A 57,671-nucleotide genomic window follows, 5' to 3' on the forward strand; every position below is an offset into this window, starting at 1 on the left:
CGAGACCGCCCACTCGGCGCTCATCGCGCGCGTCAGCATCTTGATGCCGCCCTTCGCCGCCGTGTACGCGCCGACGGTCGCGCGCGCTGCCTCGCTCGTGAGCGAACCGATGTTGATGATCTTGCCGCCCGTGCCGCGCGCGATCATGCGGCGCGCGGCCTGCTTCGCGACGATGAACGCGCTGGTCAGGTTCGTGTCGATCACGCGCTGCCAGTCGTTCAGTTCAAGCTCGACGAGCGGCTTGCGGAACTGGATGCCGGCGTTGTTCACGACGATGTCGATCTGCACGCCGTCCTTGTCCCACTGCGCGAAGGCCTCGGCGACGGCCGCTTCGTCGGTGACGTCGAAGGCACGGCCCTGCGCCTTGTAGCCCGCGCTGGCAAGCTTGCTGACCGATTCAGCGACCGTGTCCGCCCGCGTGCCGTTGAGTACGACGCTGGCCCCCGCTGCCGCCAGTCCCTCGGCCAGCGCGTAGCCGATACCGCGTGCCGAACCGGTGACAAGCGCCGTGCGGCCGCTCAGATCGAATAGATGAGTCATGCTGGGTCCTCTGTGTGATCAGGAAAAAGGCGCGAGTGCGCCCATCGCGACGGGGCTACGCGTCGCGTTTCAAATGGGTTGGATCCACTGTTGGCGAAACCGGACTGCGTCAGGTCAGGCCGCCTGGTTGTTGGCGGTGCGGTTCAATGCGGCGCGGTCCTCGAAATCCTGCTCGGCGCGTTTAATCAATGTCAGCACTGCCTGCTCGGCGGCTTGCGGATCGCCCTGCTCGATCGCGACGCAGAGCGCCTCGTGCATCGGCAGCGAACGGGCCGGGCCGCCCTCGATTTCGGAACTGAGTTCGAAGCTGGTGCGCAGGATCGCCGACAGCGCGTTCTGCATCTGCTGGACGAACTGGTTGTGACAGGCGGCAAGGATGGCGCCGTGAAAAGCGAGGTCGGCGGGAACATATTCGCCCTGGCCGGCGACCGCACGCTCCATCGCCTTGAAGGCGCGGCGCACGGCGATGCGATCTTCCGGCGTCGCGCGTTTCGCGGCGAGCCTGGCCGCGTTCGGCTCGATGATCAGGCGCAACTCCATCAGATCTTCGATGAGGCCCGGTTCGATCGCGCCGGCGCGCGCCCGCCAGGTGATCACGTCGGGATCGAACAGTTGCCATTGCGCGCGCGGCAGCACGATGGTGCCGTAACGGCGGCGCACCTGCAGCATGCCCTTGGCCGAGAGCGACTTCATCGTCTCGCGGATGGTGATGCGGCTCACCTGCATCTGCTCGGCGAGAACGGGTTCGGCCGGCAGGATGTCACCGGGCATGAACTTGCCTGAACAGATCTGCTCGCCGAGCTGATTCAGGACCTGCCTGTGTAGCGTTGCCACGATTCACTCTCTAGGTCATACGTATGATGTAGAAAGATAGGCGCGGCAAATCGTTTATGCAACCAGGGTTGACCCGGTAAGCGAACTCGCGAGGTGGGGGATCGGGCTTCCAGCCAGCCTGTGGCGTTCGCCTTGCGCCAGGTCGGACTGCAGTTCGACACACATCGGCTGAGACTTGCAGCCCAGGCTGGGCTACGACGGATTTTCCGGACTGCAGCGTCATCGTTTTGCAGGTTGGTCAATCGACCGCTTGCTGAAGGACAGGCTGCTTGTTCGAAGGAGGCAGGCAGTTGATGCCTTGGGTCAAACCACCTCTCTGCGGGCCATTTTCTTCATGTGAGCACGCGGCAGCAACGGCAACGGCTCGACTTTCCCGACCACGAACAGATACGACAACGCGCCGACCACGCATAGCGAGCCCGCGACGATGAGCGGGATCACGAATGAGCCCTTCGTGATCGCCAGCATGACGCCTGTGAACGTCGTGATAAAGATCCCTGCGAGGTTGCCGGCGAAGTTCTGGATGCCGCCAAGCGACGCAACGTGGGCCGGCGTCGGGGCGACTTCGCCGACCAGCGTCCAGACGTTCGCGCCAGCGAACGACAAGCTCGCGTAAGCCAGCGAGAACAGCGCAAGGCACGCCCAGATGCTGTCGACGTACGCCGACAGCGCGATCGACGATGACAGCAACATGCCAAGCACCAGACATGTCTTGCGCGCGGCCGTCGCGCTCCATCCGCGCTTGAACAAACCGTCGGACACCAGGCCGCCAAGCCAGCCGCCGGGAATCGCCAGCAGCGCCGGGAGCATGCCCCAGGTCCCTAACGACGCCAGCGAGAAACCACGCGCCTGCAGCAGATAGCTCGGAAACCAGGTGATAAAAAAGTAGATCGCGAAATTCAGGCAAAACAGGCCGATCATCATTCCCCACACCGTCCGGTAGCGAAACAGGTCGAGCCATGAGACCGAGCCGGCGGTATTGGGGGTGGCTAGCGTGGCAGGCAGCCCGCGCTGCGCGAGCAGCGCGTCGACCGCATCCGGTGCAATGGCGCGGTAGCGCTCCGGATCGCGATAGATGAACCACCAGGCCGCAGCCCAGACAATTCCGAGGCCGCCCGTGATCACGAACGATCCACGCCATCCGACGACGGAGATCAGCCAGGCAACCAGCGGCAGGGACAGCGCCGACCCCACGCGCGAACCGCTGTCGAAAATACTGCTCGCGAGGCCTCGTTCGCTTCGTGGAAACCAGTTGAAGGCCACCTTCGCAAACGATGGAATCGCCGCGGCTTCCCCGACCCCAAGCATCAGCCGAACACCCACGAGCTGCGCAAGACCACGCGCCGCCCCTGTCGCGATCGTGAAGGCCGACCACCAGCCCACGGCCAGCGCGAGACTCACGCGCACACCGACCTTGTCGATGAACCAACCGGCGGGAAGCTGCAGAAAAGCATAGGTCCAGAAGAACGCGCTCAGCACGAGCCCCATGCCGACCGCGTCCAGACCCAGCTCCGCGCGAATGCTCGGCGCGGCGATCGCCAGGTTGGCCCGATCAACGAAGTTGATGACGTTGGCGAGGAAGCACATGAAAATCATGGTCCATCGGATGCGTGGCATGGAAGTCTCCGTCGTGGCTATTTTTGTTACGCCAGTTGAACCGTTCACTGGCGTCTTTGTTGAAAGACAGATGGTGAGAATCGAGTTTCAGGACAGCTTCTCGATGGCTTCCCACAAGCCGTTGATATAGACGGCGCCCAAAGCCCGGTCGTACAAACCGTAGCCCGGCTTGCCGGTTTCGCCCCAGATCATGCGGCCATGATCCGGGCGGAAATAGCCAGTGAATCCCGTGTCATGATAGGCCTTCACGATCGCGGCGATATCCAGCGAACCGCAACTGGACAGGTGGGCGGACTCTTCGAAATCGCCCTCGGGCGTGATCTTGACGTTGCGGATATGCGCAAAGTGGATGCGCCTCATGGCGCCGAACTCACGCACCAGCGCTTCCACGTTGTTCTGCGGTCCGGCGCCAAGCGAGCCGGAGCACAGCGTCAACCCGTTAGCTTCCGAGTCCACGATCCTGACGATCCGGGCAAGGTCGTCACGGTTCTTCACGATGCGGGGCAAACCGAAGATGGGACGGGGCGGATCGTCCGGATGAATGGCCATCTTCACGCCGCTTGCTTCGGCGACCGGAATGATCGCTTTCAGGAAATACTCCAGATGCTCCCAGAGCCGGGCTTCGTCGACTTCGCGATAGTCGGCGAGCAAGGCCTTCAATTCTTCGGGCTTGTAGCTCGAATCCCAACCAGGCAGCGCAATGCCGTTGTTCGGGTCGATCTCTTCGATTTCCTTCGTGCTGAACGCGAGGCAGGTCGAACCGTCTTCCAGGGTTTTCGACAGTTCCGTGCGGGTCCAGTCGAATACCGGCATGAAGTTGTAGCAGATCACCTTGATGCCGGCGGCCCCGAGGTTGCGGATGGTCTGCTGATAGTTCGCGATAAGCCGATCACGGCTCAGTTTGCCGAGCTTGATGTCTTCGTGCACGGGCACGGACTCGACCACTTCGAATCGGAGACCGGCCTGCTCGATCGTCGATTTCAAGGCCGCTATCTTTTCCGCGGGCCACACCTCGCCGACCGGTTCGTCGTAAATCGCGGACACGATATCCGTCATGCCGGGAATCTGGCGAATGTATTGCAGCGTGACGGGATCGGACTCGCCGTACCACCGGAAAGACATCTTCACGACTTCACTCCTTTCATTGATTGCGCGGACCTTGATGCATCGAGGACGTCAACGCAGTGAGCCCCTGATGGCTGCGGATTATGATTGGTTGACCACTTTCATACGATAGTGGTTTACCAGTGTGCCACCTCGCTACCCGCGTATTTTCGGTACTTCCAGCGATATTCAGCATTTCTGATGCCGGACAGAATGTGCTGCCTTTCTGAATTGGTGTACCATTTTTCGGATGAACGCGAAGTTCGCTTTCGATACGTCAATTCACGAGCAACTCAATGACTGACCTCTCCCTCCAACCGTTCAACCAGAGACAGGATGCAGAAGGCGCGGACCGTTCCTACCTCGGCCTCGCGAAGCAGATTCACGCGTTGATCGCGGCGGGAGACTTCGCGACGGGATCGAGACTGCCTTCTGAGCGAACCCTGGCGGACAAATTCAACGTCAGCCGCACGCAGGTGCGCGAAGCGATCATTGCGCTGGAAGTCCACGGTGTCGTCGAAGTGCGCGGCGGTTCAGGGATCTATGTGGCGACAGACCTGGGTGCGAGACCCGTGACTTTCGAGTTGCCACGCGGCCCGGGGCCGATCGAAACGCTGCGGGCGCGGGCGTTGATCGAGTCCGAAGTAGCGGCCCTCGCAGCCACCGAGCGCAAAGACAGCGACCTCGATCGGATTTTTTTCGCGCTCACTACGATGCGCGAGAACATGCACGACAAGCAGGCCAACGACGCCGCGGACCGGCAGTTTCACCTGTGTATCGCGCAAGCCACCGGCAATACCGTGCTATTGCACATGGTCACCGCGATGTGGGACTGCGCGCGCAGCGATCCGCTGTGGGAAAAGATCGAGGAGCACTTTCACACGACGGCTTTGCGGGAGGCGTCGCAGGAAGACCATCAGCGGATCTTCGCCGCCATCATGGCCCGTGATCCGGCCGCGGCTCGTGAGGCGATGCAAACCCACCTGGCGCGCGTGGTCAGCGAGTTTACGCAAGCCTGGCGTTGAAACTACTCGTCCCGCCGGGCCATGCTGCCGTGATATGCGCAGTTTTCAACGCGCAACGGTCGTCGGCGAAGACCGACGACCCCAATTGCTCTTCGCCGATGCGCACGGTCGGACCGGCGCATGTCCGCCGGTTCTCCAATGGCGTCCGTCAAGTCGACCGCGACCGCGAAGATTACGTCAATGCCTGGGCGTAGCGCGCTTCGTTGAGATCGGAGATCAGCGTCGGGCCCTCCGGTTGCCAGCCCAGACGCGCCTGCGTCTGCGCACTCGATGCCGGCATATCGAGCGCGGCGAACATCGCCATCCATCCGAAATGCGCCGGCGCTTCCTCACGGGCGATCGAGACGACCGGCACATTCAGGCCGCGCCCCAGCGCCTGTGCAATCTCAAGAACACTGACGCCCTCTTCACCGACCGCGTGATAGCGCGCACCCGCTTCACCCTTCTCGATCGCGAGCCGGTACAGCCGCACGACGTCCGAAAGATGCCCCGCCGGCCAGCGGTTTTGCCCCTCCTCCACGTATGCGCAAACGCCTTTCTCACGCACCAACTGGATAAGCGGTGTGATGAGGCCCTGCCGGTACGGGTTATGCACTTGCGGCAGGCGCATCACCGACACATTGATCCCCGAGTCGAGCAGCGCGTTGCCGGCCAGCTCCGATCCGATGCGCGGGTTCGGGTGCTGGGTGTTGAACACGTCCTCGGTGGCCGGTTGCCCGTCGCTGCGGCTGCCGACGCCCGTGCCGGACGTGATGAGAAGCGGACGATCGGAGCCGGCAAGCGCGGAGCCGAGTGCCGCGATCGCATGCTTGTCTTTCTCGCAGTTTTCCACGAAGCGGGAGAAATCGTGGTCGAACGCGAGATGAATGACGGCGTCCGCCTTCTCGGCGCCGCTACGCAGGCTGGCGGCGTCTTCGAGCGAGCCGCGATGGACTTCGGCGCCCACCGCGCGCAGCGCCTGCGCGCCCGCATCGGAACGAGTCATACCGATCACTTGATGACCGGCTTCGATGAGTTCGGGAACCAGCGCCGAGCCGATGAAGCCGGTCGCGCCTGTCAGAAAGATACGCATTGGGAGTCTCCAGGGTGGTCACCCATGCACTATGCGATCATCCGCTATCCTGTTGAAGTAGTGACTTTATCCCGGTAAAACGACTAACAGGCTCCTCATGTCAGTGAACGCCGCCCAAACCCTTGGGGATTTCCTGCGCAGCCGCCGCACGCGGCTCGATCCGGCCAGCTTTGGCTTCTCGGGCCGCAGGCGCACGCCGGGACTCCGCAGGGAAGAAGTGGCCCAACGCGCGAACATCAGCTCAACCTGGTACACGTGGCTCGAACAGGGTCGCGGCGGCGCGCCCTCGGCGGAGGTGCTCGAACGCATCTGCGCAGCGCTGATGCTGACGGACACCGAGCGCGAACATCTCTTCATACTGGGTCTCGGGCGGCCGCCGGAAGTGCGTTCCCGTAGCGTCGACGGCGTGAACCCGCGCCTTCAGCGCGTGCTCGATTCTCTCGACGCGAGCCCGGCGATCATCAAGACCGCAACGTGGGACGTCGTGGGCTGGAATCGTGCCGCAGCCGTCGTGCTCACCGACTACGGCACGCTGGCGCCGGGCCAGCGCAACATCCTGCGCTTTCTGTTCGGCGACCCGAACGTCCGCGCGAAACAGCACGACTGGGAGAGCGTCGCGCACTTCGTCGTGGGGGCGTTCCGGGCGGACGTGGCGCGTGCCGGGCTTGCTTCCGAAGTGGGCGATCTCGTGGACGATCTGTGCCGCACCAGTCCCGACTTCGAGCGCATGTGGCGGGAAAACCAGGTGTTGAGCCACGGCGAAGGCGAGAACGTAAAACACCTCCTGCATCCCAAGCTGGGGCCCATCGAGATGGAGTATTCACTGTTCGCAGTCGATGGTCGACCGGACCTCAGTATGCTTGTGTACACACCGCTCGACGCGCAGATGGCGGAGCGCATCCGCACTGCCGTTGCGCAACATCGATTGATGGCGGCCTGATGTCGAGCTGGTAGTCTGAAGTAGAGCCGTGCTCAAGTCCTGCCGCAAACCTGCAAGATTCTGAACGGCGCCTCACATAGGCCGTACAGCATTACGATATGCGCCGCGGATCATCCGCGGCGCATGTTTCGACGATCCCAATCAACTCGATCCCACGCCCCCGCTGAACACGACCGGCAGAGGCGTGGTGCTTCAGGCCGAAGCCCGATCGAAGCGATCGAGATTCATCACCTTCACCCAGGCAGCGACGAAGTCGCGCACGAACTTCTCCTGACCGTCCGCGCTTGCATAGACTTCGCCCAGCGCACGCAACACGGAGTGGGAGCCGAATACCAGATCCACGCGCGTGCCGGTCCACTTGGACTTGCCGGTCGCGCGATCGCTTGCCTGGAACAGGTCGTTCGCCTCGGACTGCGGCTTCCATTGCGTGCCCATGTCGAGCAGATTGCGGAAGAAGTCGTTGCTCAGCACGCCCGGACGATCCGTGAACACTCCATGAGCTTCCTTGCCCGCCTGAACGCCCAACACGCGCAAGCCGCCGACCAGCACCGTCATTTCCGGTGCGGTGAGCGTGAGGAGTTGCGCCTTGTCGACCAGCAGCGCCTCAGCCGAGGCGGGGAACTTGCGCTGGAGGTAGTTGCGAAAGCCATCCGCCAGTGGTTCGAGCGCGCCGACCGATTCCACGTCGGTCTGTTCCTGCGACGCATCCATGCGGCCCGGCGCGAACGGCACCGTCACCTTGTGCCCGCCCTTCTCCGCGGCCTGCTCGACGCCCACGCCGCCCGCCAGCACGATCAGATCGGCAAGCGACACCTTCTTGCCGCCCGACTGCGTACCATTGAACTCGCTCTGAATGCCTTCGAGCTTCTTGAGCACCTTGGCGAGCTGTTCCGGCTGGTTGACCGCCCAGTCCTTCTGCGGCGCGAGACGAATACGCGCGCCGTTGGCGCCGCCGCGCTTGTCCGAGCCGCGGAAAGTGGAGGCCGACGCCCACGCGGTCGACACCAGTTCGGCAACCGAAAGCCCCGAAGCCGCGATCTTCTGCTTGAGCGCGGCGACGTCAGCATCGTTCACAAGGGGATGGTCGACCGCCGGAATCGGATCCTGCCAGACCAGTTCCTCGCTGGGCACTTCAGGACCGAGGTAACGCGCACGCGGACCCATGTCGCGGTGCGTCAGCTTGAACCAGGCGCGAGCAAAGGCGTCGGCAAACTCGTCCGGGTTATCCATGAAGCGGCGCGAGATTTTCTCGTACACCGGATCGAGGCGCAGCGACAGGTCCGTGGTTAGCATGGTCGGACGGATTTTCTTCGACGGGTCGTGCGCGTGCGGAATCGTCTCCCCGCCATTTTTCGCGACCCACTGATTCGCGCCGGCCGGACTTTTCGTCAGTTCCCATTCGAGGCCGAACAGGTTCTGGAAGAAGCCCATGCCCCACTGCGTGGGCGTGCTGCTCCATGTCACTTCCAGACCGCTCGTGATCGTGTCGGCGCCCCTGCCGCTGCCGAAGCTGTTCGTCCAGCCGAGGCCCTGATTCTCAAGACCGGCCGATTCGGGTTCGGCACCGACGTTGTCCGCCGGACCTGCGCCGTGCGTCTTGCCGAAGGTGTGGCCGCCGGCGATCAGCGCGACGGTTTCCTCGTCGTTCATCGCCATCCGGCCGAAGGTCTCGCGGATATCATGCGCCGCCGCAAGCGGGTCGGGGTTGCCGTCCGGGCCTTCCGGGTTCACGTAGATCAGGCCCATCTGCACTGCACCAAGCGGATTTTCCAGATTGCGTCCCGCGTCGGTGCGGCTTTTTTCGGTGCCGTGGAGTTCTTCGTCTGCGACGATCACACCTTCGTCGTCGTTGTCATTGCCGGCTGCGCCTTTGCCGTAGCGGACATCGCCGCCCAGCCAGGTTTTTTCATTGCCCCAGTAGACGTCCTGATCCGGCTCCCACGTGTCTTCGCGACCGCCGCCGAAGCCGAAGGTCTTGAAACCCATGGTTTCCAGTGCGACGTTGCCGGTGAGGATCAGCAGGTCGGCCCAGGAAAGCTTCTGGCCGTATTTTTGCTTGATCGGCCAGAGTAGACGGCGGGCCTTGTCGAGGCTCACGTTGTCCGGCCAGCTGTTGAGCGGCGCGAAACGCTGCTGGCCGCGTCCAGCGCCGCCGCGGCCATCGCCGATGCGATAGGTGCCGGCGCTGTGCCATGCCATACGGATGAAAAGCGGACCGTAGTGGCCGAAGTCAGCCGGCCACCAATCCTGCGAGTCGGTCATGAGCGCGGCGAGATCTTTCTTGACAGCCGCGAGATCGAGCGTTTTGAAAGCTTCGGCGTAGTTGAAGTTCGGATCCAGCGGATTCGACTTGCTCGAGTGCTGGCTCAGCAAATCCAGCCTAAGCTGTTCCGGCCACCAGTCACGGTTCGTCGTGCCGCCACCGGCGGCGTGTTGGAACGGACACTTCCCTTTGTCAGACATGGATATCCTCCTGAAGGTCTACAAATTATGCTCTTTCGTCGGCCAATCACCCAGACCTCGGTCGTGCACAGGTGATAAGGGAATAATGTAGAGGATTGTGGCAACCGCCAATCGTTAAAGTTGATCGGCGCGTTAGGTAAAGTTGATCGGCGTGTTAGAAACCGGCAATCGCGGTTGTGGCACACCGCCTGGCAACGCGGGCTTGGCAAGCGGCATTGAACGGATGCTGTAGCGTGTCAGGTTCTGCACTGATGCGCATGAACACTGGCTGAAAATATTCTCAATTACGCGTACGGCGGATTTGAGTCGTCGCCGACACGAAACGTGTTGCGCGCGCGTTGCCTGCGGCTTGCGCGTAATCCGCGCGCCGGGACACTTTCAGAACGCTTCATTAGGCATCGAGCCGATTTGAATTCACGAATGTGTCACACGCACCGTGCTCGGAAGACAGACGGATTTCAGGTGAGTTCGGTGAAGTGGTGCCAAGCGGCGAAGCGTGCGGCCACCGCCGGGTACTCCCAGCTGTCACTGGGCGTATCGGCTAAGGCTTCGCCTCGATTCGCTTCGAGTCCGTGGTCACAGCGAGGCGGCTTTGTACCGAGACGAGTTGGTCATCCGTGGTCGCCACGAGCCATAGACGCGCGTGCTCCGCGATAAGCCGATTGTGGTCCTTCAGCGGGCCCATTGCGCTGGCCGCCTTCCACACCACCGGGCCGATTCGGCTACTCCTGCCCGACGGCGCGCCTACCAGCAGGCAGTAAGGTCCCAGTGGCAGCGATACAAACGGAAGCGCGGGACTGACACCTACTCGCCAGTCGATGAACGGCGTATCGCTGATCAACAGCGGCATGGACAACCCATACAGCACACTGAAATCGTACAGCGCCAGTTGGTCCCGCATACCGGAGTAAATGCGCCGGACGTCGTCAACCACTGCCGCCCGGATTTCGTCGTCGAACATGGGCTCCTGCGTGTAGCGGGCCAATGCTTCCCGAGCTTGCCATTGATAGGCGCTGAACAGGCCGAGTTCCACGCAGTCCTGCACAGCGCGCTGAACCTCCGCGACCGAGCCGCCCTCCTCTGGCTTGCCCAACTGCGCAGCCCGCAAAAACCGCGCGAGTCCCGCGTCCTGGATCGCGGGACCATCCACGGATGCATCGTCTGCAACGTCCTTATCAAGCGGTACGTAGATATATTTCTCGGCCGCGAACCGCGATTTCTTGCCTTCATCAAACTTGATCTGACCATCAACGCAATCCAGATAGCGAGTGCCGATGTGGCCATGCTCCCAAACCCAATTCTTCAGAAGCGGACGTAGCGGATGCAGTTTGTCTTGATCAGTCATTGAAGCCTCCAGGTGCCCCAGTATAGTTCCTGGTCGTCGATCGCTCGCTGGAGACCTGGATGATCCACTGCCCTCAAGTACTTTCCGCCACGAGCAGATCTTCGATCATGATCGGCAACTTGCGCACGCGTACACCGGTCGCATGATGCGTGGCGTCGGTAATCGCGGCCGCGATCCCCGCAAGGCCGATTTCCGCGATGCCGCGTACGCCAAGCTCATTGAACACCGTGTCCGGATGATCGAGAAAGGTCACGTCGAGTTCGGGCGTATCCGCATTCGACGCGATGATGTAGTCGGCAAGGTTGCTGTTGATCGGTGCGCCCGTCCGGGCGTCGTACATCGTGTGCTCGAACAGCGCCATCCCGACGCCCATCACGACTGCGCCTTCGATCTGGTTGCGCGCAGCGTGCGGATTGACGATGCGTCCTCCATCGATCACCGTGACGACACGGCTCACGCACAACCGCGCGATCTCCGGCTGCCACGTGACCTCGGCGAAATGCGCGCCGTATGAATAAATGGAGAAGCGCTTTTTAAGCGGATCGTCGAAGCCGCCCGTGGCGCTGCCACTTCCCGACGCGGCGCGCATTTTCGCTGCTTCGAGAATCTGGACGAACGGCACGCCGCGCTCCGGCGCATCTTCCTTCCGATGCACACGTCCCGCGCTGAACGCGAGCGTATCTTCTGCCGCGCCTTTGAATGGCGAACCGTCGACTGCCGCGGCACGCGAGAGCAACAGCCTGATTGCCGAACGCACCGCGTCGAACACCGCCGGGACCACCGATGCCGTCACCGCGCTACCGCCCGAAACCGGTCCCGGTGGCAACATCGAATCGCCGAGACCGACTTCGATGCGCTCGAGTGGAATGCCGGTCTCTTCCGCCACCAGTTGCGCGAGCACCGTGTACGTGCCGGTGCCGATGTCCTGCGTGCCGCACACCACCCGGGCGCTGCCGTCCTCTCGAAGATCGACGTTGGCCGCAGCGGAAAAGCGCACGCCCGGCCAGACACAGGCGCCGACGCCCCAGCCGAGTGTCAGGCCGTCGCGCCGCATCGATCCGACGTCCGGCGTGCGCCGTGACCAGCCGAACCGCTCGGCGCCAGTGCGCAAACACTCGACGAGATGCCGCGACGAGAACGGCAAACCAGTGCTTTCGTCGGTACGCGGTTCGTTGCGCAGCCTCAACTCGACAGGATCGAGATTCAACTCGCGCGCCAGTTCGTTCATCGCCGATTCGATGGCGTACAGGCCAGGCACGGCGCCGGGGCCACGCATCGCCGTGGGAGAGCCGACGTTACGGCGCGCGAGGCCGGAGGTCACGCGCAGGTTCGGCGTGCTGTAGATGACCGGCGTGACTTCGCCGCAGCTTTCCTGGTATTCGTCGGCGATGGCGGTGTGATTGACGTAATCGTGCCGCAACGACGTGAGCTTGCCGTCGCGTTCGGCCGAGAGCCGCACGCGCTGCTGCGTGACCGGACGATGGCCGACGTTCTGGAACATCATCTTGCGGCTCACGACCAGCTTCACCGGGCGACCGGTCTGACGCGTCGCGGCGGCCGCCAGCAGCGTGTGCGGCCACACCCACAGCTTTCCACCGAAGCCTGATCCCAGGTAACGCGAGATCACGCGGATCTTTTCCTTCGGCACGCCGAGCATCTGCGAGAGCGTGCCGAGGTGGATCGAAATGGACTGCGTCGTCTCGTAGAACGTGTAGTTTTCGCCGTCCCACTGTGCGATCGACGCGTGCAGTTCGATCGGGTTGTGCGTTTCGGTCGGCGTCGCGTAAGTTGCGTCAACGCTCGCTGCCGCCGTGTCGAACGCGGAATCCGGATCGCCGCGCTCGTTCTCGACCTTGGGTTTGCCGTCGGGCTCGAGCTCATCGCGCACGTCGTGCGGCGTGAGTTCGTAGCTCGCTTCGATCGCCGCCGCTGCGGCGCTCGCGGCCTCGAAGGTGTCGGCAATCACGAGCGCGATGTACTGCCCGTAGTAGCGAATGACGTCGTCTTCGAAGGGCGGCCGCGCTTCGTCGACATAGCCGGTCTCCATCGAATTGCCGGAGATCCGGTAGAAGCGGCCGATATTGCCCCGATGCAGCACCGCGTGGACGCCGGGCATCGCCTCGGCGCCCGCAATGTCGAGCGACGTAAGCCGGCCGCTCGCGATCGTGCTGCACACCGGCACCGCAATCAGCAAGCCGGGCAGATCGACATCGGATGTATAGGTTGCGCCGCCGCTGACCTTCAGCGGGCCGTCGACGCGCGCATGGGGCCGTCCGATCACGGACAGCACGGAGTCGGGCAAGGTGGTCATGGTGCGTTCCTCTCGATCGGCGGTTCAGGGCGTGGCCGTAGCCTGGCTCAGTGCGTGGACGATGCAGCGCCGCGCCAGTTCGACCTTGAAGCCGTTCTGGCTTTGCGGCTTCGCGTTCGCGAGTGCGGCGTCCGCGGCCTTGCGGAAGGTTGCAGTGTCGGGCGTCGCACCTTTCAGCACCGCCTCCGCTTCGAGCGCATGCCATGGCCTGGTGCCGACGCCGCCGAGCGCAACGCGTGCATGCGCGATGCGTCCACCGTCGAGCGTCACGACCACCGCAGCCGACGCCAACGCGAATTCGTACGACGCGCGATCGCGCAGCTTCAGGTAAACCGAACGCGCACCCACTGGCAGAGGCGGCAGTGTCACGTGCGTGATGAGGTCTCCCGGGTCGAGCACGTTCTCGCGCTGCGGCGTTGCGCCGGGCAACAGGAAGAAGTCGTCGATCGCGATGCTGCGCGCACCGCTCGTCCCTTCGACATGAATGGTCGCGTCGAGCGCCGTCAGCGCGACATTCATGTCCGACGGGTTCGTGGCGATGCACGCGTCGCTGGTGCCGAGAATCGCCAGCGTCCGATTGAATCCCTGGATCGCGGGACATCCCGAGCCCGGATCGCGCTTGTTGCATGGCATCGCGGTGTCGCGAAAGTAGACGCAACGCGTGCGTTGCAGCAGGTTGCCGCCGGTCGTTGCCATGTTTCGCAACTGAGCCGACGCGCCCGCAAGCAACGCCTGCGACAGCACGGCGTAAGACTCGCGAATCAGCGGATGCAACGCCAGGTCCGCATTGCGCGCCGTAGAACCGATTTTCACGCCGCCGTCGGGCAGCGCTTCGATGCGCTCTAGCGGCAGACGGCTGATGTCGATGACACGCGTGGGCCGCTCGACGTTCAGCTTCATGAGATCGAGCAATGTCGTGCCGCCGGCGAGAAACCGGACTTGCGCGCCTTGCTGGGCCGTCGCCGAGGCCGCGGCTGCGGCGATCGCGTCAGACACACCGTTGGCGCGTGATAACTGGAACATGTCCATGATGGCGCTCCTCAGGACTGGCCGCGCACGCGCTGGATCGCCGCGACGATGTTCTGGTAGGCGCCGCAGCGGCACAGATTGCCGCTCATCGCTTCGCGCACGTCGGCGTCGCCGGGCCCGACCGCTTCATCGAGCAAGGCAACTGCGGACATGATCTGGCCCGACGTGCAGTAGCCGCACTGGTAGCCGTCGCATTCTACAAACGCGGCCTGCATCGGATGCAGCGCATCGGGCTGGCCGATACCTTCGATGGTCGCGATTTCGTCGCCGGCGTGAGTGCCCGCCAGCGACAGGCACGCATTCACACGCCGTCCGTTCACGTGCACGGTGCACGCGCCGCACTGACCGTGATCGCAGCCCTTTTTGGTGCCGGTGAGGTGCAGATGCTCGCGCAGCGCGTCCAGCAGCGTGGTACGCGGATCGAGCAACAGCTTGTAGACGTTGCCATTGACGTTCAGTTCGACGGGCATCGCCGTGTCCGCGGAAGCATGGCGACTCGTTCGGGTCGCGGCGCTCTGTTGCGGGGTGTCGGTGTTGGAAGCGGTCTGTTGCATCGTGCTTTCTCCTCGTGGGAAGAGCGGCCGGAATCTGCGTCTCTCGAGGTCGACACACGCGGAAATTGGGGCCGTTATAGATCGATGGCGGATTGTGGGGCGTTCAGGGACCGAGCGACGAAGTCGCGTGCCGCGAGCGCAAGCGATAGTGCAGCAAGCGTAATGCCTGCCTGAGCAGGGGCCGAAAATTAAAGGGCGTTGTGTGCCGCAGCAACTGGGAAATCGGGTGGTTGGCCCAACGGGCAGTGAATTCGGCGTGTAGATAACCGCCCTCCCACAGTCACGCGGCGAAGCACGTCCAAAAAAATCTCCCCACAGCGCCGGTCAATTTCGGCGTCCTGCGCAACACATCTGGACGCCTGGTCATTCATCAGTACGCTTTGCATCCCGATACTAGCACTCACGAAACTCCACCACGACGGACCGCCGAACGTGCCGGCATCACCACAAGGAGACTGCGGCTACCGATAGCCCGCGCATTTCGCAGATCAGCTTTTGATTTGCCCGATCGTCGCGCGGGCATGCTCGGAGTGCAATTCGCGGCGTCATCAAAAACAGGCAGCAAAACCACGCCTTCCCGTATCGCTGCCTTTTGCCTCTCAGGAGTTATTCATGTCCGCTGTTGATTCCTCTCTCTCGTCCGTCGCAGACTTCGCCGCCGTCAAGGTCCGGCAACAGGCAACATGGTCGACGGGCAACTATGCCGTCATCGGCACCACGCTGCAAATCGTCGGTGAGAATCTTTGCGAAGCGCTCGACTTGCGCGCCGGCAGCCGCGTGCTCGATGTCGCCGCAGGCAATGGCAACGCGACGCTTGCCGCCGCGCGCCGCTGGTGCGACGTCACGTCCACCGACTATGTCGCCTCGCTGCTGGAATCAGGGCGTACGCGGGCGCAAGCTGAAGGGCTGCCCGTACTGTTTCAGACGGCTGACGCCGAGGCACTGCCGTACGAAGATGCTTCGTTCGACGTCGTGATGTCGACGTTCGGCGTCATGTTCACCCCGGACCAGGAGAAGGCAGCTGCCGAACTCGCACGAGTCTGCAAGCGTGGCGGCCAGATCGGTCTCGCGAACTGGACGCCGGAGAGCTTCATCGGACAGGTCTTCAAGACGATCGGCAAGTACCTGCCTCCGCCCGCGGGCGTGGTGTCACCGGCGCTCTGGGGTACGAAGGCGCGACTGGATACGCTATTTAGCGCAAAGGCCCGGCAGATCGTCGCGACTAGCCGCTATTTCTCGTTTCGCTACCATTCACCGGCGCACTTCATGGAAGTGTTCCGCACATATTACGGGCCGATGAACAAGGCCTTTGCCGCACCGGACGGTGAGCGGCAGACCGCGCTTCTCGACGACCTGATGACATTGATCAGTAGTCACAACCGGTCGGGCGACTCGACGCTCGTCCTGCCGAGCGAGTACCTCGAAATCGTGATCGAGCGGTCATGAGAGAAGTCGGGTGGGGAGCCGCTGCTTGCTCGACGTCGGCTTACGGCAAGAAATTTGGCCTGCTTACGTGGATGCGGCTTACCCGCGCTCGCTGACTTCGTCGCGTCCGCGAGCGCGACGGAGTCGGCACGCCGATCTGCATGTCAGCGAGCCGGACTGTAGCTAGTTCAAGCCTCAATCCCGCAATGTAGGTCATGAGCGTTCTCCCGGCTCATGCTTTCGCGCGTGCAAACGGTTCAACGAGATTAGCGACTGGTTGCTCTCGCACCCATGAGTCAGAACCCCGCGGAGAGCAGGAGCAGTCTATTCAAACGATCACGCGCTCTTAAGGCGTAAGAGACACCGTCTGTCTGTCGTGGCTTCCTTTCACACGGGTAAGCGAGTGATGTTCGTTGGTGAGCCAACCCCCGCTCGCGCCTGTGACATCCGTATCGCAACGCGCGACGCGCGCTTCGCGTTGCCTGAAACAAGGTGGGGAATTCTGCCAGGCGGCGGGGGCACGCAACGACTCGGCAAGATCGTCGGCCTTGGCATTGCGATGAAAATGATCTTGACCGGCAACGAGATCAGCGCCGATTTTGCGCTGAACTGCGGGCTGGCAACTGATCTGGTCGACAGGCGGGAGCTCGAAAACGCCGCACTCGCCATCGCCGGGCGGATCGTGAAAAATGGCCCCCTGGCGGTGGTATCCGCTCGGCAGGCGCTGCTTGCGAGTTTCGAAGTCTCAATGAAACAAGGTCTGGCCAAAGAAGCGGAACTGCAACGCAATCTATTGCTCACTGAAGATGCGACTGAACGGGTCGCCGCTTTTGCCGCACGACGCCAGCCGACATATAAAGGCTGCTGATTTCGACGACTGGCGGCGCGGGAGAGAGTCGTATCACACGGCTCGTACACGCGCCGCCTGGCCCCTCCGAAGGCTCACACCACCCCGCCACCCGCGCGCACCACCGCGACAGGCTGCGCCAGCGCCAGATGACGCAGCAGCTTGGTCACCATCACAACCACGATGCCCGCGAGAATCACGAAGAACACCGCGAGCGGCGTCAGAATTTGCACCGACACGAAGCCGGCCAGCCCCATCATCGCCGACGACACGAGCAGCAGCGCGCACCCGAGAATCGCGCTCGTGAGCCCCGCGATGTGCGGAAACAGCGAGTTGCCCTTGGCCATCAGCGTCGGATACATCGCGCCTGCGCAAAAGCCCATCACGAGCACAGGCGTGGCGAGCGTCCACACGCGCAGGCCGATCGTGAGCGCAAGCACGAGCATCGCCACCGCAGCGGCCGCCATCAGGCGCGCACCGATGCGCAGCCGCTCTTCCGCGCTCGGCAGACGAGGACCGTGCAAGCGGTTCGAGAGGCCGCCAAGAAAATACATCATGCCGATGCCGAGCGCGAGGTAGCCGAAGAAGGTCGGCGGCTTGTGCAGTGTGTTCTGCACCATGAACGGTCCGATGATGTTGAACACCAGCAGGATGCTGTAGCACAGACCCTGTGCAAGAAAGCAGCTCTGGAACACCGGACTCGCGAGCACCTTGCGCGCGTTCGTGACCAGCGTGCGCGGTTCGAGGTGCACGGGCCGCGGCAATGTTTCGCGATAGCGCCACAACAGCGCCCACATCACCAGCGAATAGACCAGCAGGAAGACAAGGCAGGCTCGCCAGCCGAACCACGTCTGCAGATGGGCGCCGATCACCGGCGCCACGATCGGCGCGAGCCCCCACGCAATCGACATGTAGGTGAATGCGTGCATCAACGCCTGACCCTTGAACGAATCGGTGATGATCGCCTTCGCGAGCAGGTTGGTGGTGGCGATGCCGAAGCCCTGCAGGCAGCGTGCGAAGATAAACATCTCCAGGTTCGGCGCCGCCAGCGAGAGCAGGCAGCCGATCGTGTAGATGACGAGCCCGAACCCCAGCACAGGCTTGCGGCCATACGCATCGGCGACCGGTCCGAAGATCAGCTGGCCGAACGCGTAGGCGACCATATAGCCAGTCACGCTCGTCTGGATGGCCTGCGGCGAGGTGGCGAAGAAACGCGCCATGGCGGGCAGCGCAGGCACGTAGATATCGATCGCGAGTTGCCCGGCGGAAGCGAACAGGCAGATCAGAATCAGCAGGAAGCGCGGCGAGTTCGGTGCCAGGGCGGAAGTGCCGGCGTGGTGGGCGTTATCGTGGGTCATGACTGCATCAATGGGGAATGCCGGTGGCGCGGCATAGGCTGGTTCGAAAGCCGAACCGGACGTGCGCGCGGTGTTATTGCCCGCTATTGTGCCTGTGGTTGCGCGCAGACGCGGGATTTCCCTGGTGGGGGAGTGGGATGCGCAATGGCGCGAGGTGGTTGATATCGCGCTCACATCGCGCCTCAGGATCGCCAGGCGTCGCGTGACAGGGCGGCGTGCTGCATCGAACGGCTCACTTCATCGCATCGCAATCGCAGCGATTTCCACGACCGTCCTCATCAGCTCGCTGGACACGCTGCAAGGAATACGTCAGGGCACTGTCATCGACCAACGCATGCCCGGCATTCTTCCAAAAATCCAATCAATCTATTTGGTCAACGCATAGATGCTTCGCCGTTGGGTGACCAGAATGTGAATAACCGGCTCAGGGGCCGGTGCCGTTTATCGCGGCTACCGGTTCAGAGTACATTATTCAAATCAGGAGACACCATGGCAGAGCAAGACGCCCGGACCCGGATCGACAAGGTCAAACAGGCGCGACGCGCACTCATATCCAGTTGCGTGGGGACCTCGGTGGAGTGGTACGAATACTTCATCTACGGCACCGCCGCCGCGCTCTACTTCGGGCCGCTGTTCTTTCCGAACAAGGATCCCGCCATTGCGCGGCTCATCGCCTTCGCGTCGTTCGGCGTGGCGTTTCTCGCCCGTCCGCTTGGCGCCTTCATTTTCGGCCACCTGGGCGATCGCATCGGCCGCAAGTCGACCATGATCTTCACGCTCGTGCTCATGGGTGTGGCGACCGGCGCCATTGGGCTGCTGCCGACCTACCAGCAGATCGGCGTACTCGCGCCGGTACTGCTCGTTTCGCTGCGTCTGCTGCAGGGTCTCGCGGTCGGCGGAGAGTGGGGTGGCGCCGTACTGGTGGCCGTCGAGAATGCACCGCGCCACAAGGTCCGTCTGTATGGCGCCGCGCCGCAGATGGGCAGCGGCTTCGGCCTGTTTCTCTCGACCGGCGCAATGGCGCTCGTCGGCCTGCTGCCGCCCGAAGAACGCCTGGCATGGGGATGGCGCGTGCCGTTCATCGCCGGCTTCGCGCTCGTGCTCATCGGTCTGATCATCCGTCTCGGCGTCGCGGAATCGGAAGACTTCGAACGCGTGAAGGCCGCCGGCCGCCGCGTAAAAATGCCGATTGGCGATCTGCTGCGTCACGCCAAGCTGCCGACGCTGGTCGCCACCGCGATGTCCGCATCATTCGCCGTGGTCTTCTACATGGTGGCGACGTACTTCGTGTCATACGCGACGTTCCATCTCAAGATGCCGCAGGCCACCACGTTCCGACTCGTGATGATCGCCTCGCTTATCGATCTGATCGCCTTTCCGATCATCTGCTCGTACGCGGATCGTATCGGCGCACACCGCGTCTTCTTCTTCGGGACGCTCTTCGCCGTGCTGGGCAGTGTCCCGCTGTTCCTGACGCTGAATACGGCGAGCCCGCTGCTGGTCGGCATCGCACTGTCGCTCACGATGGTGTGCGGACAGGTCACGACGTATGGCGTGGTCGGCAGCATGAGCGCCGAGCTGTTTCCGGCGGAGTACCGTTATACCGGCGTGGCGGTGTCGGGCGCGATCGCCTCGATCCTCTTCAGCGCCCCGACGCCGCTTCTCGCCGAGTGGCTGATGCGCAAGACGGGCTCCTGGCTCTACCTCGCGGGCATGGTGTCGGTCGCCGGGTTCATCGCGACGCTGGGCGGCATCGGCTATATGAAGCTGCGCCACCGCGCTCACTCGGTGGGCTACGTCGGCGAGCGCCTGCACGCGGCCACTGAGCCCGCCGTGTCGGGTGCACCGGTCATCGGTAGCAGCACGACGTAAGCTGTCCCGGACATCCGCGCCTCTCGCATGGCGTCACGGTCTGTCGGCCGTGACGCCATTTTCTTTGGCGCGATGAAAGCCGGCTAGCTGCGGACACGGCTCGAATGTCACGCGCAAACGTGTGCGCCGAACGCGAGAATCGAAGCACGAAAGTTCAGCAGGAAAAACGGCTTGGATAAAGCTCCGCAAACAGGAGAGGCCGACAGCTTACGCCGCCGTGCCCGCACCCTGCATCAACGCCTCGAATTCCCGATGGAGATGCTCGCGAAAGCTTTTGATCGCACTGGTCGGCACCGCTTTGCGCGTGACGATGCTGCCGTAGCAACGCGTCGCCTGGAAGTCTGCGAGTTCGAGCGTGGTGCGATTGCGGCGCGCATTCGACTCCGCGAGCGAACGCGGCATGAAGGTGAGAAAGCCGCCGGTGTCGATCATGCCAAGCAGCGTGGGCAGCGTGGCCGCAGTCGTTGCGTCGAACACGGCCCCGCGTTCGTCGAAAGCCTGCGTGAGCCGCTCGCGCAGATCGCTGTAACGCGCGAGCAGAATCAGCCGGTAAGGCAGCAGCATTTCCACGGTGACGCTCTGCGCTTGCGTGATCGGATGAGCCGCGGGCGCCATCAGCACCACCGGCTCCTCGGCCAGCGGCTGGAACAGCAGGTTGTCGTAATCGCCATCGACCGCGGCCACGCCCAGATCGGCCGCGCCGTCGGCGACCGTCTTGAGCACGCTTTCGTACGGCATGTCCTTGAGCTGGACACTCACATCGGGAAAGCGCTCGCAATAGGAATGGATGATTTGCGGCAGGAAGGTCGCCGCGATCATCGGCGTCGCGGCCACCACGACGCGATTGCGCGCGGCCTCGGAACGGCCGCGGAACTGGCGTAAGACGTCATAGAGGCCACTGAGCGCGTCGGTGGCCGCGGCTTGCAGCAGCCGCCCTTCTTCGGTGGGTTCGACGCTGCGCGTGGTGCGCACCAGCAGTTGCACCCGCAACACGGATTCCAGTTTCTTCACCCGGCTGGACGCCGTCGGCTGTGAAATGCAGAGCCGCTCCGCCGCTTTGCTGAACTGCCCCTCTTCGAGCACGACCAGAAACGTTTCCAGCTCGGGAAGGTGAAAGCGAAACGAGGGATTGTCCATGAGGTCGGGCAAGAGTCGATGTTCGCCGGACGCACCAGCGTCCAGCGCCGCAGCCCCCAAACAGATCGGCAGTACCGCGTTGAAGTTGTAGCGGCGATGGTAGCACGCAGCCTACCCACGCACCCACGTCGGAAACGCCGCGCCGCGTAGGGAAAAACACGTAGGCGCGAGCGCCGCGGGCGCACAGCCGAACGCTCGCCACGGATACAGCGCACCCGCGCCGCACGGCGTATCGGGGCGGGTTGCCGATGCCGGCTACGCTTCAGCCAGGTGCTGGGCCAGATGCGTCAGGTATTGCCCGTCGCAGAAGGCGAGCGGCGCACGATCACCGCGAAACAGGTTCTCCACCAGACCGAGAAACACGACGTGATCGCCACCCGGATACGTCGCCATCTTGCGGCACTCGAGATAGGCTGCAGCACCACGAATGATCGGCAAGCCGTCCAGCCCCGCGTCGGTTTCGAAGCCGTCGAACTTGTCGTCGCCCGACTTCGCAAAACGGTCCGACACGTGGATCTGGTCCACCGCCAGGATGTTCACGACGAAGCGCTCCGTGTCGCGAAACGCCGGATGGCTGCGCGAGGTGGTCGACTGACTCCACAGCACGAGCGGCGGATCGAGCGACACCGAGCTGAACGAGTTGGCGGTGACGCCGTAACGCCGCCCGTCGGCGCCCAGCGTGGTGATCACGGTGACACCCGTGGTAAATGCGCCGAGCGTTTTGCGCAGGCTCTTGCTGTCGATGACATTCATGTTTTCTCTCCCGCGTTTCAGGCCATGTCGGCCGCACCGCAGTACGCGACCAGTTGCGCAATCGAGACGAGCGCAATACCGTGCGTGACGGCGAAGCGCACCAGATCGGGCCGCCGCGCCATCGTCCCGTCTTCGTTGACCACTTCGCACAGCACGCCGGCATAGCCGCGCCCGGCGAGCCGCACGAGGTCGTAGGCCGCCTCGGTGTGGCCGGGGCGTTCCATCACGCCGCCCTCGCGGGCGCGTAGCGGAAAGACATGACCGGGACGCACGAAGTCGTCCGCCACCGATTTCGGTGCCGCGAGCGCCGAGATCGTCGCGGCGCGGTCGGCAGCGGAAATGCCCGTCGTTACGCCCAGACGCAAATCGACGCTCACCGCGAACGCGGTGCGAAAAGGGTCGTCGTTGTGCTGGACCATCGGCGGCAAACGCAGGCCGTCGAGCACGCGCCCAGGCATCGCGACACAAATGAGGCCGCTCGTGTGGCGCACCATGAACGCGAGCTTTTCCGGCGTCACGGCATCGGCTGCGATGATCAGGTCACCTTCGTTCTCGCGATCTTCGTCGTCGACTACGAGAACGAACTCGCCGCGCTCGATCGCACGGACTGCCGCCGGCAAGTTGTCGAACGCAGGCGTCGCGGCGTCGCGCAAATGCCGCGTCACCAGGCGCGCCGGCTTCGGCATCGGCGGCTCGTACAGCGGATGCCGTGCGTCAGCGGCTTCGTCGAGCCGACGGGAAACGGAGCCATCGCGCTCCGGGAATTCGCACACGTCGCGACATTCCGCGTCCGCGTGTGCCTCCATGATGGAATTGGCGTCTTGCATAGGGATGACCTTGCCTGTCTGTCCGTGAGAGTCGAAGTCGGTGGCGCCGCGCATCACAGCGGCACCTCGATATCCAGCAGAGGTGCATGCTGCTGCGCGCCGTAGATATCCGTGTCGCCGATCGCGCCCGACGCGATGCGGCGTGGCAGCGTAGCCTTCCACGCGAGCGCCGGCGGGTATTCGGTAAAGCGCACCTGCTCGACATCGACGTGATACAGCGACGCAATGCGCTGCGCCGTGATGACACCCGTCGCCCGCACTTTTTCATACAGCACCGGGTCGTCGAACATGATGTCGAGTGTGATGTGGAACGGTCCCGCGTTCTTGCTCTTGCAGGCCTTCGCGATGTCTTTGAGCCGGGCCATCGTCAGACTTCCTCGTATTCGATAGGGAACATCTCCAGCGGATCGTCTGGAAACACGACGTGCTGCAGCATGAATTCGTAGACCTCGCCGCGCTCGATGTCCGACGGCGAGAATGGGAACGCCATGTTGCCCTCGCGGCACATGCGCCCCGCAAAGTCGGAATGCAGCAGCGTCACTCGCGCGAGCGAGAGCGCCGCATTGGCGACCTCCTGCGTCTTGCCGATCACTTCCGCGATGATCGCCATCTCGACCGGCACGACATTCGCCGCCGGCTCCCATGCGCCCATCACGCCATTGCGGCCATAGGCGCGCAGCACCAGTTGATAGTCGTCTGCGGAGATGCCGAGCGCAGTGACCTTGGTGCGCGTCGATTCGCGCACGAAATCGAGGAACGTGTCGATCTGCGAGATCAGGCCAGGATCGCGCGTCGCGGCAAACGTCACCGTGCTGAAGCCGACGCTGCGCACGCCTTCGAGCTTGATCGAATACGGCTGCGCCTCCCAGCGCATGCCCGAGACGCGCACGACGCGCTCGGTCACGGCTTCGATCCGGCAGTGCGTCGTGTCGACGAGGCCGCCCGGTTCGTAGCGGATCACCGGACTCGACGTCTCATGCAAGGCCTGCACAGCGACCGACAGCGGCGTGCAGCGCAGTTCGGGATTCAGCGGCTCGGCTTCGACATAGTCCTCGCCCACAGTCACGAGCAGGCAATCGTGCTTCTTCGGAATCGCCGCATTGCACGCGCATTCCAGCATCTTCCCCGCGTACCACGACGAGGCGGCCGGCATGCGGTGATGCATCGCCAGCGCGACCCACGGCGACGGATCGGTGCCGCGTCCGCCGAGAATCACCTGCGCGCCCGCTTCGAGCGCGGCGCGATACGGCTCCGGGCCCATCATGCCGACGATGCGCCGCGCGCTGTCGAGCGCGGCCGCGTCGAGCGGCGGTGCGTCGTCGAGCGCACGGATGCGGCCTTCGCCGAGCCGGCGCTTGAGGTAATCCTTCGGTTGTTCGGCGTGGACCAGCGCCATTCTGAAATGCAGATCGTGCTCACGTGCGATCTCGCGCACGATCCCGGCACAGACCTGCAAATGCGGCTCACCGCCCGCGCCGCCCGCGGTGCCGACCATCATCGGCACGCCCGAGGCGATCGATGCGCGCAACAGCAGCGACAGGTCGCGCTTCATCGCGAGGCGCGTGTTCAACGTCTTGCCCGAGCCGAGGTAATACGGGCCGGGGTCGGAGCTGCCGCCGTCCACACCGAACATATGCGGCTTGCGCTCCATCGCCGCGCGAATCGATGCCTCCGGGAAGCCATACCCCAGGATGCCGCTCGCCGACATCATGCGTACTGTCTTGGACGTCATTTCGACGGGTTCTCCTATGTAGTTCTGTGCACGCGCGTATCACGACGGATTGCGCCAGTCGCCGGCGCGCGGTTTGCGCAAACCCAGATGGCTGCGCAGCGTGCCGTCCTCGTATTCCTTGCGGAATACGCCGCGTTTTTGCAGTGCGGGCACCACAAGCCGCACGATGTCCTCGTACGTGCCCGGCACATAGGTCGCCGACAACACGAAGCCGTCGCAGGCCTTGTCGAACCATTCGATCATCTGCTCGGCCACCTGCGCGCCGGTGCCGACGAAGCACGGACCGTCGCGCAGCGTGCCGCGCCCGGATGCTTCGACGAAGTCCTTCACCGACGGATTGCGCTTGCCGCTGACCTGAACCACCTTGTCGCGCAGGCTCTGCCACGACACAGCGGCGAGCTCTTCATCGGTGAACGGCTGGTCGTAGGGACGACCGGCGAAATCGATGTTCAGCGTTTCGCCGATCATCGTGAGGCCGTCGATCGGACGCGACAGCGAAGCGATCAGGTCGTGCTTCTCGCGCGCTTCAGCCTCGGTGTCGCCGACGATGAGCTTCACTTCGGCGCAGATCTTCACCGAGCCCGGATCGCGCCCCGCCGCCGCCACGCCCGCCTTCAACGCCTGGTATTGCTTGATGCCGTTTTCGAGCGTCGGATACTTCGCGAAGACGACTTCCGCCCAACGCGCGGCGAAGGCCAGCCCGCGCCCGCTCTGCCCCGCCTGCAGAATCACCGGGTGACCTTGGGTCGAACGCGGCACCGTCAGCGGGCCGCGTGAATTGAAGAAGCGTCCCTTATGATCGAGGCGCGTCACCATCGACGGATCGGCGAAATAGCTCTCCTGCTTGTCGGCGACGATCGCGCCTTCGCGCCAGGTGTCCCAGTGGCCCATCACCACTTCCATGAATTCGTCGGCGCGGTCGTAGCGAACGTCGTGATCGAGGTGCTCGTCGGCGCCGAAGTTCGCGGCCTCCGAGTCGTTCATCGACGTAACGACGTTCCAGGCCACGCGGCCCTTCGTCATCAGGTCGAGCGTGGCGAACAGACGCGCGACGTGGAACGGTTCGTAATATGTCGTCGAATACGTCGCGCCCAGACCGAGGCGGGACGTCACCATGCCCATTGCCATCAGCACCGAGGTCGGTTCGAGCTTGATCGCGCGCACGCCGTACCGAACGGTTTCACGATGGCCATTGCCATAGATGTCGGGCATCGCCAGGCGATCGTCGAAGAACGCCATGTCGAACTTGCCCTCTTCGAGCGTGCGGGCGACGCGCTGGTAATACTCAGGAGACAGATAGTCCGTCATGCTCGACGGATGCCGCCACGAGCCCGCGTAGTTGCTGCAGTTTTGCGCCTGAAGAAATGCGACCAGCGCCATTTGCCGTGGCTTTGCGGAATTCATGATGTAGTTGTCCTCGTGATGAATTGGGCAGTGGGATGCACGGAAGCAAAGGTATTCCCAAGCGGGTGCCGAGGACAATTTGCACAGTCGGATAGATCTATAGGCATATCGAATGAATCGCCCTCTATGGAGGCCGCATCGATTTGGGTATGCTGGTCGCCAAGCCTGATTCGCGCCTCATTCCATGCTTCCGGACGAATGAATCCGCCCCGTGCGCAGACATTCATCCGCTTGACGAATAGATGCAGCGAGCCGCAATGACCGCTGTCACCGTCATTGCGAACACCTTGGCCACTTCCTTCGGAGGAGACATTTCGTGAACGCTTCAACGCAGGCCGCGCACGCCGCACCGGCCGCCGTCCGGGAGAACCCGCCGCTTCTGCAAACCCGCCATCCGCACGCCGAATGGCTGGCAAGCGGCCAGGAGCCGACGCTCGAACCGGAGCGGCGGATCATCGACCCGCATCATCACTTCTCGCATCACTGGGGCGGGTACGGCCTCGACGATCTGCTGCGCGATACCGGCGCCGGTCACAAGGTCGAGAGCACCGTGTATGTGCAATGCGGCTGGGAATACCGGCACGCCGGTGAAGAGAGGTTCAGGCCGCTGGGCGAAACCGAAGCGGTGGTGCGGCTCGCCGAAGCCGCGCACGCGCGCGGCCCGCAGACCGACGTCGCGGCAGGGATCGTCGGCTATGCCGACCTGCTCCTCGGCGACGCGGTCGAGGACGTGCTGAGCGCACAGATCGACGCGGGCAAAGGCCGTTTTCGCGGAATTCGTGTGGCGGCCTCGCGTCATGAATCGTTTCAGCATGGCGTGCTGTCGCGGCCGCCGCTCGGCCTCTATGCCGACCACGCTTTTCGTGCCGGCGTGCGGCGTCTCGCCAAACTCGATCTGACATTCGACGCGTGGGTCTATCACACGCAACTCCTGGACGTAATCGATCTGGCTCGCGCGGTGCCGGAGACGACCATCGTGCTCGACCACATCGGCGGGCTGCTTGGCGTTGGCCCGTATGCCGGCCGTCAGCAGGCCGCGTTCGACGAATGGCTGCCGATGCTCGCGCCGCTCGCGGCATGTCCGAACATCGTCATGAAGATCGGCGGGTATGGCACGACCGTATTTGGCTACGACTTCATCAGCCAGCCCGCGCCGCCGTCTTCGATCACACTCGCGGACGCGTGGGGTCCCACGGTGGACGCGGTGATCGAGGCCTTCGGCACGAACCGTTGCATGTTCGAGAGCAACTTCCCGGTCGACCGCGCGTCCGCAAGCTACGCCACGGTGTGGAATGCCTTCAAGCGGCTCGCGGCCCACGCGAGCGAGTCGGAGAAGGCCGATCTGTTCTACGACACCGCCGCGCGCACCTATCGGATCGGTGACGCCGTGCGCGAAAACTGACCCGCGACGCGAGCGCATCCGCTTACGACACCACGCATTCATTCACGCGATGACGCAGCCCGGCCCGCTTGCGCCGGGTCTGCATGCCGTCGCGCCCGTTTCGAGAGAGACCATGCATAGCACCTCCGTTCTACGCCAGCCCGCCGGCAATATCGCGCAAGCCCTGGCGACTTTCGCGCACGACCTGACCCTCGCTGCGATCCCCGAGACTGTTCGGACCAAGTCCGCCCATCACATCGTCGATGCGATCGGGCTCGCGTTTGCTTCGCATCACTTTCCGTTTGCCGGACCCGGCCTGAACGGCATCCGTGCGGCGGCGGGTTCGGGCAACGCGACCGTGATCGGCGTCGATGTGCAACTGGCTGCGCGCGATGCGGCGCTCGCCAATGGCTATCTGATACACGGACTCGACTTCGACGACACGCATCCCGCCAGCATCGTTCACCCCTCGGTCGCATGTCTACCCGCTGCACTGGCGCTGGCCGAATCGACCAACGCAAGCTGGGGGCAAATGATCACCGCTTACGTTGCCGGAATGGAAACCGCGATCCGCCTGGGCCGCGCGGTGAAGGGCGGTTTTCACCACGTCGGCTTCCACGCGACAGGCATCGTGTCGCATTTCAGCTCGGCCGTCGTCGCGGGCAAGCTGCTTGGCCTCACGGCCGAACAGATCGTCTGCGCACAAGGGATCGCGGCGAGCACCGCGTCCGGGGTGCAGGTTTTCCTCGAAAACGGCGCATGGACCAAGCGCATGCACCCCGGCTGGGGCGCACTCGCCGGCATCACGGCGGCGCATATGGCGCAGGCCGGCTTCGCAGGTCCGCAACGTCCGTATGAAGGCCGCTTTGGCCTCATCGACACCCATCTACAAGGTCTCGCCAGCGAGGTCGATGCCGATTCGATCGCCGAAGAACTGGGCTCGAACTGGACGATGCTCGACACCTCGATCAAGCCCTACCCGGTGTGTCACTTCATTCATGGCTGCGCCGAAGCCGCGCTACAATTGCGCCGCGAACTCGGCCCCGACGCGAAAATCGAGCGCATCGTGTGCGAATTGCCCGAAGCCACGCTTCCCATCGTCGCGGAACCGGCGAGCGCCAAGGTCGTGCCGAAGAGCGACTATGAGGCCAAGTTCAGCGCGCAGTTCGTCGTGGCCGCGTGCTTCGCGCGGGAGCGCTTCACTCTCGCGGAACTCAGCGACCAAAGCCTGCGCGATCCGCACATCCTGTCACTCGCCGCGAAGACCGAGTGCATCAAAGAGGCCGCTTCGAACTTCCCGAAATACTTCTCGGGCGCGGTAAGCGTCACGCTCGCCGATGGCCGGACGCTGCGGGCGCATGTGCCGATGAATCTCGGCAGCGGCGAGCGTGCGTTGTCGCTCGACGAGATCGTTGGTAAATTCCGCGGCAACGCCGGTTTGAGATTCCCGGCGCAAGGTGTCGACACCGTACTCGACGCCTTGCTGTCGGCCACGCCCGAGACGCCGGTGCGTGACGTTATGCGTGCGCTCGGCTGACACTGGCACGTCGGGGACATCGATACTCCTTCGCAGCGCCTCTTTCGTAGCAGCGGCAAAGCCCGGTTGTTGAACCCGCCGGGCTTCATCGTTTTCGTGCCCGCATCCGCACGACGCTTTGTCGCCGGTCGCGCTGCCTATAGAATCTCCCACCATATCGGGCCTGCGCGGCGTCGTCCGCGAGGCCGCTCCTCCCGTCATTCTGCGTTCACAGGCGATACGTCATGGACATGAGGCATCTGCGCTCCTTCGTTGCGGTCGCGGAAGAACTGAGTTTCAGCCGCGCCGCGGAGCGTCTGCACATTTCACAGCCACCGCTTTCGCAGCACATCAAGGCGCTCGAAACGGAGATGGGCGTGCAACTCTTTGCGCGCACCAAACGCGAGGTCAAACTCACCGACGCCGGCGCGGTCTTTCTGCGCGAGAGCCGGCTGCTGCTCGATCAGCTGCGCACCGCCGTCAATGCGACCGTGCGAACCGCGAATAGCGATGCGGGCGCGCTGCGCGTCGGCGTGGCTACGGCCGCGCTGTTCAGCGTAATGCCGACGTTTCTCACGCTGATGCGCGAGGCGTTTCCGCATGTGGAGATTTCGGTGAACGACATGCAGTCGCAGGATCAGGTCGTCGCCGTCGCGCAAGGCGTGCTCGATCTGGGCATCGTTCATGTGCGGCCGGATCGGATGAAACTCAGTCACGCGCCGATCTTCAGCGAGGCGCTGGTCGCCGTCGTACCCGATCACCATTGGCTAGCGACCAAACCGGACTTCAAGCTCGCGGATATGGCCAATGAAGCGATGGTGGGACTGTCGCGCGAACACGGTCCGGCGGTTTTCGATGCGATCGTCGCGTGTTGTCACAAGGCTGGCTTCAGCCCGGAAATCCGCCATACCGCCCGCAATCCGCTAATCATTTTCCAGATGGTGCATCTGGGCTTTGGGCTGTCGCTCGTGCCGCGCGCGTATGCTCGCAGCGCGTTTCCGGGCGTGCGGTTTCGAGAACTGCCGATGACGGCCGGCAGCGTGCGCATGGAAGCGATCTGGTGCGAGCGTCATGCGTCCGCGTTAACGCGCAAGATCGTGGCGTCGATTCTTCCGCGACTGGCGGGAGACGAAAGCGAGCCCGCCTGAGCGGGCCACGCTCGCTTTGGCATTCGGCCCGCTCCAATCGTTGAAGTCGGCCGCCGCTCGTCACTCAGGCTGCGGATTTCGCCTTCCCGCTCGCGCGGCCGTCGACGATCTGCACGATCGCCGGATGATAGTTCTGACCGAAGCCGGCATCGCGAGCCTCGCACAGCAAATCGTAGGTGTACTTCGCGATGTGCGGTTTGAAGTCCCCCTGCTCGGCCAGCGTCAGCGCGAGGCCGGCATCCTTGATCGCATACAGCAGCGGGAATACCTTCTCCGGGAACGTGTCGGCGGCGAGCGACTTCATACCGTGATTGCGCAGCACGAAGCTGTCGGCCGAGCCCTTGGACAGCAGGTCGAACAGCACCTGGCCGTCGAGCCCCGCGCGCCGGCCGATCGTGATGATTTCGGAGAGCGCGTTCACCGTCATGAAGACCATCATGTTGTTGAGGATCTTCACCATCTGGCCCGCGCCGACATCGCCGCAGTGCAGGATGTCGCTGCCCATGCATTCGAGCAGCGGACGAATCGATGCGAACAGCGCTTCACTGCCGCCCACGGTGATGAGCAAGGTGCCCTTGACTGCCGCCTCAGCGGTACGGGCCACCGGCGCATCGGCGTACGCGATGCCGTCTTTCGCCAGCGATTGCGCCAATGCTTTCGTGCGCGAAACGTCGCTCGTGCTCATGTCGACGATCAGGCGCAGCGTGTCGCTGGCCCTGCGCAGTTCCGCGCATACCGTCTCGACCTGATCGATCGACGGCAGCGACAGGAACACGACGTCCACGTTCCTCGCGAGCGACGCAATGCTGTCTTCAGCCGTAGCGCCCGCATCCACCAGTTTGGCGACCGCTTCCTTCGACATATCGAATACATGGACCGGCTGACCTGACTTGCGCGCGAGATTCGTGCACATCGGCCCACCCATCACGCCGAGGCCGATAAATCCGATTCGCTGGTTTTGACTCATGGTGTCTCCTGATTATCGTTGTCGCGGATTGCTTCGAGGACAAAGACGCGGCGCCCAATCCGTCGGCGCGCCGCGAACGTCTTTACGTGCGGATGGCGAACGGGTCGCGAACGCCGTCCGAGTAGTCGATCATCACGTTTTTGGTCGTCATGTATTCGTGCAGGCCGGCCTCGCCGCGCTCGCGTCCGATGCCCGATTCCTTGAAACCGCCGAACGGCGCTTGCGCGGCCAGCGCACGATACGTATTGACCCAGACGCTGCCCGCCTGAATCGCTTTGGACACGCGCATCACGCGCGAGATATCACGCGACCAGATACCGGCCGCGAGGCCGTAGCGCGTGTCGTTGGCGATCGCAATGGCTTCGGCCTCCGTATCGAACGGAATGATCGCGAGTACCGGGCCGAAAATTTCTTCCTGCGCCAGTTCACTGCGATTGTCGATATCCGCGAAGATCGTCGGCTCGATGAAGTAGCCTTGATCGAGGCCCGGACCGCTGGCCCGTTTGCCTCCCGTGACGAGGCGCCCGCCCGCGTCCTTCGCGGCGTCGATCGCCGCGAGGATGCGGCGATACTGCGGTTCGTTCGCGACCGCGCCCATCTCGGTGGCGGGGTCGAGCGGATCTCCCATGCGGATCGCGCGGGCGCGCGTCGCGAGCCGGTCGATCACCTTGTCGTACACGCCGCGCTGCACTACGAGACGCGAGCCGGCGACACACGTCTGGCCGGTCGCACCGAAAATGCCCGCCAGTGCGCCGACGACGGCCTTGTCGAGATCGGCATCGTCGAAAATGATGTTCGGCGACTTGCCGCCCAGTTCCAGCTTGACCGGGATCAGCCGGCGGCCCGCGGCGGCGGCGATATGGCGGCCCACGTTCGGGCTGCCGGTGAAACTGACGAGCGACACGCCGGGGTCTTCGACCAGCGCGCGGCCAGTTTCCGCGCCGCCCGTCACGACGTTGAAGACGCCGGGCGGGAAGCCCGCTTCCTCCACCAGCGACGCGAATTCCAATGTCGAAGCCGACGCGTGCTCCGACGGTTTGACGACCACGCAATTACCCGCCGCGAGCGCAGGAGCGAGCTTGTTCGCAAGCAACGCGAGCGGAGAATTCCACGCCGTGATCAGACCGACCACACCGTACGGTTCGAGCGACAGGTAGTCGAGCGTATTGGGCTGATCGAGCGGCAGCTGCTGGCCGAACAGCTTGTCGGCGTAGCCCGCGAAGTAACGCAGTTGACGGCCGACCCACAGCATCTGCGGACGCGTCTCGCGCACGATCTTGCCGTTGTCCGTGCTTTCGATGGTGGACAGGCGATCGGCACTCGCTTCGATCAACGCCGCGAGCTTGTGCATCAGCCCCGCGCGTAGCACGCCCGGAGTGTTGCGCCAGCCGTCATGAAACGCCCGGCTGGCCGCGGCGACGGCGCGCGACACGTCGGCCGCGCTCGCATCCGGGATTTCGGCCCATACGGCGCCGGTGTAGGGATTGGTGCTCGGCAGCATCCGATTGCCGGTCGCGTCCTCGCGCCGTCCGCCGATATAGAGCTGGTATCGCTTGACCACGTCGTCTCCTGGTTTTTATGTGGATCACCTGCATGCGTGCCGCGCATCGCGCGACACGCCAATGAAGGGAATCTTCAAACGAGGGAGATCTGGCGTCCAATATCGAATTTGAACTTCTGTTATTTCGATTCGATTGGATTGTGATCGTGTGAGAGGTGCAGACGAACAAACGGCGCGGCGGCGCAAGCCCGCAGACCTTCCTGCAAAGCTTTCGCCGCCGCGCCGCGTTACGCTACGCCGCCTTTGAACTTACTTGACTGCCTGGATTTCGTCGGCGAGCTGCTTCATTTGCGGAGTCTTTTCGTACTTCGCCCACACCGGCTGCATCGCCTTCACGAAAGCCGGCCGGTCGATCTGCGATGCGGTGACGATCGTCGCCCCGCCTTTGGTCACCAGCTTGCCCGCGTCGGCTTCGCGCGCGGTCCACAGCTTCACGTAGTAAGGCACCGAGTCGGCCGCAGCCTTCTTGATGATGTCCTGTTCCTGCGGCGACAACGTATCCCAGACCTTCTTCGAGAACACGAGGACTTCCGGCGTCATCGAGTGCTGGGTTTCGGAATAGACCTGAGCGACCTCGAAGTGCTTGCCCTCTTCATAAGTCGGCAGGTTGTTTTCGGCGGCATCCACCAGACCCGTCTTCAGGCCCGTGTACACCTCCGCGGTCGGCATCGGCGTGGGGGTGCCGCCCATGGCGCGGATTTCGTCGACCATCAGATCGGACGGCTGCACGCGCACCTTGAGGCCCTTCATATCAGCCGGCGAATGGATGGCGCGCTTGGCGTACATCGAACGTGCGCCGCTCTCATAGAACGTCAGCGCGATCATGCCCTTCGCCTTGAAGGCGTCGAGAATCTTCTGGCCTTCCGGGCCGTACATCACTTTGCGGAAATGATCGATGTCGCGGAACAGGAACGGCAGCGAAGGAATCATCGACTCGGGGACGATCTCGTTGAACGCCGCACCATTGGCGCGAGTCATGTCGAGTGCGCCGATGCGCACCTGATCGATCGTGTCGTTTTCCGAACCCAGCGCGCTGTTGCCGAAGACCTTCACGGAATCCTTGCCGCCCGTCGCCTTGTTGATCTGCTCACCCATGTACTTCACGGCCATGTTGGTCGGATAGGTGTCGCCATGGACGTCCGCTACGCGAAAGACCCGCGCTTGTGCCGAACCGGCGCTGAATGCCAGTAAAGAGGCCGCAATAATCATCGGGAAACGGGAAGAGGCGAATTTCATTTTCATCATGACACTTCTTAAAATAGATCGGCCAACGGATTGCGGATTCGACGACATGGTTTGAAGACGCCGCACGGCGGAAAAATCGCGATGTTTTGTTCAGTTGCGTCTCTGAAAAGCACATATGTTGTACGACGACTTACAAATTCTATAAAGCGCGGTTTGACTTGTACAGACCGTGTTTACCCGCTGAGAGAACGCGATTCTTCATGAACGGGTCATCGTTTATCGTCTCGATGCCCGTCGCCTGCAGGCGGAAAGAGTGAAATTGCCGCGGAATCAGAGCCCCACCGCGATGCCGATGTCATACGATGACTGTGCTCTGTCGAACGGGAGCAGTTTCATCGAATTCAGGGAGATGCGGATAAATAAAGCAATTCGCCAAACCCGTTTATTCGCGTGCGCAGAGTAATGGATAAACAGCAAACGAGAAGCCGCAAGAGTCGCGGGCTGACCATTGATTTCACACTGCCGAAGACGGAAGACCATTACCCCGATTGTGCCACCGGCGCGCGAGCGAACTCCGTTTCCTTCACGGCTTCGGCCAGATAGTCGACGAAGGACGCGATCCGTGCCGATATCGCGGTGTTGCGATAGTAGACGGCATGAATGGGTTGCCGGACTTCCTGGGTCTGCCGCGCAAAAAGCTGAACGAGCTTGCCCTCGCGCCGGTCCCGTCCCGTCATGAAGTCGGACAGGCAGACGATGCCCGCGCCCTCCAGCGCCAGCTGCCGCAATGTTTCGCCGCTGGACGAGGCGATGCCCGGCTCGATCCGGTATAACTCGTTGTCGGCCCCGACGATCGGCCAGACGTTGAGCGATTCGGGTTGAGTAAACCCGAGCAGCGAATGCCTGACGAGTTCGTCCACGCGCTTCGGCTGTCCGTGCTTCTTCAGGTACTCCGGCGCCGCCAGAACCCGTATCCGGCTGCTGCCGACCGGACGGCTGTGCAGCGTCGAATCCTTCAGCTTGCCGATACGGATGGCGACATCGGTACGACGCTCGAGCAGATCGATGATGCCTTCGTTGCTATTCAGTTCGAGTTCGATCTGCGGATACAGCGCGCGGTAGCCCGCCACCAGCGGCACGATCACATGGAGCATGAACGGCGTCGCGGCGTCGACGCGCAGACGCCCGGAAGGCCGTTCCCGGCGAGCCGCGAGCTGCTCTTCGGCGCTTTCCACCGCATCGATGATTTCGCGGGCATTTTGCAGGAAAGCCTTGCCCTCTTCCGTCAACTCGAGGCGCCGCGTCGTCCGGCGCAACAGCGTGGTTTTCAGCTTCTCTTCGAGCCTGCCCAGCGTCCGGCTCGCGCCCGACACGGTCTGGTCCAACTGCTCGGCCGCGGCGGTGATCGAACCTGTGTCGACCACCGTGGCAAAGGTCTGCAATTCGTCGAGGGTAACTTTCATCTTTGACTTGAAATCAAAAGTGTTTCGTTTATAGACGAGTTTCCCCGCAAAAGTAAACAAGGCACACTTCGCCTCCATCGACGAACTTGGATAGAGGCGCTTCACCATGAACCCGTCATCACACGTGTCGGACAGCGCGACGCGCGCGACGCTGTCACTGCTCGCGCTGGCCGTCGGCGCTTTCGGTATCGGCACCACGGAATTCGCGCCAATGGGCCTGTTGCCTGTCATCGCCGACGGCCTGCACGTCACCATTCCGGCAGCGGGCATGCTGATCAGCGCCTATGCGATTGGCGTGATGGTCGGCGCGCCGCTGATGACACTCGCGCTGGCGCGCTGGTCCAAACGTAGCGCACTGATCACGCTGATGGGCATCTTTACGATTGGCAACCTGCTTTCGGCGATCGCCCCGAGCTATCTGACGCAGCTGCTTGCGCGCCTCGTCACGAGCCTGAACCACGGCGCGTTCTTCGGCATCGGCTCCGTCGTCGCCGCGAGCCTCGTGCCGCGGCACAAGCAGGCCAGCGCCGTCGCAACGATGTTCATGGGACTGACCATCGCCAACGTCTGCGGCGTGCCGGCCGCCACGTGGCTCGGCCAGGCCATCGGTTGGCGGATGTCGTTCGCGTCGACGGCGGGCCTCGGCATTCTCGCGATGCTCGGACTCTGGATGGCGCTGCCGCGCGGAGAAGCCGGCCGCATGCCCGACATTCGCCGCGAACTCGCGGTCCTCACCCGCCCGGTCGTGCTGACCGCCATGGCCACGACGGTGCTCGGCGCGGGCGGCATGTTCACGCTCTACACCTACATTGCGCCGACGCTCGAGCAACTGACGGGCGCGTCTCCGACGTTCGTCACGGTAATGCTCGTGCTGGTCGGGATCGGCTTCTCAATCGGCAATATTGCGGGCGGGCGCCTCGCCGATCGCTCGCTCTACGGCAGTCTGATCGGCTTTCTGGTGCTGCTGATTGCCGTGATGCTCGCCTTTCCTGTGGTGGCAACGACGCACTTCGGCGCGGCCGCCGCTGTACTGGTGTGGGGTATCGCGACATTCGCCGTCGTGCCGCCGCTGCAACTGCGCGTGATGCGCGCCGCCGCGCAAGCGCCGGGGCTTGCTTCATCCGTCAACGTCGGGGCATTCAATCTCGGCAACGCACTGGGCGCGGCGGCGGGCGGTGCAACCGTGTCGGCCGGCTACGGCTATCACGCAGTGCCGTTGACGGGGGCGCTCATCGCAGCCTTGGGTCTCGCCCTCGTGCTGATTCAGGCGGCCCGGCATCGTGCCGACGACGCACCTGCGCAACAGGCCGAAATCCAGCCGACGTTCGATTAGCAGACAAGGCGCTTTGCGCGCTTCGCCTCAGTTCCCGATGACGACCGTACAGGACGATCTCGCTTCACTGACCACGGCGAAATGCGCGGTGTGATAGCGCGGCGTGATAGTGAGAGCCACCTATGCGCGAAAGCGCACCGGCAGGTTGCGATGAACGGGCGAGCGGAGCGACTTCGGCCCGTTGAGGCAGCGTTACGTGATCAACGTGCGATACAACTCGTTGGCGCGAGTCAGATGTGCGCGCATGGCTTCCGATGCTTCGTCGCCATCATGTTTGGCGATTGCATCGACGATACGCTGCTGCTCGGAAAGCGTCAGTTCCTCGGCACCCGGCGCGCGGACAAGCGGCCGATAGTATTCGCCGGCCCAGCGAAACAACGATTCGACGATCGACGGAAAAATCGGATTGCCGCTGATCTTCGCGATCTCGCGATGAAACGCCATATCGCGTTCGATGAACTCTTCGAGATTGACCATCGACGCACGATGCTGGGCCACGCTCAATTGCAGCCGCGCGACATCTTCTCCGGTCGCGCGTTCGGCGGCCATGCGCGCGGTGCCCGTTTCCAGAAAGAGCCGCGCGTGCTTCAGATGCTCCAGCATGTCGGGATACGTGCGCAGCAGATGCATGGCGCCGCCGGCAATCTGTCCGATGAGCCGGTCCGCCGTGGGCACGACCACGCGCGCGCGTTCACCGTGCACGATCTCGACGATGCCCGAGCGCTCCAGCGAAGCACGGCGTGCGCAACTGGCACATCTATATCGGGCTTGCCTACACGACAGGCGTCCGCGGTTCGATATTGAACTCGACTACAACCTTCTTCAGCGTGTTGCTCGCCCATTTTATTTACAGGAACGATAAGATTTCGCCGCGCAAAGCTGCCGGGTGTCTATTGGGATTCGCGGGCGTAACGCTCGTCAATCTCAGCGGCGGCATGCTTGACTTCGCATTTACATTGCGTGGCGAAGGCTTCATCGTTATCGCCGCCTTTGTTCTTTCCGTCGCGTCGATTTACAGGAAACGCGTGTCGCAGGGCATGGACGTCATGGTCATGACCGGCTACCAATTAGGATCTGGCGGCATTGTCCTGTTAGCGATGGGTTATGCCGCGGGCGCAACGCTGCGCGAATTCACGCCGGGATCGGCCACCTTGCTGGGATATCTGGCAGTCCTTTCCGCAGTGGCTTTTACTTTGTGGAGTTTGCTCCTCAAATACAATCAGGTCGGCAAAGTCACCGTTTTCAATTTCCTGGTGCCTGTGTTCGGCGCGGCGTTATCGGCGATATGCCTGAACGAGAACATCATGGATGTTGAAAAATCTCGTGGCGCTCGTTCTCGTCTGCAGCGGAATATGGCTGGTGACGCGTGTGCCGCAAATGCGTTCCCGTTATTCGAAACCGGCGGCCACTTTGGCTGATGCTCAAGGGTGCGGCCGAAGCCACGGCTGATAACAGGATTGCGCGAGGCCGCAACCCGTTGCGGCCTGCTATCGTCCTTCAGAACGGTCACTCAAATCCGGGGGAAAGGCACTCGACAGTGCGCAAGTAATGAATACCGCGCGTTGATCGAAGGCAACCCTGCTTAACTCCTCGTTCTTCTGTCCTCGTTCTTCTCAAGGCGCCAGAGCTTGGCGGCTTCAACACTGTCGGCGTTTTTGATGGCACGCTCGCCAACGCCAACGCGCCCTCCCAGGTTCACGCCACAACCAGTTGACGCAAATACTCGGCCGTGCGGCTCTCCTTCGCGCGCGCGACTTCAGCCGGAATGCCGCTCGCCACGATCGTCCCGCCGGCGTCGCCGGCTCCCGGGCCGACGTCGATCACCCAGTCGCTTTGCGCCGCCACCCGCATATCGTGCTCGACCACCACCACGGTATTGCCCACGTCGACGAGGCCCTGCAATTGCACCATGAGCCGGTCGACGTCGGCGGGATGCAGGCCGGTAGTCGGCTCGTCGAGTATGTACAACGTGTCGCCGCGCTGTGCGCGCTGCAGTTCGGTCGCGAGTTTGATGCGCTGCGCCTCGCCGCCCGACAGCTCGGTGGCCGGCTGGCCGAGGCGCAGATACCCGAGGCCAATGTCGCGCAGTACGGTTAGCGCCCGCATCACGCCGGCTTCCTCGGCAAAGAAACTGCACGCGGCATCGACCGTCAGGTCGAGCACCTCGGCAATGTTTTTATCGCACCACGTGATTTCCAGCGTCGCACTGTTGTAGCGGGTGCCGTGGCAGGTCGAGCAAGGCGCATACACGCTCGGCAGAAACAGCAACTCGACGCTGACGAAGCCTTCGCCTTCGCACGTCGGGCAACGGCCCTGCGCGACGTTGAACGAGAAGCGCCCCGCGCCGTAGCGACGCTTGCGGGCGGTGGGTGTGTCCGCGAACAGCTTGCGCACGTGGTCGAACAGGCCCGTGTAGGTGGCGAGGTTGGAGCGCGGCGTGCGACCTATCGGCTTCTGATCGACGCGTACGAGCCGCCGCAGCGCGTTCATGCCCTCGACGATGTGGCCGCTCGTGGGCACCGTTGCGCCGGCGAGCAGCGGATCCTGTTCGTCTTCGTCCGGACTTTCGATGATCCGTCCCAACCGGCTCGCGACCAGTTCAGGCAGCGCCTGGCTCACGAGGCTCGATTTACCCGAGCCCGATACGCCCGTGACAGTCGTCAGGCAGCCGAGCGGAAACGCGGCACTCAGCCCGCGCAGATTGTTGCGCGTGATATTGACGAGCCGCAGCCAGCCCGCGGCGTCGCGCGGTGTGCGATCGACGGGGGCGGGCGGCGCGAACAGATGCCGGCGCGTCTGCGACGCTTCGACCGTCGCGAGTCCCGCCGGCGGCCCGCTGTAGACCACATGACCGCCCGCCTCGCCCGCCGCCGGACCGACGTCGACCAGCCAGTCGGCGCGCCGCATCATCTGTAAATCGTGCTCGACGACGAACAGCGAATTGCCCGCCGCTTTGAGTCCTTGCAACGCGCTGAAGAGCGCTTCGCCATCGGCGGGATGCAAGCCGGCCGATGGCTCGTCGAGCACATACACGACCCCGAAGAGTTGCGACGACAGTTGCGTGGCCAGTCGCAAGCGCTGCAATTCACCCGACGACAGCGTCGGCGTGCTCCGCTCCAGCGCAAGATAGCCGAGACCGAGGTCAACCAGCGTGCCCAGGCGTTCCAGCAATTCGGCGGCGATGCGCTGTGCCGCGACGCGTTTTTCTTCCGAAAGGTTCGGCGTGCGCCGCACGTCGGGCGACGCCTTATGCGCCGAGCCGCCCGCGGCAACCCGCTTGTCGACGGCGTCGCGCATCGCGCTTTTGCTGAGCACGCCGCCCTTGGCCTTGGTCACCGTGGCGGGCTCCGGCCATTCTCCGCGCGCGATCGGTTCGAGCAGCGTGGCGAGCCCCGCGAGCGGCAACTGCGAAAACTCGCCGATATCGAGCCCGGCAAATTTCACCGAGAGCGCTTCTTTCTTGAGCCGTTTGCCGTGACAACTCGGACAGCCGCTGCCGACCATGTACTGCGACACGCGCTTTTTCATCAGCGCGCTTTGGGTGTTCGCAAAGGTGTGCAGCACGTACCGGCGTGCACCGGTAAAGGTGCCCTGATAGCTCGGCTCGTCCTTGCGTCTGAGCGCGGCGCGGGTTTCCCTGGGCGTCAAGCCGGCGTAGACAGGCACGGTCGGCTGTTCATCGGTGAAGAGAATCCAGTCACGATCTTTTTTCGGCAAGTCGCGCCATGGTGTATCGACGTCGTAGCCGAGCGTCACCAGGATATCGCGCAGATTCTGGCCGTGCCACGCCGGCGGCCACGCGGCAATCGCGCGCTCGCGGATGGTCAGCGAGTCGTCGGGCACCATTGATTTTTCGGTGACCTCGTACACGCGCCCGAGCCCATGGCATGTCGGACAGGCGCCTTGCACCGTATTCGGCGAGAAGTCCTCGGCGAACAGCATCGGCTGCTTCGGCGGATAGTCGCCGGTGCGCGAATAGAGCATGCGCACGAGGCTCGACAGCGTGGTCACACTGCCCACCGATGAACGCGCACTCGGTGTGCCGCGTTGCTGTTGCAAGGCGACCGCCGGCGGCAACCCTTCGATTGCGTCGACTTCGGGCACGCCGACCTGTTCGATCAGGCGCCTCGCGTACGGCGCAACCGATTCGAAGTAGCGCCGCTGCGCCTCCGCGTACAACGTCCCGAACGCGAGCGACGATTTCCCCGAGCCCGACACGCCGGTGAACACGACGAGCGCATCGCGCGGAATCTCCACGTCGACGTTCTTCAGGTTGTGCTCGCGAGCTCCACGCACGCGGACGAAGCCGCTGGCGGCGCCTGAGGGCACGAGGGGCGAACCGGGTTTGGTGCGGATGGCGTCCATGTCGATCGATAGCGGATGAGCGCGATGCCTGCGGGCTGTGCGAACGCAGATGGGAACGCACGGAGCATGCCAGATCTAACGCGAGATGGTCGGACGGGATGGCAATGGTAGGCGAAGTAACTCGCGGACACGCCACGCTTCAGGCGCTTGAGCACCGTTTCGGCATGCCTGCTTCCGCCTCGCGGGGGCCATCCACCTTGCTCGCCAGCAATATTCAGCGGCAACGCCAACGGTACCAGCCAAAGCCACCTCAAGCAGGCAAGGCGGTGTAGCGCAGTTCGCAAAACACGTTCAACCGTGGTTATCGATCCATGCCCGGCACCACTCGAGCCCAGCCAGGCGCGCTCCCTCGTCGGTTTCAAACGTGCCGAGCACGCCTGAACCTTCGACCAGCTTGCCCGCGCGCATGATGGTGCCGCCTGCCGCGTACCCGCCATCCTGAAGAATGGCATGGCCCCAGACGGAATAGCCCTTGTAGATTTCAGGTTCCACTTTCGCTCTCTGCATTGACGTGCTGTCGCTTCATTCACCAGGTTACCGGAACACGGCGACGCGGAGTGGGCTTTTCAACCACGTGCAGCAAATTGCAGAAGCTACGTCGCGCACAACCCGTAACCAGCGATGACGGCCTCGTTCATTTCAGACACGCAACACGTTGCCTTCCGGCGTAATCAGTCTGGGTATGTCGAGGGAAGGCGGGGCGGCCGGCTTCTTCGCCGTGACAATGGGCGTGCGTTTGGGCGGCGCGGATCGCGGCATCGGGTCAGCCACGCGCCGCGGCAAAACCTTTGTGGCGTTGCGGCGGGAACTGGCGGCACTGTGAGCCTTCGGCGCGCACTTGCCGGCGGCAATACCCGCACTACCGATACGCGCCTCAGGCGGATTCCAGATTTCCACGTAACGCTCGCCGGCTGTTACGGTCGACGCGATAGTCAGCAGCAGTACTCCGGCACCGAGCAATCGAAACATGTCTTCTCCGTCTATTTGCGTGCGATTAAGGATGGCACGACTTCGCGGCACCCATGCACGAGCCGTCACACCCATCGCAGTCATGCCGGTCGCGCACCGCCCGGTCCACCGGCCAGTTATTCGTTGCGGCCGCCATGGACGTTCCCACCTCGTGCCCGTTTTCGCTGGCATAAAACGTCGGCTCACCGGCTTTCCCGCGACGAATCGCTTCGTCGATCTCCCGCTCGCCAAACGCCGATTTCATCTCGGCAACAAACGCGGCTATTTCCGGCATCGGATGGCCGACCGGCATCCGCACACGCATGTCCATTCGCTGCCCCCTGAAAAAAGAGCGGGTTCACTGTCTCGACGCTCTGCGCAAGACACTGTACATTCATACAGGTATTTTCGCAAATGGGAACTGCGGGGTCGTGGGTGGCCGGTGCCGGGCTGCCGGTGCATCGCCGGCTGATTCGCGTTGGTGAACGTGTCGAGCCAGGCGCAAAGCGCGGTATCGAATAGGCCCTCAAGGGCGAGGACTGTGAGTTTAATGGCGTAAGTGTCACCAAATCTGGCATTTACGACACTAGTGCCATGGCCGCTTCCCATCTACAGTGACGTCGATCCGAACGCCGCCCGAAGGCGCAGCAGCCTGGCCGCACAAGCACAAGCACAAGCACAAGGATAGCCATGAATCGCTCAGCCCAACTTGCCCTCGACAACCCCGTCTGGTCTGCCCTAACAACCAGACAGGCGCATCTGCGCGAGGGCGACCGGCTCGCTTTCCGCTACCACCCGGATATCGCGCCGTTTGCAGGCGTCGAAAGTGAAACCGAAGCGGCTTTTCAGGAACTCGGCGGGCTGCTGCCGTCGCCGCAACAGGTGGCCATGTTGAGCCTCGCCCCATTGCCGCAGATGGAGGCCGTGCGCTGCGAGCACATCGGCGTCGTGCGTCAGATGGTGGCGACGGGCGAGCCAGCCGGCGGGACGAACGACGAGGTGATCCGCCTCACCGACCTCGACGCCGCAGACATGCTCGAGCTGGCTCAAAAGACCAAGCCCGGTCCCTTCGGCAAACGAACGCATCAGATGGGCCATTACATCGGGATTCGCGACGGCGGCCGTCTGATCGCGATGGCGGGCGAACGCATGCAGCTCGACGGCTACGTCGAGATAAGCGCGGTTTGCGTGGATGACGAGTATCGCGGCAGAGGTCTCGCCGCTCGCCTCATGAACATCCTGCGTCGGGAAATCAGGCAACGCGGGGACATTCCGTTCCTGCACGTGTTCGACGACAACCACTCGGCAATCGCCTTGTATGAGCGCCTCGGATTCGAGATGCGTCAGACGTTCCTCCTCTACCGGATCAAGGGCAGCGATCCGGCTGCGGCGTGAGGGGAAGGCGGAACAGCGTTCGCTCACACCGGCCGTGCTCGTCGCACGGCCGGTGTGGAAATCAGCGCGACGCACCACGCCGGACATCAGGCAACTTTCAGCACCACCCTGAAGCGCGCCGCGCCGCTCATCATCCGGTCATATGCTTCGGCCGCACGTTCGAGCGGAAACTCCTCGATCATCGGCTTGACGCCGGAGAGCGCGCTGAAAGCGAGCGTATCCTGCGAGTCGGCGGACGTGCCCGAGGGCCAGCCCTGAACCGAATTGCGGCCCATGATGAACTGGGCGATGGGAACCTCGACCGGCTCCTCTGAAATGCCGACCATGATCATCTTGCCGTTCAGCCCCAGCCCGCCTACCGCTGCGCTCATGGCTTTTCCGCTCGTGACCGTCGCGAGAATGACCTTCGCGCCGCCGAGTTCGTTGAGCTTTTCGGGAATGCTCTGCGTCGTGCTGTCGATGTAGTGGTGCGCCCCAAGTTCTTTCGCCAGCGCGGCCTTGTCCTGTCCGCGAGCGATGGCCACCGTGTTGAAGCCCATCTTCCGGGCGAACTGCACGCCGAGATGCCCCAGCCCGCCGATACCGAGAATGGCGACCACATCGCCGGCCCGCGCGCCGCTATTGCGCAATGCATTGAACGTCGTAATGCCCGCGCAGAGCAACGGCGCGGCATCCGCATCGGACAGGTCGTCCGGGATGCTGGCGAGTGCTTCCACCGGCGCCACGACGAATTCGGCATAACCGCCGTCGTAACTGATGCCCGGCACCTGCGCTTTTTCGCACAGGACGAAGTCGCCCTGACGGCAACGGGTGCATCGCCCGCAATGGCCGCCATGCCAACCCACACCGACCCGCTGCCCGACGCGCCATCCGTCCACGCCGCTTCCGACGGCATCGATCACGCCAGCTATTTCATGGCCCGGAACCCGTGGAAATTGCAGACCAGGCCACTGCCCCTCCTTGGTCAACGAATCACTGTGGCAAATTCCGCAAGCCTGAACCTTGATGCGGACCTGGCCCTCGCCCGGTTCACGAACCTCCAGCTCGACAAGCTTCAATGGGCCCCCTGCTGTTTCCACCTGTACAGCCTTCATCCTGGACATGAGCTTCACCTCGGTAGTCATCGATGTGTTGGCATGCCGAGGGGCGATCTGCTTTGACAGCCCTCGGCGTCAAAATGAACACTCTGCGTTCTCTCGGCGTGAGGCGCGGGATCGCTGTCCTCGGCGCGAGAGCGTGAGCTCATTGACCATAGTTGAAAATCCGGCGGAATCCAACTGGTGGGGCTAGCTGGCCGACCTCGCGGCGTCGCACCATGAACAAGATCGCAAAATGCGGAGCCGCCGATACTGGGATGACACGAGGCCATGCCGCGTGAAGCTTTGGGGAGGGAGGACAAACGTGTCGGCGCAGCCGAACAAAACTGGAAGACCGTATCGCGCAGGGCGCAGATCGTAGCCTGAGTGCCTGGAGTCGGGCAATGCCGTTGAAAAGATCCGCTCACGCTCTCGCGTGAAGCGAGGCATGGTCTGGGCGACGAAACACCGCCCAACCATGCGTTCCCGCTCACACCCGCCAGGCCGCGCCCGCAGGAAAATCATGCTGATCGAGCGACGCCGCGTGCATTTCGATGCTGTAGCCGGGCCGCCCCGGCGGCATGTAACGGCCGTTGCGGATCACGACGGGATCGACGAAATGCTCGTGCAGATGATCCACGTATTCGAGCACCCGGTTTTCCAGCGAGGCCGACACGCAGATATAGTCGAACAGCGAAATATGCTGGACGTACTCGCACAAACCGACGCCGCCCGCGTGCGGACACACCGGCACACCGAATTTCGCCGCCATCAGCAGCACGACGATCACTTCGTTCAGGCCGCCCAGGCGGCAGCTGTCCACCTGACAGAAGTCGATCGCCTGCGCCTGCAGCAGTTGCTTGAACATCACGCGGTTATGGCAGTGTTCGCCGGTCGCCACGCCGATCATCGGCTTTAACCGCTGGCGGATCGCCGCATGTCCGAGAATGTCGTCGGGACTCGTGGGCTCCTCGATCCACCACGGATCGAATTCCGCGAGCCGCCGCATGTTCGCGATCGCTTCATCGACATCCCACACCTGGTTCGCGTCCATCATCAGCTTCAGGTTCTCGCCGATTTCTTCGCGCAGGATGCGGGCCCGGCGCATGTCTTCTTCGAGGTTGCCACCCACCTTCTGTTTGAAATGCGTCCAGCCCTGCGCGACGCCTTCGCGCGCGAGCCGGCGAATCTTGTCGTCGTCGTAGCCGAGCCAGCCGGCCGACGTCGTGTACGCGGGATAGCCGTGCGCGCGCATTTCCTGTTCGCGTTCGCCGCGCGTTTTCGCATGACGATGCAGCATCGCGATGGCTTCCTGCGGCGTGATCGCATCGGTCACGTAACGGAAATCGAGGCAACGTACGAGTTCTTCCGGACTCATGTCGACTAGCAGCTTCCACACCGGCTTGCCTTGCGCTTTTGCCCAGAGGTCCCAGGTCGCATTCACGACGGCCGCGGTCGCGAGGTGGATCGCGCCCTTGTCCGGGCCGATCCAGCGCAACTGGCTATCGGAGGTCAGCTCACGCCAGAACGCGCCCATGTTCGCGGCGATATCCTCCAGCGTTTTGCCGACGATCAGTGGCGTGAGCGCCTGCACCGCGCTCACGCAGATTTCGTTGCCGCGTCCGATCGTGAACGTGAGGCCATGGCCGGTGAGCGAGGCCGGCGAATCCGTTTCAAGCGTCACGTAGGTCGCGGAGTAGTCCGGCGCGGCGTTCATCGCATCGGAGCCGTCGAGTGAACGCGAGGTCGGAAAGCGGATGTCCCGCACGGACAGCCTGGTGATCGTCGTCATCTGAACACGCTCCTGGGGTCACTGCGATCGGCTTGCGCGCATGCACCTTCTATGAGCGCAGGCGGCACGCATGGGTGCGCTGCAAGTTCAACGTACGGTCTTTCGCGCGCGATACGTGGGCCACAAGAACCACCGGGGCCATGAAAGCAGGAAGGGCCGCACGCCCTTCCCCGCTCATCGCGCATCGGCGCGCATCAACGCACCGCGGTCAATCGTAGAGCACGGCGGCGATCTTCGGATCGCTCATATTGGTCTTGTCGTACCAGAAGAAGCCCGTATCGATCTTCGGGGGCAGCTTCTCGCCCTTGAGCGCCTTCACCGCCGAGTCGACCGTGCACTTGCCGATGCCGACCGGATTCTGCGTAATCGCGCCGAGCATGAGCCCCGAACTGATGTTCGCTTTCTGCTCCTTGCCGGAGTCGAAACCGATCAGCACGAGTTTCTTGCCCGCTTCCTTGACGCCGATCGCCGCGCCTTCCGCCGAGCCTTCATTCGCGCCGAAAATGCCCTTCAGGTTCGGATTGGCCTGGATCATCGCCTTGGCGATTTCCGCCGACTTCAAATGGTCGCCGCCGCCATACTGCACGGAGACGATCTTGACGTTCGGATGCTTTTTCATCTGATTCAGGAAACCGTCGCGGCGATCGACACCCGTGCGGCTCGTCTGGTCGTGCACGATCACGCCGACCTCACCGGCATTGCCGATTGCCTCGGCCATCTTGTCGGCGGCGAGCGCGGCGGCGGCCACGTTGTCCGTCGAGCAGGTGGTGAGCGGAATGTCGCTGTCTACGCCGGAGTCGAACGCGATCACCGGTATTTTCGCGGACTGCGCGCGCTTGAGCAGCGGAATCGCCGCCTTGCTGTCGAGCGCGGCGATGCCGAGCGCCTGCGGCTTCTTCGCGAGCGCGGCCGAGAGCATGTCGATCTGCTTGTCGACCATCGCTTCGGTTTCCGGGCCCTCGAACGTGATCCTGACTTTGTGCTCCTTCGCCGACTGCTCGGCGCCGGATTTGACGGCCTGCCAGAACTGATGCTGGAAGCCCTTCGAAATAAGCGGGATATAGACGTCATCCGCATACGCGAGATTCGCCCCGCCAAGCAAAGTGCCCAGCCCGACCACGACACCGAATATTTTTCGATTCAACATGGAATTTCTCCTCCTAAGGTGGACCATCTACCTTCAGCCGCTGAGGAAGCCTTTTTGCGCTTCCCTTCTTTGAAATTGTCCGGCTCAGCGTCAGCTCTTCCTGCGCCGCAGGATGTCGGCATAGACCGCGAGAATGATGATGAGGCCTGTCACGACGATCTGCCATTCCTGAGCGACCGACATGATGCGCAGCCCGTTGGTCAGCACGCTCATGATGAACGCCCCGATGATCGTACCGAGAATCGTGCCCGAGCCCCCGCTCAACGACGTGCCGCCGATCACCACCGCGGCGATCGCTTCGAGCTCATAGCCCTGGCCGAGCGCCGGCTGGGCCGAATTCAGGCGCGACGCGATGAGCAACCCCGCAATGCCGCAGATCGCTCCGCTCAGGCCATAGATGGCGATCTTCCATCGATCGACGTTCACACCGGAAAGACGCACCGCTTCTTCGTTGCTGCCGAGCGCAAACGTGTAGCGGCCAAGCGCCGTGCGATTGAGCGTGATCGAACTGGCGATCGCCAGAAAGAACAGAATCAGCACCGCGTTCGGAATGGGCAGGCTCGGCAGCAGATAGCCGATGAACGAATCCTGCGAAATCCGATAGAAATTTTCGGTGTCGGTGAAATAGATCGGCTTGTCGGCCGAGACCACGAGCGAGAGCCCTTTTAACAGCATCATCATGCCCAACGTCGCGATGAAGGGCGGGATTTTCATTTTCGCCGTGAGGGTCCCCGAGACGGTCCCGCAGATTGCGCCTGTACCGATCGCGGCGAGGACGCCGACCCACATCGGCAGATGCCAGTAGGTGAGAAACACGCCGCAGATGACCGCCGTGAAAGTCATCAACGTGCCGACCGACAAATCGATGCCGCCCGTAATGATCACGAACGTGCAGGCAATCGCCAGCACGCCGTTGACCGCCGTTGCCTGCAGAATGCCGAGCATGTTGTCCATCTGCATGAACGCCGGCGAAGCGAAGCTGAAGAAAACCAGCATCAGGATCAGACTCGCGAACGCGAGCAGCTTCTGCAGCGCGGTCGGCGAAAAGACGCGGGCGCGCAGGCCGGAATAACGTCCTTCTCTCGCGAGCGCCGATGTGTCCGATGGCAATGTCATAGTGGCCTCTGGCGGTTCATGCCGCCGTTTTCAGGGTTTCGCGCTGTGTCGCCAGATGCATGATGCGCTCCTGCGTAGCTTCCGCGGCGGAGAGTTCGCCGGTAATGCGCCCCTCGCACATCACGATGACGCGGTCGCTCATGCGCAGGATTTCCGGCAACTCCGACGAGATCATCACGACCGCTTTGCCTTCGCTGGCGAGCGCGCGCAGCAGCTTGTAGATTTCATTCTTCGCGCCGACGTCGATACCCCGTGTCGGCTCGTCGAAAAAGAGCACGTCGCAGTCACGCTCCAGCCATTTCGCAATCACGATTTTCTGCTGATTGCCACCCGACAGCAGCCGCACCTCCTGCGCCGCGGAGGGCGTGCGAATCGCCAGCAGATTGATGAAATGGCTGGCTGTCCTGCGTATCTGCGCGCGCCGCAGAAAAAAGTTGCACGTCAGGAATTTGCTCAGATTCGACATGACGATGTTCGATTCGACGTCCATGCCGGTCGCGAGGCCGAAGCGCTTGCGGTCTTCCGACAGATAGCCGATGCCGCGCTTCACCGCGTCGCTTGGACTGCGGATGATCGCCTTGACGCCTTTCACGGCGATCTCGCCGGATTCGATCGGATCGGCGCCGAACACCGCGCGGGCCACTTCGGTACGGCCCGCGCCCATCAATCCGGCAAAGCCCAAAATCTCGCCCTTGCGCAGCGTGAAGCTCACGTCCCTGACCAACGGACCGGCATTGAGGTTTTTGACATCGAGTGCGACCTCGCCCTTCTCCCCGGTGCTGTGCGACGGTTCGATATCGGTCAGGGTGCGCCCGACCATCATCCCGATGATCGCTTCGACGCTGGTGTCCTGGGCGGCGACGGTGGCCACGTATTCGCCGTCGCGCATCACGGTGACGCGATCGGCGATCTGCTTCAACTCATCCATCTTGTGCGAGATGTAGATGATGCCGACGCCCCGGCTCTTCAGTTCGCGGATGATGCGAAACAATTCGGCAATCTCGGCGTCGTTGAGCGCCGAGGTGGGCTCGTCCATGATCAGGACGCGCGAATCGAAGGACAAGGCCTTGGCGATCTCGACCATCTGCTGCCGGGCGACCGTGAGGGCGCCGACTACGGCGCGCGGGTCGAGATTCACGTGCATGCGGGCAAGGATGTCGCGCGCCTGCGCATTGAGCTTGTCTTCGTCGAGAAACAGGCCGAAACGCCCGCGCGGCTCGCGACCGACGAACATGTTCTGCGCGACGCTCAGGTGATTCATCAGTTGCAGTTCCTGATGAATGATGCCGACGCCCACGGCCTGCGCATCGCGTGGGCTCTGGAATTCGACCGGCTGGCCGTCATAGAGGATTTCACCCGAATCGCGGGTGTAGACGCCAGCGAGGATTTTCATCAGCGTCGACTTGCCGGCGCCGTTCTCGCCCATCAGCGCATGGACTTCCCCCGCCATGAGCTCGAACTGGACTTCGTGAAGCGCCCTCACGCCGGGGAAGCTCTTGTTGAGCCTTTTGACGGAAATCAGCGGGGTCACGGCGCGGATCGGACAACGATTCCACTACGGCCGCGTGCCTCGACGCGACGCGCTGACGGCCCGAGCGCCGGGCGCCCCCCGCTTACATGAATGAAATCGCAAAGAGAAGCCAGACACATTGCTGGGCCCCCGGAACCGATGTGCCACGATTTTACGACGCTGCCGAACAGGGGCTCAAGCCCAGGCATTCCCCAGTGTCGGGGGCTCTGTCCCTGCACAATGGACTTGAAGAAAATCGGCAATAGACTCGGGAATTATCGTGACGAAGCTGGCTCCCGGTTTTACCCGTTGTTTGTTCTGCTACTCACAGCCAAACTTGTTTCGGCGCCGGATCATTTACGCCAAACTTTTAAAACATTCAACCACTCACCCGCTGTTATGGCGCAATTTCGTGCCGCAGTTACTATAAGCAAACCACGTCGCCGGTCACACGGTCGGCCAAACCTTCAATGTACATCCGGGTTCCGCGGTCGCATAGCAACGCGCGTCGTGCCGTTTCGATGCAGCCCCACAGTTTGGGACGCACGGTGCATCACGCGGGCATTCGTCCATTCGGCAACGGAAGCTGGATCTGAACAACGCGACGACCGCAAAGCTGCGCCATCGACCGCCAAGAATTGGCCGCATCCTCTGCCGGTTTCCCGCTGCGCAAATGCCTGCCCGCCTCGGCCAGGCTCGCGCCTCAGTGGTGAACGGGCCGCGCCGGGGAACCCATTGGCCGAATCACTGCCGCCGCTCGCGCCTGGACTCTTGCCGCGGACGAAGTCGTTTCACGTGGACTGGTTGCGCGGTCGTACCCGTTCATCTCTTCATCGATGACGAAGTCCGCGACTCTCCTCGCGTCCATCGCGTTGCCGTCCACGTCGGACCACTCACGAATCGCGCGATTGACTCTGGTGAGTGCCCCAACCGCAAGTAGTACGGCGTCGGTCTCGGTGATCTTGCCTTCAAGATCATCTGCGAGGTAGTCCGCAACGCGTAGCGCCGCGTCGATCAGATTGCTGTCGTCAATCAGGTCCGTCAATACCGCATGAACCACTGCGAGGCAGGCATCTTTGCGTGCAAGTGCGATATCTGTCATGAGGTTCTCCAGAGTCGAGGTGACTGGTTAGCGAACTTTGGCTGCCGCGTCGTTGAACGAAGCGAACGCCACTGCGCCCCTCACTGCGACGGCCACGGCAGCGGCGATATCAGGTGCAAACACAATTTACTCCGAGTTCTCCCGCCTGCCTATCGCATGCGCCACGCGCGCTCGCCTGCGGGGTTTCAGCGTACGTCTGCACACGCCTCTATCAGACCTTCACCTCGTTCTCCAACAGCTGATTCTTTTCGAACGCCGAGACGTTTTCGAGCGTGGTCTCGCAGATGGTCGTCAATGCCTCATGCGTCAGATAGGCCTGATGTCCAGTCACGATAACGTTTGGAAACGACACGAGGCGTTGAAAGACGTCGTCAGTGACAATCTCGCTGGAGAGATCGCGGAAAAAGAGGCTGCCTTCCTGTTCGTACACATCGATTCCAAGCCCGCCCAGCTGCCCGGTCTTCAGTGCGTCGATCGCGGCCTCCGTGTCGAGCAGCCCGCCGCGGCTCGTGTTGATCAGTATCGCGCCCGGCTTCGCGCGCTTGAGCGTTTCCGAATTGATGATGTGGTATGTCGCGGGGGTGAGTGGACAATGCAGCGAAATGATGTCGGCGTTCTCCCCAATCTCGCCCGGCTTTGCATAGCTCAGACCGAGCGCCTCGAATTCCGCCGAGGGTTGGGGATCGAAACCGATCACCTCGCAGCCGAAGCCGAGCATGATCCTCGCGAACACGCAACCAATCTTGCCCGTTCCGACCACCGCAACCGTCTTGCCGCAAAGGTCGAAACCCGTCAGACCGTCGAGCGAAAAGTTCGAATCGCGGGTGCGATTGTAGGCACGGTGCACCTTACGGTTGATCGCGAGCAGAAGTGCCACCGCGTGCTCCGCTACGGAGTTGGGCGAATACGTGACGACCCGCGTCACCTTTATGCCGACCTTTGCGGCAGCCTCCAGATCGACGTTGTTGAAGCCCGTGCAGCGCAACGCGAGCAGACGTGTGCCACCCTTGTGCAGCGCGCCCAGTACTTGCGCGTCCGCCTTGTCGTTCACGAAAATACAGACGGCGCCGTAGCCGGCGGCGAGACCGACCGTGTCCATCTCCAGCGAAACGTCGAAGTAATGCAACTTATGCTCGCCGCGCTTGTTGGCCTCGTCGAGATACCGACGTTCATAGCGTGTCGAGCTGAATATCGCCACTTCCATGATGGACTCCTTCGGGATCCGTAATGCGAATTTCCTTCGCCCGTGACGCGGGCACGTCTAGCCGGCTGCAATCGCAATCGCGATCTGCACGAAAAGCACCTTGACGATGGTCATCGACGGAAAAATCATCGCGTACATGATGTCGGGCTGATCCGTCGGCGCGACGCGGTTGGCAAAGGCGAGAATCGCCGGGTTGCCGGTCGCGCCGCAGATCACGCCGACGGACGTGTCGAACGACAGCTTGAAGATCCACAGGCAGCAGATCGCCGTCACGCCGACCAGCACCAGCAGCGTAATGGCGCCGTAAAGCAGCAGCAGCGGCCCGGCAGCGCCCACGGTCGCGACGAATTTGGGTCCGCAAGCGATGCCCACCTGCGCAAGGAAAATCGTCAGTCCGAGGTTGCGCAGGACGAGATTCGCCGAAAGCGGCATCACCCAGACGAACGGTCCGCTGCGACGCGCCTTGCCCAGACACAGCGCGACCAGCAGCAACGCCGCGAGACCCAGGCTGAACGCGCCGAGACCGGGAAAGCGCAACGGGATCGCACCGACCAGCAGGCCCGCGGCCGCGCCTATGCCGAGGCAAATGAAACTGAGGTCGGCCGTGCCCTTGATCGAATCGCCGAAGAACGCGCGCACGCTCGCCTGATGCGCGCGATTGACGAGCAGGCCGACCCGGTCGCCCGCTTCGAGAATGAGGTCTGGACTGGACAGCAGATCGGTATCGCCGCGCCGCACATGCGCGACCGCGCAGCTCACGCCGTCCGGGTAGCGCAGACTGCCAAGCGGCATTCCGATGACCGCTGGATTCGATGCGAACACGCGCATATAGTCCAGATCTTCCCGATGACTCGCCATTCGCCCAGGTTGCAACTCGCCGCACAGCGCCGTTGCTTCGCCGAGCAGGCGGGGATCGGTGGCGGTGACGAGGAGGACGTCGTCAGCGCGCAGAACAAAGTCGGCGGTGATCAACTGGTTGTGATGCGCACGCCGCACGGCCGCGATTGCCACACCGGCAGGCAGCCGTGTCAAAAGCTCAGACACCTTGAGACCGAAGAGACTGGCATTGCGCAGCGCGATTTCTGCACTTTCCAGCAACTTCGCAGGCGGCTTACGTATCTCGACTTTCAGGGCCAGTTTCAGCGCGTAGATGAATAGAATCGGCCCGGCCACGCCGAACGGATAGGAGACGCTATAGGCCACGGCGGCATCGCTGCTCTTCATCGATGCGATGGCAACCTGCAGGCTCGCCGTGCTGGTGCCGCTGCCCGCGAACATGCCGAGAGCATCGGCGAGCGTAGCGCCGAAATGGATGAAGCCGCACGCTACGAGACCCGACACGATCACGCCGAGACACGCGGCTGCATTGGCCTTCATGCCCTCCCGGCTGGTGAGCCCGCGGAAGAACTGCGCGCCATACTGAATGCCGATGCCATAAAGAAACATCAACAAACCGAGCGTGCCCAGCAACGCAGGCGGCGTAGATTTCGGCGCGAACGCGCCGAGCGCCAGGCCAACGAAAAGCACGGCCCCGGAGCCCAGAGCCACGCCCTTCACATTGATTTCGCCGATCAGGTAACCGACCGCAATGGTCAAAAAGAGCGCGAACAGCGGCTGACTTTCGACGAAAGCTCTGACTGCATCCATGCTGCCCCCAGATGATCGACAAAGCGACCCAGCAGTACCTAGGTATTAAAGTCGCTTTACCGCGCACCGTCCAGCCCGATTGTTGACCTTCGTCGCGATTCAAGCACTACGACACTGCGCGCTTCTACCCGGCAGGCACCGCGTTCGACGCGGGCCGTTTCAACAGCCGAAACAATGTCCGCCGGTGCTTCCGCGGCCGTATCGACCATCCGCCGCCAGTTCGCGTCGTCGAGGGCGGGAAGCTCTGCATCGCGCGCATCCGCGTTCATGTTGAGGACGACGTGCAACATGGGCGTGCCCGGCGCATGTCCCGCGAACGTGCCGGGATGCCGAACGCCGCTCGATGGATCGCGCGTGAAGCCGCCGACATGCATCTCGTAGATAATCGCGTCGTCGAGCGTGCGCACGGCCACGTCTTTGCGCACGTCCAGCGGTTCGGTAACGATCGCTCTAAAAAACGCATGTCCGGGCTCGTGCCCCCCGGCAGCGGACTCGCGGTGCCAGCGGCGGTCGCTAACCGCGCGCGCGGCGGGATCGAGCAACTCGTGGCGGCTGCTAACTTCGTCGTCGAGCTGCGGCACGCCATGATGGCCATAGGCGCGCCACGTGTAGCAGCACGGCACAGGAAGAGCTTCGATCAACACATGCCAGAAATAGAACGTGCGGTTCCTTTCGGACGTGAGCCCGATGATCTGAAACGGCTCGATGCTATCCGTCGATGCGTAAAGCAGCAGTTCGAGGTGAGTCGCGTGCCGGCAAAAAACGCAGAAGTTGACGCCGTCCGGCACGACCGACGCACCGAGCGGAAATCGCGAACCGGGCCGTGCCTGATAACCGCGCGTACTGTCGACGTTAGGACTGAGCAAGGTCGACCCTCACCGCCCGCGCGTTCCAGATGCGCTCGCAATACTCGTTGATCGCGCGATCCGACGAGAACTTACCCGAGCGCGCCGTGTTCATGATCGACATTCGCGTCCAGCTGCGCGAATCGCGCCACGCGTCGCTGACGCGTTGCTGACAGGCGACGTAATCCGCGAAATCGGCCAGCACGAGGAACGGGTCCGCGTGCAGCAGATTGTCGACGAGCGGCCTGAAGACGTCGCGGTCGCCGCGCGAGAAGCGCCCTTGCGCGATCTGCGCGAACGCTTCGCGCAAGTCGTCGTTGGACTGCACATAGTCGGACGGGCGATAGCCGTTGCGCTTGACCTCTTCGACCTGCTGCGCGGTCAAGCCGAACAGGAAGAAATTGTCGGCGCCCGCTTCTTCGCGGATCTCCACGTTCGCGCCGTCGAGCGTGCCGATCGTCACCGCGCCGTTCATCATGAACTTCATGTTTCCGGTGCCCGATGCTTCCTTGCCCGCTGTCGAAATCTGTTCGGACAGGTCCGCGGCGGGATAGACCCAATGGCCGTTCTTCACGTTGAAGTCCGGATAGAAGACCACTTTCAGGCGCCCGTCGATCACCGGATCATGATTGACGACTTCCGCGATGCCGGTGACGAGGCGGATCATCAGCTTGGCCATCGCGTAGCCGGGCGCGGCCTTGCCGCCGAAGATGAAGCAGCGCGGCGCGATGTCGAGCGCCGGATTGCGGCATAGCTGGTGATACAGACTGATGATGTACAGCGCGTTCAGATGCTGGCGTTTATATTCGTGAATGCGCTTGACCTGAATGTCGAACAGCGCGTCCGGATCGACGTCGATGTCCGTTGCGCTCGCGATCCGCGCCGCGAGCGCGGACTTGTTGTCACGCCGGATCGCGCGCCACGCTTCATGAAAGCCGGCATCGTCGGCGTGCGCGGCCAGTGCGTCGAGCTGCGCGAGATCGGTGCGCCATTCGTGGCCGATCGTTTGATCGAGAAGTTGCGCGAGCCCAGGGTTGTTCAACATCAGGAAGCGGCGCGGCGTCACGCCGTTCGTAACGTTGAGAAAGCGCTGCGGAAATACCTCGGCGAAATCGCGCAGCACGGTTTGGCGCAGCAGATCCGAATGCAACGCGGCCACGCCGTTGACCGCATGGCTGCCAACCGTGGCCAGGTGCGCCATGCGCACTTTCTTGTCGCCGCGTTCGTCGATCAGCGACATGCGCGTGACGCGCGCGTCGTCGCCAGGAAAATCGCGCCGCACGTCGTCGAGAAAGCGGCGGTTGATTTCGTAGATGATTTCGAGCGGTCGCGGCAGCAGACTTTGAAACAACGACAGACCCCAGGTTTCGAGCGCCTCGGGCAACAGCGTGTGATTGGTGTACGCGAAGGTGCGCTGCGTGATGCCCCACGCGGTATCCCACGCAAGCCCGTGCACGTCCAGCAGCAGACGCATCAACTCGGCCACCGCGATCGACGGATGCGTATCGTTGAGTTGCGCGGCGAACAGGTCCGCGAAATGGTCGATCGGCGTGCCCTTCAGTCCCGTCAGCCTCAGCATGTCCTGTAGCGAGCATGACACGAAAAAGTACTGCTGCGCGAGCCGCAGACGCTTGCCCGCTTCCGGCTCGTCGTTCGGATAGAGGACCTTGGATAAGGTTTCCGACACGACCTTCTCCTGCACCGCCTCATAGTATTGGCCGGCGTTGAAATCCTGAAAGTCGAACGACTCCACCGCTTCGCTTTTCCACAGCCGCAAGACATTGCAGGTATCGACACGATAGCCCTGCACCGGCAGATCGCAGGCGACGCCCTTCACCTGCCGCGCCGGTATCCAGCTCACACGCAGGCGGCCTTCGCCGTCGGTCCGCTGTTGCGTGTATCCGCCGAAGCCGACGTAGTGGCTCACATCCGGCCGCACGATTTCCCATGGGTTGCCGCTCTGCAGCCATTTGTCGGTCACTTCCACCTGCCAGCCGTCGCGAATCTCCTGATCGAAGATGCCGAACTCGTAGTGAATGCCGTAACCGATCGCCGGTATTTCGAGCGTCGACAGCGAATCCATGTAGCACGCGGCAAGGCGTCCGAGTCCGCCGTTGCCGAGGCCGGGCTCTTCCTCGATCGCGAGCAGCACGTCGAGATCCTGGCCGAGCGCGTGCATGGCTTCGCGCGCTTCGTCTTGCATGCCGAGATTGAGCAGGTTATTGCCGAGCTGCGGACCGATCAGGAACTCCGCCGACAGATAGCAGGCAACCTTGACGTCCTTCGCCGCATAGACTTTCGTCGATGCGGCCCAGCACGCGAGCATGCGATCGCGCACGCTGAAGGCGAGCGCCATGTACCAGTCGTGCGGGCTCGCAATGTCCGGATAGCGCCCCTCGCGGCAAATCAGATTCCTCACCACGTCGTGCTGGAACGCGTAGCCGCTCACGTCGAGCGACGCGGCTTTCGCGTTCGACGCCGCATCTGCTACGGAAACGTCGCTCATCGCTTCTGCCCTCGTATTTCACGCCGGGGCTGGATGGGCCGCCGGCTCCCATTGGATCGCGCCGGCGAGGTTCTCCGCGCCGAGTCCGACCACCAGGTCGATCGCGCCGTTCTTCAATGCTTGCGTCGCGGGCACGCCCGCCGCCTTCAACGCGGCCGCGTCGATCCTCGATACGTCGGATAGTTCGACGCGCAGGCGCGTGGCCGCGAGCGCGTCAAGCTTGATAATGTTGCCCGCCCCGCCGAGCGCCGCGCGAATCTTTTCCGCTCGCGCGA

47 protein-coding genes and 2 pseudogenes (2 of these 49 cut by a window edge) are annotated in these 57,671 nt (G+C 63.0%); 12 read left to right on the forward strand and 37 right to left on the reverse strand.

Annotated features, from left to right (window positions below; translation table 11 throughout):
- The 4 genes from ACZ9H4_RS28335 to uxuA form a co-directional block, all read right to left on the reverse strand.
- Nucleotides 1-540 carry the 5' portion of an SDR family oxidoreductase gene (locus ACZ9H4_RS28335; protein ID WP_408144748.1) on the reverse strand. 228 nt of this gene lie to the left of the window's left edge, so only the first 540 of its 768 coding nucleotides appear in the window; the start codon lies at nt 538-540; its stop codon lies beyond the left edge, outside the window.
- Between the two features lie 114 nt (nt 541-654).
- Entirely contained in the window at nt 655-1,374 is a 720-nt protein-coding gene (locus tag ACZ9H4_RS28340) for a FadR/GntR family transcriptional regulator (RefSeq protein WP_408153604.1), read from the reverse strand.
- Between the two features lie 303 nt (nt 1,375-1,677).
- Nucleotides 1,678-2,991: an MFS transporter gene (locus tag ACZ9H4_RS28345; protein ID WP_408144752.1), complete on the reverse strand. Its 1,314-nt coding sequence runs from the start codon at nt 2,989-2,991 to the stop codon at nt 1,678-1,680.
- 87 nt (nt 2,992-3,078) lie between these two features.
- Complete coding sequence (gene uxuA, locus ACZ9H4_RS28350; protein ID WP_408144754.1) at nt 3,079-4,119, reverse strand: mannonate dehydratase; 1,041 nt, start codon at nt 4,117-4,119, stop codon at nt 3,079-3,081.
- A gap of 272 nt (nt 4,120-4,391) precedes the next feature.
- On the opposite strand from uxuA, the gene ACZ9H4_RS28355 reads away from it, so the two are divergent.
- Nucleotides 4,392-5,120: a FadR/GntR family transcriptional regulator gene (locus ACZ9H4_RS28355; RefSeq protein ID WP_408144756.1), complete on the forward strand. Its 729-nt coding sequence runs from the start codon at nt 4,392-4,394 to the stop codon at nt 5,118-5,120.
- A 172-nt stretch (nt 5,121-5,292) separates the two neighbouring features.
- Here ACZ9H4_RS28355 and ACZ9H4_RS28360 read toward each other — a convergent pair whose 3' ends face one another.
- Complete coding sequence (locus ACZ9H4_RS28360; protein ID WP_408144758.1) at nt 5,293-6,192, reverse strand: SDR family oxidoreductase; 900 nt, start codon at nt 6,190-6,192, stop codon at nt 5,293-5,295.
- Nucleotides 6,193-6,289: 97 nt separating this feature from the next.
- Between ACZ9H4_RS28360 and ACZ9H4_RS28365 the strand changes: the two genes are divergently transcribed.
- Nucleotides 6,290-7,132, forward strand: coding sequence for a helix-turn-helix transcriptional regulator (locus tag ACZ9H4_RS28365; RefSeq protein WP_408144760.1), 843 nt, complete (start codon nt 6,290-6,292; stop codon nt 7,130-7,132).
- A gap of 192 nt (nt 7,133-7,324) precedes the next feature.
- On the opposite strand, the gene katG is transcribed toward ACZ9H4_RS28365, so the two are convergent.
- From katG to ACZ9H4_RS28390, 5 genes are all read right to left on the reverse strand, one after another.
- Nucleotides 7,325-9,595 carry a catalase/peroxidase HPI gene (gene katG / locus ACZ9H4_RS28370; protein WP_476122008.1) on the reverse strand — a complete coding sequence of 757 codons (2,271 nt, stop codon included), beginning with the start codon at nt 9,593-9,595 and terminating at the stop codon, nt 7,325-7,327.
- A 541-nt stretch (nt 9,596-10,136) separates the two neighbouring features.
- Complete coding sequence (locus tag ACZ9H4_RS28375; protein ID WP_408144764.1) at nt 10,137-10,940, reverse strand: hypothetical protein; 804 nt, start codon at nt 10,938-10,940, stop codon at nt 10,137-10,139.
- 73 nt (nt 10,941-11,013) lie between these two features.
- Entirely contained in the window at nt 11,014-13,251 is a 2,238-nt protein-coding gene (locus ACZ9H4_RS28380; protein ID WP_408144766.1) for a xanthine dehydrogenase family protein molybdopterin-binding subunit, read from the reverse strand.
- A 24-nt stretch (nt 13,252-13,275) separates the two neighbouring features.
- Nucleotides 13,276-14,280, reverse strand: a complete 1,005-nt coding sequence (locus ACZ9H4_RS28385) for an FAD binding domain-containing protein (RefSeq protein WP_408144768.1) — start codon at nt 14,278-14,280, stop codon at nt 13,276-13,278.
- Between the two features lie 11 nt (nt 14,281-14,291).
- Entirely contained in the window at nt 14,292-14,750 is a 459-nt protein-coding gene (locus tag ACZ9H4_RS28390) for a (2Fe-2S)-binding protein (RefSeq protein WP_238812702.1), read from the reverse strand.
- Nucleotides 14,751-15,446: 696 nt separating this feature from the next.
- On the opposite strand from ACZ9H4_RS28390, the gene ACZ9H4_RS28395 reads away from it, so the two are divergent.
- Together ACZ9H4_RS28395 and ACZ9H4_RS28400 are read left to right on the forward strand one after the other, a co-directional pair.
- Complete coding sequence (locus ACZ9H4_RS28395; protein WP_476122011.1) at nt 15,447-16,280, forward strand: class I SAM-dependent methyltransferase; 834 nt, start codon at nt 15,447-15,449, stop codon at nt 16,278-16,280.
- Between the two features lie 385 nt (nt 16,281-16,665).
- Nucleotides 16,666-17,127 carry an enoyl-CoA hydratase/isomerase family protein gene (locus ACZ9H4_RS28400; protein ID WP_408146198.1) on the forward strand — a complete coding sequence of 154 codons (462 nt, stop codon included), beginning with the start codon at nt 16,666-16,668 and terminating at the stop codon, nt 17,125-17,127.
- A 74-nt stretch (nt 17,128-17,201) separates the two neighbouring features.
- Here ACZ9H4_RS28400 and ACZ9H4_RS28405 read toward each other — a convergent pair whose 3' ends face one another.
- The gene (locus tag ACZ9H4_RS28405) at nt 17,202-18,464 is read right to left on the reverse strand and encodes a multidrug effflux MFS transporter (protein ID WP_476122013.1); all 1,263 of its coding nucleotides are present in this window, start codon (nt 18,462-18,464) and stop codon (nt 17,202-17,204) included.
- Between the two features lie 61 nt (nt 18,465-18,525).
- Between ACZ9H4_RS28405 and ACZ9H4_RS28410 the strand changes: the two genes are divergently transcribed.
- Together ACZ9H4_RS28410 and ACZ9H4_RS28415 are read left to right on the forward strand one after the other, a co-directional pair.
- Nucleotides 18,526-18,849 carry a hypothetical protein gene (locus tag ACZ9H4_RS28410; protein ID WP_408146004.1) on the forward strand — a complete coding sequence of 108 codons (324 nt, stop codon included), beginning with the start codon at nt 18,526-18,528 and terminating at the stop codon, nt 18,847-18,849.
- A gap of 104 nt (nt 18,850-18,953) precedes the next feature.
- On the forward strand, nt 18,954-20,336 hold the full coding sequence (locus ACZ9H4_RS28415) for an MFS transporter (RefSeq protein ID WP_476122016.1): 1,383 nt from the start codon (nt 18,954-18,956) through the stop codon (nt 20,334-20,336).
- Nucleotides 20,337-20,543: 207 nt separating this feature from the next.
- On the opposite strand, the gene ACZ9H4_RS28420 is transcribed toward ACZ9H4_RS28415, so the two are convergent.
- The 6 genes from ACZ9H4_RS28420 to ACZ9H4_RS28445 all read right to left on the reverse strand — a co-directional run bounded on the left by ACZ9H4_RS28420 (nt 20,544) and on the right by ACZ9H4_RS28445 (nt 26,189).
- Nucleotides 20,544-21,473, reverse strand: a complete 930-nt coding sequence (locus ACZ9H4_RS28420) for a LysR family transcriptional regulator (RefSeq protein ID WP_408146008.1) — start codon at nt 21,471-21,473, stop codon at nt 20,544-20,546.
- Between the two features lie 255 nt (nt 21,474-21,728).
- Nucleotides 21,729-22,226 (reverse strand): flavin reductase family protein, encoded by a 498-nt coding sequence (locus ACZ9H4_RS28425; RefSeq protein WP_408146010.1) that lies wholly within the window; start codon nt 22,224-22,226, stop codon nt 21,729-21,731.
- A gap of 17 nt (nt 22,227-22,243) precedes the next feature.
- Entirely contained in the window at nt 22,244-23,053 is an 810-nt protein-coding gene (gene ribB / locus ACZ9H4_RS28430; RefSeq protein WP_408146011.1) for a 3,4-dihydroxy-2-butanone-4-phosphate synthase, read from the reverse strand.
- 53 nt (nt 23,054-23,106) lie between these two features.
- The gene (locus ACZ9H4_RS28435) at nt 23,107-23,418 is read right to left on the reverse strand and encodes a DUF4387 domain-containing protein (RefSeq protein ID WP_408146013.1); all 312 of its coding nucleotides are present in this window, start codon (nt 23,416-23,418) and stop codon (nt 23,107-23,109) included.
- Between the two features lie 2 nt (nt 23,419-23,420).
- Nucleotides 23,421-24,785, reverse strand: coding sequence for an acyclic terpene utilization AtuA family protein (locus ACZ9H4_RS28440; RefSeq protein WP_408146015.1), 1,365 nt, complete (start codon nt 24,783-24,785; stop codon nt 23,421-23,423).
- 39 nt (nt 24,786-24,824) lie between these two features.
- Complete coding sequence (locus tag ACZ9H4_RS28445) at nt 24,825-26,189, reverse strand: LLM class flavin-dependent oxidoreductase (protein ID WP_408146016.1); 1,365 nt, start codon at nt 26,187-26,189, stop codon at nt 24,825-24,827.
- Between the two features lie 316 nt (nt 26,190-26,505).
- Between ACZ9H4_RS28445 and ACZ9H4_RS28450 the strand changes: the two genes are divergently transcribed.
- The 3 genes from ACZ9H4_RS28450 (at nt 26,506) to ACZ9H4_RS28460 (ending at nt 30,234) form a co-directional block, all read left to right on the forward strand.
- Nucleotides 26,506-27,591 carry an amidohydrolase family protein gene (locus ACZ9H4_RS28450; RefSeq protein WP_408146018.1) on the forward strand — a complete coding sequence of 362 codons (1,086 nt, stop codon included), beginning with the start codon at nt 26,506-26,508 and terminating at the stop codon, nt 27,589-27,591.
- Nucleotides 27,592-27,703: 112 nt separating this feature from the next.
- Nucleotides 27,704-29,107 carry an MmgE/PrpD family protein gene (locus ACZ9H4_RS28455; RefSeq protein ID WP_476122021.1) on the forward strand — a complete coding sequence of 468 codons (1,404 nt, stop codon included), beginning with the start codon at nt 27,704-27,706 and terminating at the stop codon, nt 29,105-29,107.
- 224 nt (nt 29,108-29,331) lie between these two features.
- Nucleotides 29,332-30,234 (forward strand): LysR family transcriptional regulator, encoded by a 903-nt coding sequence (locus tag ACZ9H4_RS28460; RefSeq protein ID WP_476122022.1) that lies wholly within the window; start codon nt 29,332-29,334, stop codon nt 30,232-30,234.
- A 64-nt stretch (nt 30,235-30,298) separates the two neighbouring features.
- On the opposite strand, the gene ACZ9H4_RS28465 is transcribed toward ACZ9H4_RS28460, so the two are convergent.
- The 4 genes from ACZ9H4_RS28465 to ACZ9H4_RS28480 all read right to left on the reverse strand — a co-directional run bounded on the left by ACZ9H4_RS28465 (nt 30,299) and on the right by ACZ9H4_RS28480 (nt 35,410).
- The gene (locus tag ACZ9H4_RS28465) at nt 30,299-31,201 is read right to left on the reverse strand and encodes an NAD(P)-dependent oxidoreductase (RefSeq protein ID WP_408146024.1); all 903 of its coding nucleotides are present in this window, start codon (nt 31,199-31,201) and stop codon (nt 30,299-30,301) included.
- A gap of 82 nt (nt 31,202-31,283) precedes the next feature.
- Nucleotides 31,284-32,762 (reverse strand): aldehyde dehydrogenase, encoded by a 1,479-nt coding sequence (locus ACZ9H4_RS28470; RefSeq protein ID WP_408146026.1) that lies wholly within the window; start codon nt 32,760-32,762, stop codon nt 31,284-31,286.
- A 249-nt stretch (nt 32,763-33,011) separates the two neighbouring features.
- A complete protein-coding gene (locus tag ACZ9H4_RS28475; protein WP_408146028.1) occupies nt 33,012-34,004 on the reverse strand; it encodes a TRAP transporter substrate-binding protein in 993 nt (330 codons plus the stop codon).
- Nucleotides 34,005-34,486: 482 nt separating this feature from the next.
- Nucleotides 34,487-35,410: a LysR substrate-binding domain-containing protein gene (locus ACZ9H4_RS28480; RefSeq protein ID WP_408146200.1), complete on the reverse strand. Its 924-nt coding sequence runs from the start codon at nt 35,408-35,410 to the stop codon at nt 34,487-34,489.
- Between the two features lie 106 nt (nt 35,411-35,516).
- Here ACZ9H4_RS28480 and ACZ9H4_RS28485 point away from each other — a divergent pair, with 106 nt between their 5' ends.
- On the forward strand, nt 35,517-36,743 hold the full coding sequence (locus tag ACZ9H4_RS28485; protein WP_476122025.1) for an MFS transporter: 1,227 nt from the start codon (nt 35,517-35,519) through the stop codon (nt 36,741-36,743).
- Between the two features lie 192 nt (nt 36,744-36,935).
- On the opposite strand, the pseudogene ACZ9H4_RS28490 reads toward ACZ9H4_RS28485, so the two are convergent.
- Nucleotides 36,936-37,475, reverse strand: a pseudogene (locus ACZ9H4_RS28490) (FCD domain-containing protein); the annotation flags it as partial.
- Between the two features lie 26 nt (nt 37,476-37,501).
- Here ACZ9H4_RS28490 and ACZ9H4_RS28495 point away from each other — a divergent pair.
- Nucleotides 37,502-38,192, forward strand: a pseudogene (locus tag ACZ9H4_RS28495) (DMT family transporter); the annotation flags it as partial.
- A 246-nt stretch (nt 38,193-38,438) separates the two neighbouring features.
- On the opposite strand, the gene ACZ9H4_RS28500 reads toward ACZ9H4_RS28495, so the two are convergent.
- The 4 genes from ACZ9H4_RS28500 to ACZ9H4_RS28515 form a co-directional block, all read right to left on the reverse strand.
- Nucleotides 38,439-41,108, reverse strand: coding sequence for an ATP-binding cassette domain-containing protein (locus tag ACZ9H4_RS28500; protein WP_408146032.1), 2,670 nt, complete (start codon nt 41,106-41,108; stop codon nt 38,439-38,441).
- A gap of 291 nt (nt 41,109-41,399) precedes the next feature.
- Complete coding sequence (locus tag ACZ9H4_RS28505; RefSeq protein WP_408146034.1) at nt 41,400-41,600, reverse strand: hypothetical protein; 201 nt, start codon at nt 41,598-41,600, stop codon at nt 41,400-41,402.
- Nucleotides 41,601-41,747: 147 nt separating this feature from the next.
- Nucleotides 41,748-42,077 carry a hypothetical protein gene (locus ACZ9H4_RS28510; RefSeq protein WP_408146036.1) on the reverse strand — a complete coding sequence of 110 codons (330 nt, stop codon included), beginning with the start codon at nt 42,075-42,077 and terminating at the stop codon, nt 41,748-41,750.
- Between the two features lie 25 nt (nt 42,078-42,102).
- Nucleotides 42,103-42,387, reverse strand: coding sequence for a hypothetical protein (locus ACZ9H4_RS28515; protein ID WP_408146038.1), 285 nt, complete (start codon nt 42,385-42,387; stop codon nt 42,103-42,105).
- Nucleotides 42,388-42,746: 359 nt separating this feature from the next.
- Between ACZ9H4_RS28515 and ACZ9H4_RS28520 the strand changes: the two genes are divergently transcribed.
- The gene (locus tag ACZ9H4_RS28520) at nt 42,747-43,451 is read left to right on the forward strand and encodes a GNAT family N-acetyltransferase (protein WP_408146040.1); all 705 of its coding nucleotides are present in this window, start codon (nt 42,747-42,749) and stop codon (nt 43,449-43,451) included.
- A gap of 86 nt (nt 43,452-43,537) precedes the next feature.
- Here the strand turns inward: ACZ9H4_RS28520 and ACZ9H4_RS28525 are convergent, their stop codons facing one another.
- The 11 genes from ACZ9H4_RS28525 to ptsG all read right to left on the reverse strand — a co-directional run.
- Complete coding sequence (locus tag ACZ9H4_RS28525; protein ID WP_408146042.1) at nt 43,538-44,554, reverse strand: alcohol dehydrogenase; 1,017 nt, start codon at nt 44,552-44,554, stop codon at nt 43,538-43,540.
- Nucleotides 44,555-45,017: 463 nt separating this feature from the next.
- A complete protein-coding gene (locus ACZ9H4_RS28530) occupies nt 45,018-46,319 on the reverse strand; it encodes an L-fuconate dehydratase (RefSeq protein ID WP_408146043.1) in 1,302 nt (433 codons plus the stop codon).
- A gap of 208 nt (nt 46,320-46,527) precedes the next feature.
- Nucleotides 46,528-47,466 (reverse strand): ABC transporter substrate-binding protein, encoded by a 939-nt coding sequence (locus tag ACZ9H4_RS28535; RefSeq protein ID WP_408146045.1) that lies wholly within the window; start codon nt 47,464-47,466, stop codon nt 46,528-46,530.
- Between the two features lie 90 nt (nt 47,467-47,556).
- Nucleotides 47,557-48,582 (reverse strand): ABC transporter permease, encoded by a 1,026-nt coding sequence (locus tag ACZ9H4_RS28540; protein ID WP_408146047.1) that lies wholly within the window; start codon nt 48,580-48,582, stop codon nt 47,557-47,559.
- Nucleotides 48,583-48,598: 16 nt separating this feature from the next.
- Complete coding sequence (locus tag ACZ9H4_RS28545; protein ID WP_408146049.1) at nt 48,599-50,113, reverse strand: sugar ABC transporter ATP-binding protein; 1,515 nt, start codon at nt 50,111-50,113, stop codon at nt 48,599-48,601.
- A gap of 682 nt (nt 50,114-50,795) precedes the next feature.
- Nucleotides 50,796-51,194: a hypothetical protein gene (locus ACZ9H4_RS28550; RefSeq protein WP_408146051.1), complete on the reverse strand. Its 399-nt coding sequence runs from the start codon at nt 51,192-51,194 to the stop codon at nt 50,796-50,798.
- Nucleotides 51,195-51,405: 211 nt separating this feature from the next.
- Nucleotides 51,406-52,398 carry a 2-hydroxyacid dehydrogenase gene (locus ACZ9H4_RS28555; RefSeq protein WP_408146053.1) on the reverse strand — a complete coding sequence of 331 codons (993 nt, stop codon included), beginning with the start codon at nt 52,396-52,398 and terminating at the stop codon, nt 51,406-51,408.
- A gap of 57 nt (nt 52,399-52,455) precedes the next feature.
- Nucleotides 52,456-54,045 carry an aspartate:alanine exchanger family transporter gene (locus tag ACZ9H4_RS28560; RefSeq protein WP_408146055.1) on the reverse strand — a complete coding sequence of 530 codons (1,590 nt, stop codon included), beginning with the start codon at nt 54,043-54,045 and terminating at the stop codon, nt 52,456-52,458.
- Nucleotides 54,046-54,101: 56 nt separating this feature from the next.
- Nucleotides 54,102-54,911 carry a hypothetical protein gene (locus ACZ9H4_RS28565; RefSeq protein ID WP_408146057.1) on the reverse strand — a complete coding sequence of 270 codons (810 nt, stop codon included), beginning with the start codon at nt 54,909-54,911 and terminating at the stop codon, nt 54,102-54,104.
- Complete coding sequence (locus tag ACZ9H4_RS28570) at nt 54,898-57,396, reverse strand: glycogen/starch/alpha-glucan phosphorylase (protein WP_408146058.1); 2,499 nt, start codon at nt 57,394-57,396, stop codon at nt 54,898-54,900. Before ACZ9H4_RS28570 ends, ACZ9H4_RS28565 begins: the two co-directional genes overlap by 14 nt.
- 18 nt (nt 57,397-57,414) lie before the next feature.
- A protein-coding gene (ptsG, locus tag ACZ9H4_RS28575; protein WP_408146060.1) for a PTS glucose transporter subunit IIBC crosses the window boundary here: on the reverse strand, nt 57,415-57,671 show its final stretch. The gene runs 1,573 nt beyond the window's last position; the window shows 257 of its 1,830 coding nt (coding positions 1,574-1,830); its start codon lies beyond the right edge, outside the window — the gene reads right to left on this strand; it ends in the stop codon at nt 57,415-57,417.

It is taken from the genome of Paraburkholderia sp. TE9906 (assembly GCF_056279605.1).

Bases quoted from the DNA above. Each gene is read 5' to 3' on its own strand.
- ACZ9H4_RS28365 (WP_408144760.1), top strand. From the start codon at position 6,290: ATGTCAGTGAACGCCGCCCAAACCCTTGGGGATTTCCTGCGCAGCCGC.
- ACZ9H4_RS28390 (WP_238812702.1), bottom strand. From the start codon at position 14,750: ATGCCCGTCGAACTGAACGTCAATGGCAACGTCTACAAGCTGTTGCTC.
- katG (WP_476122008.1), bottom strand. From the start codon at position 9,595: ATGTCTGACAAAGGGAAGTGTCCGTTCCAACACGCCGCCGGTGGCGGC.
- ACZ9H4_RS28400 (WP_408146198.1), top strand. From the start codon at position 16,666: ATGTTCGTTGGTGAGCCAACCCCCGCTCGCGCCTGTGACATCCGTATC.
- ACZ9H4_RS28440 (WP_408146015.1), bottom strand. From the start codon at position 24,785: ATGACGTCCAAGACAGTACGCATGATGTCGGCGAGCGGCATCCTGGGG.
- ACZ9H4_RS28395 (WP_476122011.1), top strand. From the start codon at position 15,447: ATGTCCGCTGTTGATTCCTCTCTCTCGTCCGTCGCAGACTTCGCCGCC.
- ACZ9H4_RS28550 (WP_408146051.1), bottom strand. From the start codon at position 51,194: ATGACAGATATCGCACTTGCACGCAAAGATGCCTGCCTCGCAGTGGTT.
- ACZ9H4_RS28480 (WP_408146200.1), bottom strand. From the start codon at position 35,410: ATGAAAGTTACCCTCGACGAATTGCAGACCTTTGCCACGGTGGTCGAC.
- ACZ9H4_RS28500 (WP_408146032.1), bottom strand. From the start codon at position 41,108: ATGGACGCCATCCGCACCAAACCCGGTTCGCCCCTCGTGCCCTCAGGC.
- ACZ9H4_RS28515 (WP_408146038.1), bottom strand. From the start codon at position 42,387: ATGGACATGCGTGTGCGGATGCCGGTCGGCCATCCGATGCCGGAAATA.
- ACZ9H4_RS28380 (WP_408144766.1), bottom strand. From the start codon at position 13,251: ATGACCACCTTGCCCGACTCCGTGCTGTCCGTGATCGGACGGCCCCAT.
- ACZ9H4_RS28485 (WP_476122025.1), top strand. From the start codon at position 35,517: ATGAACCCGTCATCACACGTGTCGGACAGCGCGACGCGCGCGACGCTG.
- ACZ9H4_RS28425 (WP_408146010.1), bottom strand. From the start codon at position 22,226: ATGAATGTCATCGACAGCAAGAGCCTGCGCAAAACGCTCGGCGCATTT.
- ACZ9H4_RS28510 (WP_408146036.1), bottom strand. From the start codon at position 42,077: ATGTTTCGATTGCTCGGTGCCGGAGTACTGCTGCTGACTATCGCGTCG.
- ACZ9H4_RS28445 (WP_408146016.1), bottom strand. From the start codon at position 26,189: ATGAATTCCGCAAAGCCACGGCAAATGGCGCTGGTCGCATTTCTTCAG.
- ACZ9H4_RS28415 (WP_476122016.1), top strand. From the start codon at position 18,954: ATGGCAGAGCAAGACGCCCGGACCCGGATCGACAAGGTCAAACAGGCG.
- ACZ9H4_RS28520 (WP_408146040.1), top strand. From the start codon at position 42,747: ATGAATCGCTCAGCCCAACTTGCCCTCGACAACCCCGTCTGGTCTGCC.
- ACZ9H4_RS28555 (WP_408146053.1), bottom strand. From the start codon at position 52,398: ATGGAAGTGGCGATATTCAGCTCGACACGCTATGAACGTCGGTATCTC.
- ACZ9H4_RS28530 (WP_408146043.1), bottom strand. From the start codon at position 46,319: ATGACGACGATCACCAGGCTGTCCGTGCGGGACATCCGCTTTCCGACC.
- ACZ9H4_RS28455 (WP_476122021.1), top strand. From the start codon at position 27,704: ATGCATAGCACCTCCGTTCTACGCCAGCCCGCCGGCAATATCGCGCAA.
- ACZ9H4_RS28420 (WP_408146008.1), bottom strand. From the start codon at position 21,473: ATGGACAATCCCTCGTTTCGCTTTCACCTTCCCGAGCTGGAAACGTTT.
- ACZ9H4_RS28465 (WP_408146024.1), bottom strand. From the start codon at position 31,201: ATGAGTCAAAACCAGCGAATCGGATTTATCGGCCTCGGCGTGATGGGT.
- ACZ9H4_RS28535 (WP_408146045.1), bottom strand. From the start codon at position 47,466: ATGTTGAATCGAAAAATATTCGGTGTCGTGGTCGGGCTGGGCACTTTG.
- ACZ9H4_RS28540 (WP_408146047.1), bottom strand. From the start codon at position 48,582: ATGACATTGCCATCGGACACATCGGCGCTCGCGAGAGAAGGACGTTAT.
- ACZ9H4_RS28560 (WP_408146055.1), bottom strand. From the start codon at position 54,045: ATGGATGCAGTCAGAGCTTTCGTCGAAAGTCAGCCGCTGTTCGCGCTC.
- ACZ9H4_RS28375 (WP_408144764.1), bottom strand. From the start codon at position 10,940: ATGACTGATCAAGACAAACTGCATCCGCTACGTCCGCTTCTGAAGAAT.
- ACZ9H4_RS28405 (WP_476122013.1), bottom strand. From the start codon at position 18,464: ATGACCCACGATAACGCCCACCACGCCGGCACTTCCGCCCTGGCACCG.
- ACZ9H4_RS28525 (WP_408146042.1), bottom strand. From the start codon at position 44,554: ATGTCCAGGATGAAGGCTGTACAGGTGGAAACAGCAGGGGGCCCATTG.
- ACZ9H4_RS28355 (WP_408144756.1), top strand. From the start codon at position 4,392: ATGACTGACCTCTCCCTCCAACCGTTCAACCAGAGACAGGATGCAGAA.
- ACZ9H4_RS28435 (WP_408146013.1), bottom strand. From the start codon at position 23,418: ATGGCCCGGCTCAAAGACATCGCGAAGGCCTGCAAGAGCAAGAACGCG.
- ACZ9H4_RS28460 (WP_476122022.1), top strand. From the start codon at position 29,332: ATGGACATGAGGCATCTGCGCTCCTTCGTTGCGGTCGCGGAAGAACTG.
- ACZ9H4_RS28345 (WP_408144752.1), bottom strand. From the start codon at position 2,991: ATGCCACGCATCCGATGGACCATGATTTTCATGTGCTTCCTCGCCAAC.
- ACZ9H4_RS28570 (WP_408146058.1), bottom strand. From the start codon at position 57,396: ATGAGCGACGTTTCCGTAGCAGATGCGGCGTCGAACGCGAAAGCCGCG.
- ribB (WP_408146011.1), bottom strand. From the start codon at position 23,053: ATGCAAGACGCCAATTCCATCATGGAGGCACACGCGGACGCGGAATGT.
- ACZ9H4_RS28385 (WP_408144768.1), bottom strand. From the start codon at position 14,280: ATGGACATGTTCCAGTTATCACGCGCCAACGGTGTGTCTGACGCGATC.
- ACZ9H4_RS28360 (WP_408144758.1), bottom strand. From the start codon at position 6,192: ATGCGTATCTTTCTGACAGGCGCGACCGGCTTCATCGGCTCGGCGCTG.
- ACZ9H4_RS28475 (WP_408146028.1), bottom strand. From the start codon at position 34,004: ATGAAAATGAAATTCGCCTCTTCCCGTTTCCCGATGATTATTGCGGCC.